Genomic DNA, 51557 nt, shown 5'->3' with positions numbered 1-51557 from the left:
GCGCAGGCGGCGTGGGACCGACGGGCTGCCCGCGCACCGTGCGGGTCGCCCGCCGTGCGCTGATGGAAGGGCCGTCAGTCCTCCTGGCGCCAGGTGACCGGGAAGGACCCCCCGGACAGGCTGCCAGGAACGGCGGTGATGTCACGGCTGTCGTTGTTGCGCATGGTGATGCCGAAGGGCGAAGAGCCCGCGATGCCCTTGTCGTTGACGGTGGCATCGGTGAAGGTCACCGTCCGGAAGTCCGGAAGCGGCTGTATGACGCCGTAGTTGGAGGTGGCTTCGGCGATGATCTCGGCCGAGTTGTCCTGGCGGTTCGACGAGCCGGCCGCTGTCTTGGTACGGGTCCACCCGCGCGTTGCGTCGGCGAGGGTCATCGTGAACGTTCCGTTCCCGTTGTCGACCACGTCCGCGCTGAGACGGTCGCCGGGAGCCACGGTGACGCCGCTGAAGAGACTCTGGTTCGCGGGCAGCACCTCCCACCAAGCGTAGTAGCTGGCCTGGCCGTTGACGCAGTCGGCCTCGGTGCCGGTCTGCTCCAGCGCGTCGTTCGTCCACCCGTCGAGCCCGACCCAGAACGAGGACATGCCCGAGGGGGTGACAGTACAGTCGACGGCCGGTTGGACCCAGGACGAGGACACCTGCGTGTCGCCGCCGTTGCCGTTGGCGGCCGCGTAACCGGACCAGTTGCCGGAGTAGGAGGTACTGCGGCTGCCGCGGTGGACCTGTACGGCGTGGTCACCGCCGACCTGCGAGGCCGCGGCGGCGGTGCGGCTGCCCTGGACGGTGGTCGCAGACGCGGCGGGTGCTGCCAGTGCGAGCACTGCCGGTACGGCCAGGACGCTCAGCAAGAGGGGGACGCGGGAAGTTCGCATGGACGCTCTCCAGTCGTGAGGGGGAGGGGGCTGCGTGCGGTGATCCCGGCGCCGGGAGGGAGAGTCGGCGGCTTCGACGCCGACGTGGATAGGCTGCTGCAGGCGCCATGGCCATGGCAATATCAACAGCCCGTTAAGGGTTAGGCGTTGCCGACACCGGCGGTCTGCCGCACCGTTTCCGCTCGCGGCGCCGCTCCGCCTACGGCGGGTAGCCGTCGCGCGGACGCTCTTGACACGTCTCGTGCCGGTGAGTTCGGTGGGTGCCAAGCCGTCGGAGCGATGCCCTCGGCCGGCCAGTGGGGTTCAGCAGACCGCGAACTGCAAGCGCAGCCCTCGGGGAAAGGTGGTAGGCATGCCGGAGAACGACGCTCTATCGCTGACCGCCCTACTGCGTGACGGGCCGTTCGCCGCTGCCCTGGGAGCGGCGATGGAGTCCAGTGGGCTGACCCTGGACCGTATCCGCCAGCGCCTCGAACTCGCCGGTACGCCGGTGTCCACCGCGACTCTCAGTTGCTGGCGCTCGGGCCGGTACCAGCCTTCTCAGACCGCCGCGCTCGCCGCGCTCGGCTCACTGGAACGGGTCCTGGAGGTGCCGTCGGGCGCGCTGAGCGCCCTGTTGGGTCCGCCGAGGTCCCGGAAGCGGTGGCTGGGCATGGCAGCCGGCGCCCCGGGGCTCATCGAGGTCTGGCCCGAGCCACGGCGCAGAGAACTCGACGAGGCGTTCTGCGTGGTGGATACCCGCTGGATCTCCTCGCTGCGGTGCCTCAGCCGCCACGCGCGTCTGGAACTCGATGCCCACGGACGGGAGCATCGCATCTGGCTCCGGCAGGTCGTGCGGGCCGAGCGCGACGGCCCGGACCGGGCGATCCTCACCCACGTTCCGGATACGCCCGGCTCCGTACCGCGGGTCGAGGTGCGCCCGCCGTGCCGTCGAGGCGCCGCATTCGAGAACACCGCGACCGGCATGATCGTCCAGGAACTGCTGTTCGATCGTGCGCTGCGGCGTGGGGAGACCGCCATCTTCGATGTCACCCTGATCCACGGCGAACCCCGCCCCCTGAGCCGCGAGTTCATTGTCCACCATCAGTCTCCGGCCGGGAACTGCGTGATGGAGGTGCAGTTCGACCCTTCTGCGCTTCCCGTGGAAGTCGTCTCCCATGGCGGCACCGCTGGTCAGGGCCGTCAACAGCACCGTAGGCTGACGCTCTCCGGGGGCAGCGCCCACGTCATCAGCACCCAGGCGGGTCCAGGACGAACAGGCATCTCCTGGCGATGGCAACTTGCCGCCGAAGACCAGCACCAGCATGCCGAGTAACGTTTTCTCAACGCTCCTCAATTCCAGATCCCGTTGACGACGAGGGGGACCCGGGCGAAGTCGTCCATCCGGCTGGGCTGATGGCGGCGTGCTGCAATGTGCGCCAGCGCCTTTCGAGCGGCAGGGACGCTGCCGAGTTCAGGTCAGAGCCCACAGCGGGGTCGCGTCCGGCGCCCGGACAGGTCCTGCTCGATGGCCGCGGGCGGCCTGGCCGAGGCTCTGGGCCGGTATGCCCGAGCAGGTGGAGAACGCCCCCGAGACCGGCATGGAGCACAACACGGCCCTGACCTACGACCCGTCCGGCCTGGTGCAGATCCCGTACATCGAGCGCAACGGCATGGCCGCGGTCAAGACGGTCACCGCCGCCCGGATGGCGATGCGCCGCGATGGCCGCCACCACGTCTCCCTCGATAAGGTCATCAGGACCATGAACGAGACCGGCGCGGACATGAAGATCGAGTACGAGGAGAGCGTTTGCGGCGGCCGGGGTTTCCCGTCGGGTTCGACGCCAAGTGTCGGTTTTCGAGGCGGAGCTGGAACTCTTATCCGGCATCGGACCGATGGAGAACGACGAGTGCCAGATCGCCCCGGCCGTCTTCGAGATCCTCGTCAACGCCCTACTGGTGCAGCACCGAAGAACAAGCCACGCCGTAGTGCTTGCGCCCTCCGAGGGGTTCACCGCCACCGTGCTGGTTCTCGCCGAGCGCGCCGGGATCAGGGCGGACTGGGCACAGTTCCGATCCCTGCCGGAGGGCGTACTCGAAGATGCCCAGATTTCCGTAGCCGCAGGGATATCCGCTCCGGCCGAAGGACGTGCCTGGGGCGCGGGGCTGCGAGAGAAGACACGGGAGCTCGGGCAGCGCATGCCTCGCTGACCGGAACGACCGAGTCCGAAGAGGTAGTCGAGCAGCTCCGCGAAGGTGCGCTCATGTCTGTCGGCTATGTCAGGGCCTGCTTGCCCGTGCCCGATCATATCCACTCCAGTGGACGACTGGAGCGGCTGGCCGCTGGATGGCGCCACCGCACTTGACGAACGTCGGAGAGTTAGGTGTACGGTTCGATGTGTAACCATCCACCGTGGTGTTGCACCGCAGGTGGATGGGCCGACGGTCAACCGCGCCCCGGCGAACTCGACCACGCGCTCGCCGTACTGACCCGTGTCCTGGCCCGCGTCGACGACGCGGCGGACCACCTCGTCAGGAGGCGGACGTGATGGTCCCCGACGTAGGGCGCGGCGCCCGTACCTACGGCCTGCTCGTCTACCTCTACGGACCGGGCAGGCGTGAAGAGCACGTCGACCCCCACCTCGTCGGCTCCTGGGACGGCTTCGCTCCCGACCCCGGCCGCGACACCAGCCCCGTCCCCGACCCGAGGGCCACCCTCGCCCGGCTGGCCAACGCACTGGACCTGCGCGTCAAGCAGGCCGGTGCCCGGGCGCCGGCCGAGCACGTGTGGCACTGCTCGGTCCGTACCGCCCCTGGGGACCGGCCCCTGAGCGACGCCGAGTGGAACAGCGTCGCCCGCCGCCTCGTCCAGGCCGTGGGACTCGTACCCGACGGTGACCCGGACGGCTGCCGCTGGGTCGCCGTACGCCACGCCGAGGACCACATCCACATCCTCGCCACCATGGTCCGAGGCGACCTGCGCCGCCCCCGCATGAACTACGACTTCAAGAAGGCCCAGGCCGAATGCCGCCGCATCGAGCAGGAGCTGGGGCTGCGCCGGCTGAAGGCGGGTGATGGCACCGCCGCGAAGAACCCCACCAGCGCCGAACGGTTCAAGGCCGAGCGCACCGGCCGCGACGAGACTCCGCGCGACACGCTGCGGGAGGCCGTCCGCCACGCAGTGGCCGGCGCCGCGGACGAGGCCGAGTTCTTCACCCGGCTGCGGGACAAGGGCGTACGGATCAAGCTGCGCGAGGCGCCCTCCGGAGACACCATCGGGTACGCGGTCGCGCTGCCGGGCGACCGTAACCGGGCGGGCGAGCCGGTATGGTTCCCCGGCTCCAAGCTCGCCCCCGACCTGTCCCTGCCCAAGATCCGCCTCCGCCTGACCGGCACCGTCTCCGACGGCGCTGCGGGTGAGCGGGCCACGGCCACCGGTCGGACCGACTGGTCGCCGACCGCCCGCGGCCGCCGTATCGCCACCGGCGCAGCCGAACACGCCGCCCTCGCCCTGGACAACGGCAACGACGAAGCCGCCGCCCAACTCGTCGGCACCGGCGAACTCCTCGACGCCGTCGCCCAGACCTCCCCAGCCGCCACCCGCGCCGAACTGGCTGCCGCCGTCCGCACCTTCGAACGCGCCACCCGTAGCCACATCCGCGCCGAACACGCCGACGCGCGCGCTCTTCGATCGGCTGCCCGCGGCATCATCCACGCGGGCAGCGCACTCGGTCGCGGCGAAGACGGAGCCACCACCGCCATGCTCCTGTCCACCCTCGTCCTGCTCACCCTCGCCGCCGCCCACTGGCGCTCCGCCCGCGGCCACGCCCAACAGGCCGAAGCGTCCCGCCAGACCGCCCAGCACCTCCGTGCCGCTTATCGGCAGGCCGCGACCGCACCCCTGCGTACCCTCCACGCCCAAGGCCGCGCGATGCCCGCGGCCGAACGCCAAAAGTACGAGGCCAACATCCGCGCAGCCCTACCCGAAAGCGCTTCGCCGCGGCCGGACGGCGAACGGCGCCACGACGCCCTGGCCGCCACCCTCGCCCAGGCCCGAGCAGCCGGCCACGACCCCGACACCCTGCTCCAACAAGCCATCGACATGCGCGAACTCGACTCCGCCGACAACGTGAACGACGTCCTCGTCTGGCGGCTGAGCCGCCTCACCGCCCTCCCCGCACACCCCACCGCCGCACCCTCCAAGCCGCAGGGTTGGCCCGACGATCCGAAGGCCGCCGTGTCCTCACACTCCCCAAACCGAAAACGCAAGCGGACGGCAGCGCTCATTTCCCGCAGCGCTGAACAATCAGTTGCGAGTTCGCCGGCCTTCCAGCGAAAGCGGGGTGTGTCAATTTAACGGCTGATCTTGGTTGTTGGGGTTCAGTTGTTGGCCGGGGTTAGACGGCCTTCGAAGGCGATCTGGAAGGCGTTCAGGGGTGCCTTCCAGCGCATGGTCCAGCGCTTGCGGCCCTTGCCGGTCGGATCCAGGCTCATCAGCGCCATGTAGACGCACTTCAGGGCGGCGGCCTCGGTGGGGAAGTGCCCGCGGGCACGGACAGCCTTGCGTATCCGCGCGTTGACGGACTCGATGGCGTTCGTCGAGCAGATGACGGTGCGGATCTCGACGTCGAAGGAAAGGAAGGGCACGAACTCCGCCCACGCGCTCTCCCACAGCCTGATGATCGCCGGGTACTTCTTCCCCCAGGCGTCCTGGAACTCTCCGAAGCGCTCGGCTGCCGCGCTCTCGTTCGGCGCCGCGTAGACAGGCTTGAGCGCCTTGGCGATCTTGTCCCAGTCCGCGCGCGAGGCGTATCGGAAGCTGTTGCGCAGGAGATGAACAATGCACGTCTGAACGATTGTTCGGGGCCGGACCGTCTCGACCGCATCGGGCAGGCCCTTGAGGCCGTCGCAGACCAGCATCAGCACGTCGTCCAGGCCGCGGTTCTTCAGCTCGGTGAACACCTGCAGCCAGTATTTCGCGCCCTCGCCCCCGTCTCCGGCCCAGATGCCCAGGATGTCGCGGGTGCCCTCGACGGTGACGGCCATGACGACGTAGACGGGCCGGTTGGCGACCTTCCCGTCCCTGATCTTCACGTTGATGGCGTCCACGAACAAAACGGGATAAACACGGTCGAGCGGCCGGTTCTGCCACTCGGCCATGCCGTCCATCACCTGGTCGGTGATGGTGGAGATGGTCTGCTTGGAGACCTCGGCGCCGTAAATCTCGGCCAGATGAGCGGAGATCTCCCCATGGGTCAGGCCCTTCGCGGACAGCGACAACACCATCTCGTCCACGCCCGTCAACCGACGCTGCCGCTTCTTGACGATCTGCGGCTCGAAGCTGCCCTCCACATCCCGGGGCACCTTGACCTCGACCGGACCGACATCCGTCAGCACGGTCTTCGTCCGGGTGCCGTTGCGGCTGTTGCCGCTGTTCCGGCCAGCTGCATCGTGCTTGTCATAGCCGAGGTGATCGGTGATCTCGCCCTCCAGGGCGGACTCCAGCACCCGCTTGGTCAACTGCTGCAGCAGCCCGCCGGCACCGGTCAGCTGCATGCCCTCACTCCGGGCCCGCTCGACCAGCATCGCGATCAACTGCTCGTCCGACGTGGCCGCACCGGCCAGTTCAGGCACGGACTCCGGCTCGATCGTCATCTCACTCACTTGGCGTCTCCATGATCAACAGATCCGCCGTTTATTAGACACTCCCGGCCAATCTGCTGCGGCAGAGTTCAGTCATGTTCTGAGCTGGGGCGATGCTCCGTGAGCTCGGCCGTGCGGCCTCGTGGGGACTCGTTGAGGACGCGTTGGGGACAGGGCACTGGATGGGTTGGCGATCTGGCTGCCGTAGGTGCCGTCGGCTCCGTACCACCAATCTGCGGCTGCTCCAAGCGGGGGTGTGGGGTGATCGTGGTGACGGTGCTATTCGTGAGCTGATGGGTGAGGTGATTCGTGGTGCGTCGTTGTCGGACGGTGACGAATTTCGGGGGCGAGGACTTGTCTCGGGTTCGCCCGGGGACTGGGGAGGACTTGAGTGCGGGCGAGCGGGAGTGGGTGGAGGAGTTCTTGAGCGGGGCACCGACGGTGGGGGAGTTGGAGGTGGTGTGGCTGTGCAAGGTGTTGGTCCAGTTGGCTGCATGAGGTTGACGGGGGTGGGCTCCGGCTGGCAGGACGCCGGAGTCCACCCTCCGTCAGGTTTAGGCGGCGAGTTCCTCTGCGGTTCGCCAGTGGGGTTGGAGACGTTCGTGGACGATGTGGGTGCGGTTGAAGACGTGCGCCTTGGGGGCTGGCTGGACGGTGATGCCGTGGAGGTAGCGGCGGATGAGAGTGCGGCGCTGGTTGACGGTCCCGTGCAGCCACTGGTCGGCGTCGGGAGGGGGCGCCGTGGTGGGGGTGGAGGCTTCGGCGGCGGCGAGGAGGTCTTGGAGTGTGGCGATCTTCTTGTTGATGGCGTGGATGAGCTGGAAGAAGTCGTCTTCGGTGAGGGCCGTTTGAGCGAGGGTGTTGTCGGCCCACCGGCGCATCAGGTCCTGCTTACGGGCGTGTTCGGCCGCGAGGGCGCTGCGCGTGTTGATCAGTTGTGTGTCCGGGGCCGTGTCGTCGTGCCGGTGCTGGTGCCGCATCGTGGCGAGGAGCTGTTCGAAGTACGTGGTGAGGGCTCGCTCGACGGCCTTCTCGGTGGTGCCGGCGGCGATGTGGATGCCTCCGCAGCCGCCGTGAGCGGAGGGAGGGCAGCGGTAGGTGCGGTATTTCTTTTTGCGGTCCAGGTTGCTGACCAGGCCGCGGCCGCATTTTCCGCAGCGCAGGATTCCGGAGAGCAGGTACTTCGGCGTGACGGGCGGGCGGCTGCTGCCGGCAGGGATGCCGGAGGCTTGGCGGCGGAGTTGGAGTTCGAACTGGACGCGGGACCAGTCCTTGGGGTCGATGATCGGGTCCCAGTTGCCGAGCAGGGGGTGGCCGTCGTCGTCGAAGAGGACGTGTGACCAGCCGTCCCATTCGAGGGCGGGTTCGATGCGGTGTTTGCCGCCGTAGGAGGCCATGCCGGCGTAGCGGGGGTTGCGGAGCATCTTGTTGACGGTCGTGGAGGACCAGCGGTCGGCTTGCGGTGCCGGGATGCCACGTGCGTTGAGGCCGGCGGCGAGGGAGTAGGCGGTCTCGCCGATGAGGCAGCCGGCGAAGAGGGCGCGCACCACGCCGGCTTCCTCGGGGAGGTGGCGGCCCTTGTCGGGCCCCGAGCGGATCCATCCGTAGGCGATCCGGCCTTGGACCTTGCCCTGCTGGGCGGCGGCGAGGTGCATGCGGGCGACGCGGCGGGCCGTGTCCTCGGAGGACTTCAGCGCCATCACGCACATCATGCGGGCCATGTGGCGGTCGTTGTCGTTGATGAGGTTCATGCGTCCGCCGGTGGCGCCGACGACCGGGTGCTGGACGTACTCGACGATGTCGATGAGGTCTTCGAGGTCGCGAGGTTGACGGACGAGGCGGTCGAGGTCGTAGAAGATGACGCCGTCGATCACCCCGTCGGCCAGATCGGCCAGGAGTTGCCGGAACTTCGGGCGCAGGACGACCCAGTCGATGGAGCCGTCCGGGCGGATGACCTTGCGCTTCTTGAAAGCCGAGGTGTCGTTCTCGCGGTAGACCTTCGCGAACGGGGCCCAGCCGAGCCGGGCACGGGTGTCTTCGGCGTCGTCGTTCTGGCGGTCCACGCCTGCTTCCAGGCCGAAGCGGTCGCTGGAGATCCGAAGGTAGGCGCCGGGGCGTTTCGGGACGTAGGCGGAGAGCTGGTCGTACAGGTTGAGGGTGACGCCGCGCTTGCGGGCATGGGGCGGGATGGTGAGATCGTCCCAAGGGGACGGTGGGGTGGTGGTCACGGGCTCGGCTTTCGGTCCAGTAGTCGTCCGATACCGGGCACTGTCCGGAGAACCGAAGGTTTGGTCGCGGCGCGATCCCCTGGTATGGGCGACGTCGAACGCGTGGATACTGGCCCCATGCGCATCGACTTCGACCCTGCCCAGACGGACCGCAACGCCTTCTACAAGCTGCTGACCTCGGTGGTTGTGCCCCGGCCGATCGCCTGGGTGTCGACGACCGACCGAGACGGGGTTTCTGACAACCTCGCACCGCACAGCTTCTTCACGGTGGCGTGCGTCAGCCCGCCGATCGTGCAGTTCACGTCGGTGGGGCGGAAGGACTCGGTGCGCAACGTCGAGCAGACCGGGCAGTTCGTGGTGAACCTCGCGCCGGAGCACCTCTTCGAGGAGATCAACGCCACGGGGACCGCCTTTCCGCACGGGGTGAGCGAGTTCGACGAGGTGGGGATCGCCCGCGAGCCCAGTGCGCGGGTGAAGCCGCCGCGGGTGGCGGCGTCGCCGGTGGCGCTGGAGTGCGAACTGCACAGCACGGTCCGGCTGGGCGACTCGACCGTGGTGTTCGGGCGCGTGGTCTACGCGGCGGTCTCGGAAGCGGTGATGGCCGACGGGCTGCCGGACATCCGCGCGCTGCGGCCGCTCGCCCGGCTCGGCAAGGACGAGTGGGGCGCCCTCGGCGACATCCTGGAGATCAAGCGGATTCCGCTGGAGGAGTGGCAGCGTCCGCAGGGCCGCTGACCTCGGCGGACCCGTCGCCGGGCGCCTCGTCCGGCCACTTGCTGAGCCCGTCGCCGAGCGCATCGCCGAGCCCGTCCGCGGGCGCGGGGGCGCCGCGCGTGCGGCGCCGGGCGAAGGTGGTGGCCGCGACCGCGGTCACCCCGAGGAAGCCCAGCGCGAGCAGGAACGCCGGGGAGGTCGGCGACGCGGCCCGGGCGCCCGCGACGACGTAGGCGGCGGTGTTCGCGGCGCTGCCCGCGGCCGTGGCGGTGAGGAAGGGCGCCAGCCGGATACGGGACAGCGCCGCCGCGTAGTTCGCGGCGGCGAACGGCACCCCGGGGAAGAGTCGCAGCGCGAGGGTGCTGCGGAAGCCGTGCCGGCTGAGCTGCCGGTCCAGCGACAGCACGAACCGGCCGCGCAGCAGCGGCCGTACGGCGTCGCGCCCGAGGAACCGGCCGAGCAGGAAGGCGAGCCCGGCGCCGAGCACGGTGCCGCCGATCGCCGCCGGGAGCCCCGCGTGGATGCCGTAGAGCGCCCCGGCCGCGGCGTTGAGCAGGGGGCGCGGCACGAACACGACGGTCGCGACGCCGTACGCCACCGCGAAGACCAGGACAGCGGTGGCGCCCGAGGTCCGCGGCGGCCAGCCGTGGGTGAGCAGTTGCTGCGGGTGCCAGGCGAGTACCAGGGCGATCCCGGCGGCGAGGACCGCGACGAGCAGCCCGAAGCGCGTCCAGGGCGCCATCATCCCGCGCGAGCAGCGTACGAGGGTGCGCGCCGCGGCCCGGCGCAGGCCCCGCAGGTCCCGCAGGTCGCGGACGTCACGGATGCCACGGGCGCGCGGCCCCGGCGGTTCGGGCGTCAGGTCGGCCCCGGGCTTCGCCATCCGCCGAGCCTAACCGAGCCGGCCGGCAGGCCGCGCAGCGCGGCCGCCGCGCGTCAACTGCCGCGCACGCGCAGGCGGCTGTCAGGTGTCCGTGCGGCGCCCGATCTTCATACCCGGCCGGCGGCGGTGGACGGTCAGGTACGACAGGCCCGCCGCGCCCGCCGCCAGGGAGCGCGCGGCGCCGTGCGGCAGCCACACCAGGCTGCCGGGCGCGAGCGGCTGCGGGTCGGGCGCGCCGCCGAGGGTGCCGCCGCCGGCGACGACCGCCAGCAGGACATCGAGGTCGCCCTCGGTGCGGGCCTCAACCCGCGCGTCCGGCGGGAGACGGACGAGGTTCGCGTCGAGCTGGCGGCCCGGCTCGGTCAGCCGCCACAGCGCCCCGGCCGGTGCGGCCGCGCCCTCGTCGGCCCCGTCGGCCCCGGCGGACTCGGCCGCGGCGGACAGCGCGCCGAGGTCGCACAGCACCCGGGGCACGTCGGTGCCGTGCGGGTCGCCGGAACTGCGGGGGTCCGTGGTCGGGTCCGCCATGGAGTGCTCGTCCGTCCGATGCGTGGGTAGGTGCGCTGCCGCGGCGCCTGAGGGTCCGGGCCGGGCCGGTTCCGACCCCCCTGAATACGAACCTTACATGCGTCTTTGATAGCTTCGGGTCATGCGGCTGACGAAGTTCACGGACCTGGCACTGCGCGCCGTCATGCGGCTGGCCGCCGCCGGACCGGCCGAGAACCTCACCACCCGCGAGGTGGCCGAGGCCGTGGACGTACCCCACGCCCACATGGCGAAGGCCATCACGCGGCTGCGGCACCTGGGCGTGCTGGACACTCGGCGCGGGCGCGGCGGGGGGCTGGAGCTGACCGCCCTCGGCCGCCGCGCCTCGGTGGGATGGCTGGTCAGGGAGCTGGAGGGCGAGGAGGAGGTGGTCTCCTGCGACGGCGGCCCGTCCGGCCCGCCCTGCCCGCTGCGGGCCGCGTGCCTGCTCCGGCAGGCGCTGCGCGCGGCCCAGCAGGCCTTCTACGCCACGCTCGACCCGCTCACGGTGGACGACCTGGTGGAGTCGCCCACCGGACCGGTCCTCATCGGACTGGTCGGCCACCGAACCCCGTGAGGCGCCGCAGGCGGCATCCGTCCACCTGAAACGCGCACAGCAGATACGTATTCTCCTGAGGAGTCGCCGTGCTCTCCGAGCAGTCCACCCCCGTCATACGCGCCACCCTCCCCGTGGTCGGCGCCGCCATCGGTGAGATCACCGAACGCTTCTACGTCCGGCTCTTCGCCGACCACCCGGAGCTGCTGCGCGACCTGTTCAACCGCGGCAACCAGGCCAACGGCGAGCAGCAGAAGGCGCTGGCGGGCTCCATCGCCGCCTTCGCGGGCATGCTGCTGGAGCACCCCGACGCCCGGCCCGACGCGATGCTCGGCCGGATCGCCCACAAGCACGCCTCGCTCGGCATCACCGCCGACCAGTACAAGCTGGTCCACCAGCACCTGTTCGCGGCGATCGTGGAGGTGCTCGGCGACGCGGTCACCGAGGAGGTGGCCGCCGCCTGGGACGAGGTGTACTGGCTGATGGCCAACGCGCTGATCGCCGTCGAGGCCCGCCTCTACCGCGAGGCCGGCGTGCCCGAGGGCGGCACCTGGCGGCCGATGGAGGTCGTCGAGCGCCGCGAGGAGACCGCCGACACCGCCTCCTTCACCCTGCGCCGTACCGACGGCGCGCCCGCCGGCGACTTCCGCCCCGGGCAGTACGTCAGCGTGCGGGTCGAACTGGCCGACGGCGCCCACCAGATACGCCAGTACAGCCTGTCCGGCGCGCCCGGCGGCCAGGAGTGGCGGATCACCGTCAAGCGCGTGCGGGGCGGCGCCGCGCCGGAGGGCGAGGTCTCCTCCTGGCTGCACGCACACGCGGCTGCCGGTGACGAGCTCACCGTCTCCGCGCCGTTCGGCGACCTCGAACTGACCGGCGGCGACGGGCCGTTGCTGCTGGCGTCCGCCGGGATCGGCAGCACCCCGATGCTGTCCCTGCTCGGCCGGCTGGCCGCTCAGGACAGCAAGCGCCAGGTCACCGTCGTGCACGCCGACCGCGGCCCGGCCGACCACGCCCACCGCGAGGAGCACCGGCAGCTGGTCCGCGCGCTGCCGAACGCCGCCTTCCACGTCTGGTACGAGCAGCCGGGCGACCAGGCACCGGAGGCGGCGGCCGGGCGCGCCGACCTGACCGCGCTGGACCTGCCCGCGGGGCTGACCGCCTACCTGTGCGGGCCGCTGCCGTTCATGCGCGCGGTCCGCGGCGACCTGCTGCGCGCGGGAGTTGCGGCCAGGGACGTCCACTACGAGGTCTTCGGCCCGGACCTCTGGCTCGGCCAGGAGTAACCGGCACGCCGGCGGAAGACGACAAGCCGAGGTAAGCCGAGGTAAGCAGAGGAAAGTCCGTACGATGAACGCCACTTCGGCGGCGGTGGCCGCCGCGCTCACCTTCACCTGGTGCGGGATGGTCCTGGGGATCTCGTTCCTGGAAGCGCCGCTGAAGTTCCGCGCCCCGGGTGTGACGGTGCCCGTCGGGCTGGGCATCGGGCGGATCGTCTTCCGGGTGCTCAACCGGATCGAGGCGGTGCTCGCCGCCGGGGTGGTCGCGGCCGTCGCCGTCGCCGCCGGCGGCCCGCCGGTCGCGGTCGCGGTGCCCACCGCGGTCGCGGCGGCGATGATGGCCGCACAGCTCCTCGCGATCCGGCCGGGCCTGAACCGGCGCTCCGACCGCGTCCTGGCGGGCGAGGAGCTGCCCCGCTCCCGCGCCCACCACGTCTACGTGGCCACCGAGTCGGTGAAGGTCCTCGCGCTGCTCGCGCTGGGCGCGGCGGCGCTGCACACCCTCGCGGCCTGACCCGCGGCCCCGGCCGGGCCCTTTCCGTACCTGCGCCCTCGGACGTACCGGCGCGCCCTCGGACGTACCGGCGCACCGCTCAGATCGACGCCCTGATCAGCTCGAAGACCTCCTCGGCCAGGTCCGTGGGGCGGGCGCGGCTGCGGCGCAGGATGCCGACCGGCTCCGCGTTCTGCGGCACCGGGACGTCCAGCGCCGTCAGCCACCCCTGCTCCACGTCGAGTCGTACCGCGTGCCGCGAGGTGATCCACACCGCGTCGGACTGCACCGCCACCGCGCGGGCGACCGTGAGCGACTGCGTCTCGGTGCAGCGCGTCGCGGTGCCGGGGCCGATCGACCGCAGCAGCGCGTCGGCCTGGAGCCGCGGCGCGGTGCCGGATTCGGGTACCAGCAGCGGGTAGCCGCGCAGCGCGGCCGGGTCGGTCGGCCGGTCGGCGCCGGCCGCGGCCAGCGGGTGCCCCGGGCGGGCGACGACGGCCAGCGACTCGGTGTAGAGCAGTTCGAAGGAGATCCCGCGCATGGTGCTCGGCTCGGCCATGCGGCCGATCGCGCAGTCGATCCGCCCGGCGGTCAGGGCGGCCACCAGCTCCGGATTCGCCGCGGACACCACCTGCACCCAGGCGTGCGGACGCTCCCGGTGCAGCCGGGCGAGCGCCCGGGCCAGCACCCCGCCGGCGACGGTCGGCAGCGCGCCGATCCGCAGCGGCGCCACGCCCGGGGCGCTCTCGCGGACCAGTGCCTGGGAGGCCGAGGCCATCGCCCCCGTCACCTCCAGGGCGTGCCGCAGGAAGCGCGTCCCGGCGTCGGTGAGCGCGGCGCCCGAGCGGCCCCGGTCGACCAGGCGGCGCCCGGCGACGAGTTCGAGCTCGGCGAGCGTCTTGGACACGGCCGGCTGGCTGAGCCCCAGCCGTACCGCCGCACCGGCGAGAGTGCGCTCCTCGGCGATGGCGACGAAGCAGGTCAGATGCCGCAGCCGGAGCCGGGAGAGCGCGGGGTCCGGGAGCGCATCGGTACCGGGCAGCTCTTCCATAACGGGAAGTTATTCAACCGGGCCAATTTCGTCAATTCACATGACCTGCGGTCATCCATAGGCTCGGCTCCACCCCAGCTCCAGCGGAGGAGATCGCCTTGGCCCGCATCATCGGCGGCATCGCCACGTCGCACACGCCGACCATCGGCTTCGCCCACGACCGCGGTGTCGAGGACGGGGCACCGCACCAGCTGCTGGACGCCTTCGCCCCGGTCCGGCAGTGGCTCGAGGACAAGCGGCCCGACGCGGTCGTCTACGTCTTCAACGACCACATGACCTCGTTCTTCTTCGACCACTACTCGGCCTTCACGCTCGGGGTCGGCGCCCGGTACGCGGTCGCCGACGAGGGCGGCGGCGCGCGCCGGCTGCCCCCGGTGCCGGGCGAGCCGGCGCTGGCCCGGCACATGGCCTCCAGCCTGGTCACCGACGAGTTCGACATGGCCTTCTTCCAGGACAAGCCGCTCGACCACGGGTTCTTCTCACCGATGTCCGTGCTCTTCGACCGGCCCGGCGGCGCGTGGCCGGTGCCCGTGGTGCCGCTCCAGATCGGCGTGCTGCAGTTCCCGATCCCCACGGCGGCGCGCTGCTACAAGCTCGGGCAGGCGATCCGGCGGGCCGTCGAGAGCTACCCGCAGGACATGTCGGTCGCGGTGATCTCGACCGGGGGGCTGTCCCACCAGGTCCACGGCGAGCGCGCGGGCTTCAACAACCCGGAGTGGGACCGCCGCTTCCTCGACGCCGTCACCTCCGACCCGCAGGCGCTCGCCGGGATGACGCACGCCGAGTACGCCACCCTGGGCGGGCTCGAAGGCGCCGAGGTGATCATGTGGCTGGTCATGCGCGGCGCCCTGTCCGCCGACGTGCGCCGGGTGTACAGCTCCTACGACCTGCCCTCGATGACCGGCGTCGCGACGCTCGTCCTGGAGAACGGGGACATCGGGCTGCAAAGCGCCGCCGCCGAGCGCCACCGGGCGCGGATGGCCGAGCAACTGGCCGGGATCGAGCGGCTGCCGGGCACCTACCCCTACGACATCGCCGCCGGCGTCAAGGCGTACCGGCTCAACAAGTTCCTGCACGGCATGGTGGACCGGGAGTACCGCGAACGGTTCCTCGCCGACGAGGAGGCGGCGTTCGAGGCGGCGGCCCTCACCGAAGAGGAGCGCGACCTCGTCCGCCGCCGGGACTGGAGCGGCCTGATCCACTACGGCGTCATCTTCTTCATGCTGGAAAAGCTCGGCGCGGTCGTCGGCGTCTCCAACCCCGAGATCTACGCGGCGATGCGCGGGGAGTCCCTGGAGGCCTTCCTCGCCTCCCGCAACACCCCGCTGCTGTACTCCGTCCGCCCCGACTAGCGCCGGTCGCCCGCCGCGCACCGCGGCCGTACCGCGTCCGCACCGCGTGCCGACCGCGTGCGGCTCTCGACGTGTGCTCACGGGCCGGGCGGGCCGAGGCGGGCCCGTGCGGGGGAGCCGGGTGCCGGCTCCCCCGTCGAGGACACGCCTTACGCGTGCTCCTGCACGTCCTGCCGCACCCTCGGCCCGCCGCCGGCGACCACCGAGGACGCCGAGGACGTCGAGTACGCTGACGCCCCGGCCCGGCGGTCGAGCAGCCCGGCGGTCACCGCGATCCCGAGTCCCGCCACGGCCAGCACCGCGCCCACCAGGGTCGGCGAGGTCCAGCCCCAGCCCGCCGAGATCGCCACGCCGCCGAGCCAGGCGCCGCCGGCGTTCGCGAGGTTGAACGCGGAGTGGTTGGAGGCGGAGGCGATGGTCGGGGCGTGCCGGGCCTTGTTCATGACGAGCATCTGGAGCGGCGTGGTGGTCATGAAGCCCACCCCGCCCAGCACCACCACCGCGATCGGCGCGGCGATCCTGGAGTGCGCGGCGAAGTGGAACCCGACCAGCACCACGGCGAGCGCGGCGAGCGAACCGTAGAGGGTCGGGCGCAGCGCGCGGTCGGTGAGCGGGCCGGCGGCGAGCGCCCCGAGCGTCATGCCGATGCCGAAGAGCGCCAGCAGCAGCGTCACCGAGGAGTCCGCGAAACCGGTGACCTCGGTCATCATCGAGGCCAGATAGCTGTAGACGGCGAAGACCCCGGCGAACCCGAACACCGCGGTGAGCAGGCCGAGTACGACCTGCGGCTCGCGCAGCGCCCGGATCTCCTGGCCCACACCGACGTGCTCCTCGACGGGAAGCCGCGGCACCAGCAGCGCGAGCGAGGCGAGGCCGACCAGGCCGACCGCGGAGACCACCACGAACGTCGCGCGCCAGCCGAGGTGCTGGCCGAGCGCGGTGGCGGCGGGCACTCCGACGATGTTGGCGACGGTCAGCCCGAGGAACATCGCGGCCACCGCGCGCGCCCGCCGCTCCTCGGCGACCAGCCGCGAGGCGACGACCGCGCCGACGCCGAAGAACGCGCCGTGCGGCAGCCCGGACAGGAACCGGCCGCCCAGCAGCGTCCAGTACCCCGGCGCGAAGGCCGAGGCGAGGTTGCCGACGGTGAACAGCCCCATCAGCAGGAGCAGCATGCGCTTGCGGGGGACACGGGAGCCGAGCGCGGTGAGCAGCGGCGCACCGACGACGACGCCGAGCGCGTAGGCGGAGACGAGGTAACCGGCGGTGGGCACGGAGGTACCGAGGTCGCCCGCGACGTTGGGCAGCAGGCCCATCATCACGAACTCCGTGGTGCCGATGCCGAAGGCGCTCACCGCGAGGGCGAGGATGGCCAGGGGCATGGAGGGGTCCTTTACGGAACGGGGGTGGGGACGGACTTTAAGTTTACCAACGGAACAAAGTCTCCCACGTGCTGAATTCCCGTACGTCACCAGAGGATGAAGAACCGTCGACGGTTGCGTCACCCGACGGAGAGCGGGGAGAGCGGGGGGAGCGGGGGAGCGGGTGAGCAACGGACGGGGGAGCGCGGCGGGGCGGGGCGGGGTGGTCGGTGCGCGGGCGCGGGGTGCGGGAGGATGGCGGGGTGGAAGGCGAAGCTGTGGCGGTGATGCGGACCGTCGACTTCGGGGTGGCGAAGCTGCTGCCGGACGTGGACCGCGCGGACGCGTGGCTGCTGACGGTGGACGGCGCCCCGCAGTCGTACGTGGACCTGGCCGACCCCGAGCACCTGGAGTTCGAGTACGTACGGCGTGTCGCGTACGTCGTCGAGGCGGTGTGCGACACGCGGGCCGCGCCGGTGGACGTGGTCCACCTCGGCGGCGGCGCGCTGACCCTGCCGCGCCGCTTCGCCCGGACCGTGCCGGGCGCGGCGCAGGACGTCATCGAGGCGGACCGGGGCCTTGCCGGGCTGGTCGCGGAGCACCTGCCGCTGGACGCGCCCGGCGTCCGCACCCATGTCGCGGACGCGCGGGAGTGGCTGGCCGCGCGCCCGGACGCGAGCGCCGACGTGCTCGTGGCGGACGTCTTCGGCGGCTCGCGGGTCCCCGCGCACCTGACGACGCTCGAGTACGCCGCGCAGGCGGCCCGGGTGCTGCGCGGCGGCGGGCTGTACGTGGCGAACCTCGCCGACGCCGCGCCGTTCACCTTCCTCGGCTCCCAACTGGCCACCCTGCGGGCGGCGTTCGGCGCGGACGCGGAGGTGTGCGTGCTGCTGGAGCCGGGGGTGCTGCGCGGGCGGCGGTACGGCAACGCGGTACTCGCGGCCACCCGCGGGGAACTGCCGCTGGCCGCTGTGGCGCGGCGGTGCGCCGCCGATGCGTTCCCGGCGCGGGTGCTGGGGACGGCGGAGGCGGTGCGGGCGTTCCCGGGAGCGCCGGTGCGGGACGCGGCGGCGGCCGACTCGCCCGAGCCGCCGGGCGGGGCGTTCACGGTCGGCTGAGCGGAGGCCGACACGGCGAGGTCGCCGACGACGGTGTGCGCGCCGTCGAACTCCTCGGCGAGCTGCCGGGCCCGGCCGGCGTCGCGGGCCGGCGGCGCGCGGACGCCGGCTCAGCTCGCACCGGGCGCCCCTGCGGGGCCGTCCGCGACAGGTGCGGCGGCCTGCCCGGCCGGTACCGGCGCGGCGCCGGCGGGCCCGACCGGCACCGTGACCGTCTTCGGGCGGTGCTCCAGCCGCCGTACGTCCGGCACCAGCAGCACCGCGCCGGTCAGCAGCAGCACCATGGCCGCGCAGCCCCACAGCGCGTTCGTACGGCCGAAGGCGTTCGCGGCCGGACCGGACAGCGCGGTGGCGATCGGGGTCAGCGAGATCGAGCCCAGCCAGTCGTACGCCGACACCCGCGACATCTTGTCCTCGGGGATCTCCTGGTGCAGCGCCAGCATCCAGCCGACCGCGAAGACCTCCACGCCGACCCCGGCGACGAAGGTCGCGGTCGACAGCGGCAGCACCGACACGGCGCCGGCGAGCGCGGCCGCGGGCAGCGCCATCGGGAAGATGCCGAGGGTGCCGGCGAGCAGCATCCGGCGCGGACGCCAGCGGACCATCAGCAGGCCGCCGCAGAAGGTGCCGACCCCGCCCGCGGCGACCGCGAGCCCCCAGGGCGCGGCGCCGCCCAGGTGCTCCCGGGCGACCAGCGGGCCGTAGACGGTCTCCGCTGCGGTGACCACGGCGTTGACGATGCCGAACTGGATCACGATGCCCCACAGCCAGGGGCGGGCGGCGAACTCCCGCCAGCCCTCGCGCAGTTCGCCGACGATGCTGCTGCCCGACCCGGCGGCCCGCGGGGCGGCCGGGACACGCAGCCGGCCGCGCAGCGCCGCGGCGCACAGGAACCCCGCGGAGTCGACCGCGAGCACCCAGCCCGGGCCGATCGCGGCGATCAGCGCGCCGCCCAGGGCCGAGCCGCCGATGATCGCGCCGTTCATGGTCAGCCGGTAGACGGAGAACGCCTTGCCCGCGTGGGCGGAGTCCACCGTGGACAGCACCATGCCCTCGGAGGCGGGCGAGAAGAACGCCTGCCCGGTGCCGCCCACCGCGGCCAGCGCGGCCATCGTCCACAGCGCGGGCGAGCCGGTGAGCACCAGGACCGCGAACGCGGCCTGCGAGGTGGCGTTGAGCAGGTTGGCGCCGACCATCACCCGCTGCCGGGGCAGCCGGTCGGCCATGGCGCCGCCCAGCAGCAGGAAGACCACCAGCGCCAGAGTGCGGGCGGCCACCACCAGGCCCACGTCGGTGGCGCTGCCGCCCTGGTCGATGACCGCGTACGCGGCGGCGATCGTGGCGCCGGCGTTGCCGATGTTGGCGACCAGGGACGCGCTGACCAGCAGGCGGAAGTCCCGCCCGGCCCACGCGGGCGGCTCGGGCAGGGCCGGCAGCCGGCCGAGCAGCTTCCGGGCGGTGCCGGGGCGGGGACGGGAGCCGGGGGCGGTGCGCTTCACCCGGGCACTATCCAGGAAGGACCGGGTGAAGCGCCAACCGTTATCGGCTCCCGCGGCCGCGCCGCGCTACTTCTTGATCGGCCGGATGGTGCTCTTGATCTTGTCCACGGTGGCCTTGGTGAGCGCGTCGGAGACGCCCGTGTCGGCGTACAGGACCCACACCACCGGGGTCGGCTTCGTCTGGGAGGGGTCGGTCCAGGCCACGGTGTAGGCGACACCGCTCGGCGGCTCGCACTTGTTGGCCTTGACGACGTTGGTGGCCGTGGCCTCGGCCTGCCAGCCGGTGATGCCGTAGCTGTTGGAGAACGCCTTGCTGTCCTGGGCCTTGGAGAAGGTGCCCTTGCCCTTGACCTGGTAGGCCCAGTACGCCCACGCCTCGGCCTCGTTGTCGGCGGCGTCCTTCAGGCTCTTCGCGCCGCTGCCGCCCTTGGTGCCGACGGCCGCGCGGTCCGCCTCGCCGTCGGAGGACTTGCACCACGCGTGCTTGTAGTACGCGGGGGCGCTCATGATGACCTCGGGGTCGCCCTTGTCGTTGCTGAAGCCGACGCTCATGCCCTCGCTGTCGACCGTCCAGCCCGGCGGGACGTCGAAGGCGACGTTGCGCTGGTCGCGGCGGACCACCTGCCAGCCGGGGATCACCGCCTTGATCTCGGTGCCGCCGTTGCGCGGGTTGTCGTTGTCGTCCGCGCCGCCGGTCGAGGTGTCGGTGGGGGACGGGGTGGCGGTGGGCTTCGCGGGCGTCGTCGCGGTGGGCGTGGCGGGCCCCTTCGCGTCGTCCTTCTTGCCGTGGTCGCCGGTGAGGTAGACCGCGCCGACCGCCACGGCCGCGATGACCGCGAGCGAGGCGGTGATCGCTATCGCGATGGTCAGCCTGCGGTTGTCCTTCTCCGGCGGCAGGCCGGGGCCGCCGGGTCCACCAGGGCCGCCGGGCACCGCCGGGCCCCAGCTCTGGGGAGTGGGGTAGCCGCCGGCCGGAGCCTGCCCGGGCTGCTGGTAGCCGGACTGCGGATAGGGGCCGCCGGGCGCGGGCTGCCCGTACGGAGCTGTAGGCGGCTGCTGCGGCTGGCCGTAGGGCGGCGCCGGCGGCTGCTGGGGTTGGCCGTACGGAGGTGCGGGTGGCTGCTGGGGCTGCCCGTACGGCGGGGCGGGCGGCTGCTGGTAACCGGGCTGCGCGTACGGGTTGGGCGGATACCCGTACGGGGCCTGCGGGGACTGCGGCGGCTGCTGCCCCTGCTGCGGTTGCTGCTGCGTGTTCGGCTGTTGCGGGTGCTGCGGGGGGCCGCCCTGCGGGTTCTGCTCTCCCCCGTGCTGCTGGTCTCCTGGCCACATGGCTCGAAACACTAGGGGAGAGGCCGGTCGGGTTCCACGCCGGACCAGGATACTGACTGGTAACATGCGGCCATGTCAGACACGTTGTCCCCGATAGGCGAAATCCTCAGCTCCACCGTGCCCATGGTCCGCACCCTCGGCCTGGAGTACCTGGAGACCACCGCCGAGCGCGCGGTCGTCGCGCTGCCCGACCGGCCCGAGTACCGCAACCACGTCGGCGGCCCGCACGCGGGCGCGATGTTCACCGCCGGGGAGTCCGCCTCCGGCGCCGTGGTGATCGGCGCGTTCGGCGACCAGCTCACCCGCGCCGTCCCGCTGCCGGTGCGGGTCGAGGTCACCTACACCAAGATCGCCCGGGGGCAGGTGCGCGCGACCGCTACCCTCGGCCGCCCCGCCGCCGACGTCGTCGCCGAACTCGACACCGGGCGGCGCCCGGAGTTCCCGGTCGAGGTCGTCCTCACCCGCGAGGACGGTGCCGAGACCGGCCGGATGACCGTCGTCTGGACGCTGCGCCCCAACAGCTGACGTCCCCGCCGCGGCGGGGGAGCGGCCGGCCGACCGGAAGCGCACCGCTGAGCGGACAGGACGTGCGCCCGGTCGGTTAGGCTTCCAGGAAGCGCGCTGCGGGCGCGCGTTCGACCGCCACCCCGGGGAGGGACCTGCTGTGCACGTGCAGGACTGGCTGGACGGCATTCCGCCGGTCGCCGTCTATCTGATGGTCGGTCTCGTGGTGGGGGTGGAGAGCCTCGGCATCCCGCTGCCCGGCGAGATCGTGCTGATGACGGCGGCGCTGCTGTCCTCCCAGGGCCACGTCAGCCCCTGGATCGTCGGGGCGTGCGCGATCTTCGGCGCGGTGGTCGGCGACTCGATCGGCTACGCCATCGGGCACAAGGGCGGCCGACCCCTGCTGGACTGGCTCGGCCGCCGCTTCCCCAGCCACTTCTCACCCGGCCACATCGCCACCGCCGAAAGCTCCTTCCAGCGCTGGGGCATGTGGGCGGTCTTCTTCGGCCGTTTCGTGGCCCTGCTGCGGATCTTCGCCGGGCCGCTCGCCGGCGTCCTGAAGATGCCCTACCACAAGTTCCTCATCGCCAACGCGCTCGGCGGCCTGGTCTGGGCCGGCGGCATCACCGCGATCATCTACTACGTGGGCGTCGTCGCCGAGCCCTGGCTGACCCGCTTCGGCTACGTGGGCCTTGCCATCGCGGTCCTGGTCGGCCTCGGCTCCTTCCTCTACGTACGGCGCCGCGCCGCCAAGGTGCAGGCCGAGCACGAGGCGGCCGCCGAACGCGAAGTGGCCGTCGCCCCCTCCGGCGAGTGACCCCCTCCCGCGGGTGACCCCGCCCGGGCCCACCGGTCAGCCCAGCGCCGCCCGGTGGGCCCGGGCCAACTCCACGTAGTGCGCCGCGTTCAGCCGCAGCACCTCCCGCTCCTCCTCGGTCAGCTCCCGCCTGACCTTCGCCGGCACCCCCGCGACCAGGCAGTTCGGCGGCACCACCATGCCCTGCGGCACCAGCGCGGCCGCCGCCACCAGCGAACCGGCGCCGATCCGCGCCCCGTTGAGCACCGTGGCCCCCATCCCGACCAGCACCCCGTCCTCCACCACGCACCCGTGCAGCACCGTGTTGTGCCCGACCGTGACATCCGCGCCGACGACCGCCGGGAACCCCGGATCGGCGTGCACCGTGCAGTTGTCCTGGACGTTGGAGCCCGCGCCGATCCGGATCTGCTCGCAGTCGCCGCGCAGCACCGCGTGGTACCAGACACTCGCCCGCTCACTCAGCACCACGTCACCGAGCACCACGGACGTCGGCGCCGCATACGCCTCCGGGTCCAGCCGCGGCTGCCGGCCCGCCACCCCCGCGACCAGCGCCCCGGGCGCCCCGGCCGCCGAACCCGCGTGCTCCACCGACTCCGACGCCGACTGCGACTCCGCCATGCCCGCTCCCGTCCGATCCCGCGCCGCTCCACCACGGCCCCGCAGCACCGTATACGGTGGCCGTGTGCCCGAGAACAAGAACGTGTTCTTCTCCTTGCTGTCCGGCGCCGCGGCCTGGCGACGGCGCGCCACCACCCGCCTGGTGCACCGCGCCTGGCGACGGGTGCAGAACGCGGGCGCGGTCACCGCGGAGCGCCCCGGGCTGCTGCGCTTCGGCCGGATCGGCTGGGGCACCCGCCTCGCCTTCCCCCAGGGCACCGTCTTCGGCGAACCCTGGATTCACCTCGGCGCCTGCTGCATCATCGGCGAACAGGTCACTCTCACCGTCGGCCTGGCCCCCGCCGACCTCGACTACGGCCCCGACCCGGTCATCCGCATCGGCGACGGCGTCGTCATCGGCCGCGACAGCCACATCGTGGCCCTGGCCCCGATCGTCATCGGCGACAAGGTCTACTGCGGCCCCAACGTCTACGTGACCAGCACCAACCACTCCTATCAGGACCCCGACCAGGCCATCGGCGAGCAGTGGCCCCACGCGGCGCCCGTCGAGATCGGCGCGGGCAGCTGGCTGGGCGTGGACAGCGTGGTGCTGCCCGGCGCCCGGCTCGGCCGCAACGTGGTGGTGGCCGCCGGCTCCGTGGTCCGCGGCGAGGTCCCCGACCACGCGGTGGTCGCCGGCGCCCCCGCCCGGATCGTGCGCCGCTGGGCACCCGACACCGGCTGGCAGCCACCGCTGCGCACCCCCGGCCCCGCAGCGCCCGGCCCCTCAGCGTCCGGGCCCTCGGCGTCCGGCCCGGACAGTGTGCCGCCCGAACAACGCCTCGACCTGCCCGGCCTGGAGACCCCCACCGCCACCTGAGCCGCCCACCGCCCGACCGCATCTTCCGCCGCCCCGCCGCGGACCTTCCGCCGCGCGGGCCCGCGTACCTCCGGCGGACCGCAGGACCCCGCGGACCTCAAGCCGACCGCGGGACCCTGTGGCGCGGGTGCTAGGCGCGCGGCAGCTGCGGTATCTCGATGGCCGGGCAGAGGTTCATGACCATGTCCACCCCGGCCGCGCGCACCCGTTCGTACGCCTTCTCGTCGATCACGCCGAGCTGGAACCACACCGCTTTCGCGCCGGCCGCCACCGCCTCGTCGGCCACCTCGCCGGCCCACGCGGGGTGCACGAAGACGTCCACCACGTCGACGGGGAAGGGGATGTCCGCCAGCTTCGCGTACCCCCGCTCGCCGTGCACCGTCTCGGCCTTCGGATGGACCGGCACCACGCGCTTGCCGAACCGCTGGAGCACCGCCGCCACCTGGTAGGCCGGGCGGGTGGTGTTGCCCGACAGCCCGACCACCGCCCAGGTGTCACCGCTGTCGGTCAGGATCTTGCGCGCCCTGGCCCTGTCCTCATAGTCCGCGTACCCGCTGCCGAACCCGTCCCCGTTCACACCGCTCACCGGCCCTCTCGCCTCGAACTCCCGACCGCCCGCGCGCTTCCCGCGCGTCCTGCCCTGATCAACGCCCCGCCCCGCGCCCCGATTCCCGCCGCACTACGCTGAACGGGTGGTAGATCGGTATCTGACGGTGGCGCGCCCGGGCGTGTACGAAAGTGAGATCAAACGCTCGCGGTTCCGGTGCGCGCTGGCCCCGGCCGCCAGCCAGGAAGCCGCCGAGGAGTTCGTCCGCGCGGTCCGCAAGGAGCACCCGGCCGCGACGCACAACTGCTTCGCCTACGTCATCGGCCCCGACGGCCGCCTGCACCGCGCGAGCGACGACGGCGAGCCCGGCGGCACCGCGGGCACCCCCATGCTCCAGGTGCTGCTCGGCCGCGAGGTGCGCGACACCGTGGCCGTCGTGACCCGCTACTACGGCGGCGTCCAACTCGGCGCGGGCGGCCTGGCCCGGGCCTACGGCGGAGCCGTCTCCGCCGCGCTCGACACCGTCGGCACCCTCCAGCGGCGGCTGCTCACCCTGCTCACCGTCACCGCGGACCACCAGCGCGCCGGACGCCTGGAGAACGAACTGCGCGCCGCCGGGCACACCGTGCGCGAGGTCGAGTACGGCGCCGCCGTCACCTTCCACCTCGGCGTGCCCGAAGCCGATGTCGCCGCCTTCCGGTCCTGGCTCGCTGACGCCACCTCCGGCGCCGCCACCTGCACCGCCGAGGGCAGCGCCTACGTGGACGTCACCTGACGCCGGGCCGACGTCGCCCGGCACCGGCTGACACCGCCGCGCCCCGGCCGATCGCGGGCGGCCCACCGGGGTGTGCGGCCGGACCGCGCGGAGATCGACGGAGATCGGTAGTACGGTGCAGGTCGGCGGGCGGACGCCCGGGAAGGGGAGGGGAACAGGTGCGGTTCGCGGCGGTGGCGGCGTGAGATTCCTGCACACCTCGGACTGGCACCTGGGACGGTCCTTCCACCGGGTGAGCATGCTCGGCGCCCAGCGCGCCTTCCTCGACCACCTGGTGGCCACGGTGCGCGCCGAGCAGGTCGACGCGGTGCTCGTCGCGGGCGACGTCTACGACCGCGCCGTGCCCCCGCTGGCCGCGATCGAGCTGTACGACCAGGCCCTGCACGCCCTCGCCGACCTCGGCGTGCCGACCGTGCTGACCTCCGGCAACCACGACTCGGCCCGGCGGCTCGGCGTCGGCGCCGGGCTGATCGACCGCGCCGGCGTCCACCTGCGCACCGACCCCGCGACCTGCCACCGGCCGGTGCTGCTGCCCGACCCGCCGCACGGCGACATCGCCGTCTACGGCCTGCCCTACCTCGAACCGGCCCTGGTCCGCGCCGAGTTCGACGCCGAACGGGCCGACCACACCGCCGTCCTCGGCGCCGCCATGGACCGGGTGCGCGCTGATCTGGCCACCCGGCCCGCCGGCACCCGCGCCGTCGTCGTCGCGCACGCCTTCGTCACCGGCGCCGCCCCCTGCGACAGCGAGCGCGACATCACCGCCGGCGGCGTGGAAGCGGTGCCCGCCGAGCTGTTCGACGGCGTCCACTACGTCGCGCTCGGCCACCTGCACGGCTGCCAGACGGTCAACGACCGCGTACGGTACTCCGGTTCGCCGCTCGCCTACTCCTTCTCCGAGCAGCACCACCGGAAGAGCATGTGGCTGGTCGACCTCGACCCCGAAGGCGCCGTCGGCGCCCGGCGGCTGGACACACCCGTGCCGCGCCCGCTGGCCCGGCTGCGCGGCCGCCTGGACGACCTGCTCGCCGACCCCGCGCTCGAACCGCACACCGGCTCCTTCGTCGAGGCCACCCTCACCGACGCCCACCGCCCGCACGAACCGATGGCCGCGCTCGCGGGGCGCTTCCCGCACGTCCTCGCGCTCGCCTTCGCACCCGACCGCGCCGACGAGGACGACCTCGCCTCCTACGCCCGCCGGCTGCGCGGCCGCACCGACCAGCAGATCGCCGAGGACTTCGTCGCCCACGTCCGCGGCACCGCCCCCGACCCGGCCGAAACCGGCGTGCTGCGCGCCGCGTTGGACGAGGTGCGGGCCGACGCCGTACGGACGGAAGCCGACTGATGCGCCTGCACCGCCTCGAACTCACCGCGTTCGGCCCCTTCGCGGGCACCCAGCACGTCGACTTCGACGAGCTGTCCGCCGCCGGGCTGTTCCTGCTGCACGGCCCCACCGGCGCGGGCAAGACCTCCGTGCTCGACGCGGTCTGCTACGCCCTGTACGGCCAGGTGCCCGGCGCCCGGCCGGCGAACCGGCTGCGCAGCGACCACGCCGCGGCCGGCACCCCGACCGAGGTCGTCCTCGAACTCACCCTCGCCGGGCGCCGGTTGGAGATCACCCGGCGCCCGGAGCAGACGCGCGCCAAGAAGCGCGGCACCGGCACCACCGTCGACAAGGCGGTCACGCTGCTGCGCGAGCAGGTCGGCGGCACATGGCAGGGCGTGTCCAAGTCGCACCAGGAGATCGGCGAGGAGGTGCGGCAACTCGTCGGGATGAGCTGCGAGCAGTTCTGCCAGGTGGTGCTGCTGCCGCAGGGCGAGTTCGCGACGTTCCTGCGCGCGGGCGCGGTCGAGCGCGCCGCGCTGCTCGGGCGGCTGTTCGACACGCGCCGCTTCAAGGCCGTCGAGCGGCGGCTGCGCGACCTCAGGCACGAGGCGGACCGGCGGCTCGCCGCGGCCGACGACGAACTGCGGCAGATCGCCGCCCGGATGCGGCAGGCCGCGGGGGACGACAGCGCCGGCCCCGCGGCGGCGGACCCCGAAGCCGCCCTCGACACCGCCCTGCTCGCCGATGCCGCGCTCGCCCGCTGCGACGCCCGCGAGCGGTACGACATCGCGCGTACGGCCGTACGCCTCGCCGAGGACGCGCACCGCGCCGCCGCCGAGACGGCCACCGCGGCACGCGAGGTGGCCGCCCTCCAGCGCCGGCACCGCGAAGCCCGCGACCGGGCGCGGGCCCTTGAGGAGCAGCGCCCGGCGCGGGACGCCGCCCGGACCCGCCTCGACCGCGCCCGGCGGGCCCTGGCCGTCGACCCCGCCCTAGCCCGCCACGCCAAGGCGGCCGCCCGCTACGAGGAGGCCGGCGCCGCGGAGGAGGAAGCGGCGGACCGGTTGCGGGCCGCGGGCGAACACGTCGCGGACGCGGGCGAGGTCCCGGCCCAGCGGACCGGTGACGCTGCGGTACAGGCGCTGTCGGCCCCGGTGGAACGGCAGTTGGCGCAGGCGCTCGGCGCCGGGCGGAGCGGTGGCCGTCCGGCCGGGGAGGCGGGCTTCGGAGCGGCGGAGGGCGCCGAGGACGCACGCGTGGCCGTCATGGCGCGCAGGGTGGGGGAGTTGCGGGAGGAGCTGGGCGGGCTGGCCTCCGCCGGGGAGGCGGAGGCGCGGTTGGAGGAGATCGGGCGCCGCCGGGAGGCGCTGGCCCGGGAGGAGCGCGCGGACGAGGGGGCCGTACGGGAGGCGCAGGCGTGGCTGGAGCGCTGGGCGGCCGAGCGCGGCCGGCTCCAGGGCCGGGTGGAGGCCGCCGCGGAGGCTGCCGCGCGGGCGGAGGGCCTGGCCGGGCGGGTGGAGGCGGCCTTGACCCGGCGCGACGCGGCGGCCGAACGCGACCGGCTGGCAGCGCAGTTGGCCCGCGCGCAGGACGCCGGACGGGACGCGCGGGACCGGGCCGCGCAGGCCCGCGAGGCGTGGCAGGACGCACGGGAGGCCCGGATCGCCGGGATCGCCGCTGAGCTGGCCGACGGCCTGGTGGACGGCGAGCCGTGCCGGGTGTGCGGCGCCGCGGAACACCCCGCGCCCGCACGGCCCGAGGCCGGCCGCCGGGTGACCTCCGCCGACGAGGACGCCGCCCACGCCGCCTACGAGCGGAGCCGTGCGGCCCACGCGGCGGCGGGCGAGGCGACGGCCCGCCTGCGCGCCGCCCACGAGGCGGCCGCGGCCGCCGCCGGGACCGCCTCCTACGCCGAACTCGTCGCCGCCCACGCGGAGTCGGCCGCCGAGCACGCCGCCGCCGTGCGCGCCGCCGGGGGCCTGGCCGAGGCGCGCCGCGACCTCGCCCGCGCGCAGGAGGAGCAGGAGCGCCGCTCCGCTCAGCGCGAGCAGGCCCTCAGCCGTACCGCCGCCCGCACCTCCCGGCGGGAGGAACTGGACGAGCAGCACCGGCAGTTGGGTGCCGAGCTGGCCAAGGCGCGGGGCGGCCACGCCACCGTACGGGCCAGGCGCGGAGACCTGGCCGCGCGGATCGGCCTGCTGGACCGCGCCGTCGATGCCGCACGGGAGCGGGCGGAGTGCGGGCGGCAGCTCGATGAGGCGCGCGCCGCGCTCGCGGCGGCCGTGCGCGAGGCCGGGTTCGCGTCCCCCGACGAGGCAGCGGCGGCGCTGCTGCCACCGGCCGAACTGGCCCGCGCCGAACGGGACATGGCCGCATGGGAACGGGAGGAGGCCGCGGTCGAGGAGGCCCTGGCCGCACCCGAACCCGCGGCGGCCGCCGCGCTGCCGCCCGCCGCGCCCGAACGCGCCCAGCACGCCGCCGAACAGGCGCAGCGGCGGCTGCGGACGGCCTCGGCCGCGGAGTCGGCCGCCGCGACCCGCTGCCGGGAACTGGACCGGCTGAGCCGCCTGGCCACCGCGCGGGTGCGGGAACTCGCCCCGGCCCGGGCGGAGTTCGATCGGCTCCGACGGCTGGCGGACCTCGCGGCGGGCACCTCGGCGGAGAACCGCTACCGGATGGAGCTGGAGACGTACGTCCTGGCGGCACGCCTGGAGCAGGTCGCCGCGGCCGCGGGCGTGCGGCTGCACCGGATGTCGGCCGGCCGCTACACGCTCGCGCACAGCGACGCCCGCGCCGGCAACCGCGCCAAGTCCGGCCTCGGCCTGGTGGTCGTGGACGCCTGGACCGGCACCGAACGCGACACCTCGACGCTCTCCGGCGGCGAGACGTTCTTCGCGTCGCTCGCCCTGGCGCTCGGCCTGGCCGACGTCGTCACCGACGAGGCGGGCGGCATGCGGCTGGACACCCTCTTCATCGACGAGGGCTTCGGCAGCCTCGACGAGGGGACCCTGGACGAGGTGCTCGACGTCCTCGACGGGCTGCGCGAACGGGACCGGGCCGTCGGCATCGTCAGCCATGTCGCCGACCTGCGGCACCGCATCCCCGCGCAGCTCGAGGTCGACAAGGGCCGCGACGGCTCCAGCGTCCGCATGCGCTCCGCCGCCGGCTGAGCTCCGTGCCGGACCAACGGCGCCCCGAATCGGACCCCGGGCCCCGTGAGCCTTTGACCCGTGACCCGTGAGCCTCCCGTGGGCCCTACGCGGGCGGCGCCGTCAGTTCGTACGCCCACAGCTCGCCGCGGTCCGCGACCCGGGTGAAGCCCACGCGCGCGAGGACCGCCTGCGAGGCGGCGTTGCCCGGCTCGGTGGTGGCCAGGACGACCATCACGTCGGGCTGGCCGAGCGCCCACTGGCACAGCGCGCGGGCCGCCTCGGTGGCCCAGCCGCGGCCGCGGGCGGACGGCGACAGGTCGTAGCCGATCTCGACGGCGCCGCGGTCCGGCGGCCCGTGGAAGCCGACCCCGCCGAGCGCGGTCAGGTCGTCGGCCCGCTGGATGACGAAGAGCCCCCAGCCGGGCCGGTAGACCCCGGCGCTCGCCGAGACGACCGTCATGGTGGCCGCGCTGGACGTGCCGTCGCCGGGCACGCCGTCGATCCAGGTGAAGTCGCCGGGCTTGCCCTCGGCGAGCACCGCGGCGGCCTCGGGCAGTTGCTCGCGCAGGACGAGCCGGCCCTGCGTGAGCACCAGGCTCCCGCCGTCGTGGGAAGCGTGCAGAGTCATCGGACCGGACCGCCTTGTCGCCAAACGCAGGGAAGCGGGAGCCGGCACGCCTGCACCGGCCCCCCTCTCCCGAACCCTACGCCCTGGTCACCCGCCCCGGCAGGCACACTTCGGACCGCGCCCGCGCCGCCGCGGCACGTGGGGGCGGACGCCGCGGACGGCCCCCGCCCCGCGCGTGGCGGTCAGCGTGCCGATCAGAGCGCCGACAGCTCCGCGAGGAGGTCGTCCAGCCCCAGCGACCCCAGCGACAGCGCCGCCATGTGCCACGCCTTGAGGTCGAACGCGTCGCCGTGCGCGGCGCGCGCGGCCGCGCGCCCGGCGAGCCAGGTGCGCTCGCCCATCTTGTAGCCGATCGCCTGCGCGGGCATGCCCAGGTAGCGGATCAGCTCGCTGTCGATCAGCGTCGCCGGGCTGCCGCTGTGCGCGGCGAAGAAGGCGTGGCCCAGCTCCGGGGTCCACCGCTCGCCGGGGTGGAAGGGCGAGTCGGCCGGGATCTCCAGCTCCAGGTGCATGCCGATGTCGATGATGACCCGCACCGCGCGCATCATCTGCGCGTCGAGGTACCCCAGCCGCCGCTCCGGGTCGGTGAGGAAGCCGAGTTCGTCCATCAGCCGCTCCGCGTACAGCGCCCAGCCCTCGACGTTGGCGCTGATGATGCCGACGGTGGCCTGGTAGCGGGAGAGGGTGTCGGCGATGTGCACCCATTGGGCGAGCTGGAGGTGGTGGCCGGGCACGCCCTCGTGGTACCAGGTGGAGACCAGGTCGTAGATCGGGAACCGGGTCAGGCCCATCGTCGGCAGCCAGGTGCGGCCGGGCCGGCTGAAGTCCTCGGTGGGCCCGGTGTAGTAGGGCGCGGAGGCGCCGCCGGGCGGGGCGATGTGCGCCTCCACCTTCTTGACCCGCTCGGCGAGTTCGAAGTGCGTGCCGTCCAGCGCGCGGATCGCCTCGTCCATCAGCGCCTGGAGCCACTCGCGCACCTCCGGCACGCCCTCCACGACGGTGCCGTGCGTCTCCAGGTGGTGCAGCACGTCCCACGGGTCGGTGTCGGGCAGGATCTTGCCCGCCTCCGCGTGCATCTCCCCGAGCAGCCGGTGGAACTCCGACCAGCCGTACGCGTACGCCTCCTCCAGGTCCAGGTCCGCGCCGTTCCAGTAGCGCGACCAGCGGGCGTACCGCTCGCGGCCCACGGTGTCGGGCGCGCCCGCCACGGCCGGGGCGTACGTCGCGCGCAGCCAGTCGCGGATCTCGGCGAAGGCGGCGGTGGCCTCGGCGGCCGCGGCGTCCAGCTCGGCGCGCTGCTCGGCGGGGCCGTCCGCGGTGAGCTGCGCGAACCAGCTGCTCTCCGCGCCGTCGCCGACCCAGGTGCCGAGCTGCTCGATGACGGTCTCCACCTGCTTCGGGCCGGCCGGCAGGCCGCGGGACAGGCCCTCCTCCAGGCTGGCGCGGTAGCCGGCGACGGACGCGGGCACCGCGCGCAGCCGGGCGGCGAGGTCGGCGTGGTCCTCGGCGGTGGCCAGCGGCATCAGCGTGAAGGTCTCGCGGATGGAGTGCAGCGGGGAGTTGATGTTGCTGACCGCCCGCAGGTGCTCGCCGGCCTCGTGGACCTCGATCTCGGCGGTGAGCCGGTCCCGCAGCAGGCGGGCGCAGCGCCGCTCGGCCGGGCTGTCGCCGCCGGGCCGCGCCTCCGCCTCGGCCAGGTCGGCCAGGGTGCTGCGCGCCAGGTCGGCCAGGGCCTGCGCGCCGGCGGGCGAGTGGTCGGGCAGCCGGCGGGCGCTGCCCGGGGCGCCGAGGTACGTGCCGAGGGCCGGGTCGAGGGCGACCAGGGCGTCGACGTAGGTGTCGGCGACCTGGCGGGGCAGTGGGCTGCTGGTGAGTGACGACATGCGGTCATCTTCGTATGCCGGGCGGCACGGCGTCACCCCGGATGCCCTTACCGGCCACGGCAGCCGGTATCACCGCAGGTCAGCGGCGTAAGAAGGCCACCAACGGCCCCCCGCGCCCCTGCGCCCCCGCGTCACGGGCGGTGGTCGGTCACCGTCCACGGCAGCGGCGCGGGACTGCCGTCGGCCGCGGCGGGCAGCGTCGCGGTGACGACCACGGTGCCGTCCTCGACCTGGTAGTCCAGCGGCAGGTCCAGGGCGCGCATCGCGGCGGTCATCCCGGTGTTGGCGGCCTGCGCCACCGCGTAGACGCTCGACCGGCCGGCGTCCGCGGCGAGTTCGACCAGCCCGCGCAGCAGCGCGGTGCCGATGCCGCGGCGCTGCCAGGCGTCCTCCACCAGCAGCGCCACCTCGCTCTCCTCGCCGTCCCACAGCAGGTGGCCGAGCGCGACCAGGCGCCCGTCGGCGGTCTCGGCCGCCAGGGACCGGCCGAAGCGCGGGCCGAGCAGGTGGGTGAGGTAGCGGTCCGCGTCGCCGACCGGGCCGTGGTAGCGGCGGGCGAGGGTGGCCGGGGCGCAGCGCGCGTGCATCGCGCGGGCCGCGGACAGGTCCTCCGGGCCGACGCGGCGCAGCGTGACCTCGCCGCCCAGCGGACCTCGGTGGCCGTGGGGGAGCGCGGCGGCGGCCCGGTGCGGCGGCACCCGCGTCCCGAGTCGCGCGTCCAGCTCCACCAGCGCCCGGGCCCGGGCGAACTCGGTGGGCGTGAACGGCGGTTGCTCGCGCCGTACGGTGATCACACCGCCGGCCGGGTCGCGCAGCCGCATGACCGTGGGCAGTTCCTCCGCGGCCGACCGGACGCCGCCGTGCCCCTGCTCCCCGGCAGGTCCCTGGCCGTACGTCTCCGCGCCCGGCTCGTCCCGGCTCCCCGCGGGGGTGGAGGTGATGGTGCAGCGGCCGAGCAGGCGGCGCAGCGCCAGCGGCAGTTCGGCGGTGTCCAGCGCGGTGCGGGTGGCCAGGGTCAGGATGCGGGTGGGCAGGTCCACCAGGTCGTGGGCGTCGGCGCGCTCCAGCCAGGTGTCGGCGCCGCCGGCCCGCGCCACCGCCGCGGCCAGTGCCGTGGCTGGCAGCGCGGACGGCGCCCGCAGCAGGAACTCGTCCACGGTGCCGTCGGCCAGCGGGTGCGTCTGGAGCGAGACGATGTCGATCCCGCGGTCGGCGAGCGCCGTGCACACCGCGCCGAGCGTGCCGGGCGTGTCGCGTACGGTCGTGCGCAGCCGCCACAGCGCGGCCGCGGTCTCCGGCCCCGCCTCGGCCGGAAGAGGAGCTGGACGCCCCGGCCACGACACGGCGGCGGCGCGGCACCACCGCCGTACGCGGCGGCCGGCGGCGACCAGTGCGGCGATCACGGCGAGTTCACGGCCCCTGTGACGGCGCCGTGCGGGGGCGGAGGCAGCGGAGGTCGAATGCGGCATACGGCAACCCTGCCGAACGCGTGTTGCGCGATCACGAACACACCGTGACCGGACGGTAAAGGGGCGCTCTTTTCGGTTACCTCGGACTTTGCGGTGATCTGGGCGTTCCAGGGTTCTCCAGGTGCCTACTGCGGCTTTGGCCGGAGAAGGTCCTGGTCTGGTCGTCCGAATGTGGTCGGGGCATGATTTCCGCTGTGCAGGGGGACGAGAAGGGAAGCGGGAGCGTGTCGTACGCGCTGACCGAGACCGAACACGGCCATGTCTGGGGCGTCTGTGCCGAGGTGGAGGGGCTGTTCGCGGAATGCCGGCGCGGGACGTATGAGTTGTTCGGATGGGTTCCGGAGCGATCCGGCGTGTTCGGGTGGGTCGGCAGCAGGGTGTGGCTGGTGCCGGAGGACGAGGCATGCGATGCCTGGCTGCTGGAGGACGCGGAGAGTCCGGGGCAGCGCGTCGGGGCGGACAGTTTGGTGCTTACCGGCCTGGACGACTACGAAGGCCCGCCCGAGGGGTACAGGGGGCGCGTTCGCGTGCACGACGGGCATCGCTGGCTGGGCTCCTGCCGGGAGTTCACCCGCATCATGTCCCCCGAGCAGATACCTGCGCCAATGGTCCTACGGGGGCTCGCGCCGAGTGATCGGCTCAGGGCGGCACTGGCGAAGGGCACCCGGCGGGCGCTGGATCTGGAGGAGGCCGCGCTGGAGATCCGGGACGGCCGAGGCGAGCTGCTCACCGATCGGCTGCTGTGGGCCACGGTCAGCGCCTGGCGCCCATCCTCTTGTGCAGCGGACCTGATCGACCTTGAGCTTGACGGAGGCAGCTTCGCACCGGTCCCCGAATATGCTCGGCCGATCTGGGAGAGGTGGCTCGCTGGACCACCGGCCGTCGTGAACACCTGGGCCGGCCTCGACACCCGCCGCCGCGGGGCCTGGCATGACCTTGTCCGCGAGCGGGCCTGCCGACGATCCCACCGTGGCCGGTCGGCCGGCCACGCCTACGAACTCGACGGCCGGTACATCACCGACGAACCGGCTCTCTATCTGGCGCTCGGGGAAGCGGTCAACGGACCCGGCGGTTACTTCGGCGGCTGCCTCGCCGCCCTCGACGATTGTCTGCGCGGCACTTTCGGCTACACCGCCCCCGCCACCTTGCTCTGGCGAGACGCCGCGACCGCGCGCGAGCACCTGTCCCACGCCCTGACGCCGGAGGGCCAGCCCTACGACTTGTTCACCGCAGTCCTTGAAACCCTGGCCGAGGGCGGCATGGACGTCACCCTGGCATGATCCGCTGTCCGATCCCTGTAACGCTCTTTCTGCACAAGCAGTCCAGTTGGCGAACCGTGCAAACCGGAGCGCTCCGCTCCACCTGAAATGGCTTGTCCCAAGGCTGCTTGTCGACCAGGATCACCTCATGACGACCAGAAAGGCCCGTGCCCTCTAGGCGCCCCGCTCCGCTCTCCACCGCTCGCGCACCGCCGTCGCCGCATCGCAGTGCCCGTTGGCAGTGACCGATCGCCCCCAGGAGAGTCCATCGTGCAGAAGACCGCCCTCGTTCCCTACGCCCAGCTGCCCCATGCGCACCACGACCGCCACGTCTTGACCAGTACCGTCGACGTTTTCGGCGCCGCCCACTGGCTGCTTGCCGAACGCTTTCCGCAGCCTGGCGGCGATGGCCTGCCCTTTGACGCGCTGGTCGTTTCCGTCGATCCGGACGGCAGCGCCGAACTCACCGAGCTGAGCGCCGTGCGGGCCCGCTGGCCGCATCTGGACCGCCTGCCCGACGGCGGGTTCGTCGTCGCCGCGTCTCGTGCCCGCCGATACGAGGACGCGAACCAGGTCCAGGTCTTCGACGCACTCGGCCGTGAGACCTCGTCCTTCTCCGTCGGGGACGCCATCGAGCACCTGCTCGTGGACGAGGCCGGCCGTATCTGGGTCGGGCACTTCGACGAGAACCCGGTGGGAATCCGCCGCTGGAGCGCCACCGGCCGACTCGGTTGGACATCGGACGACGCCCGCATCCCCGGCCTCTTCGACTGCTACGCCCTGAATGTGTCGGGCACCACCGCCTGGGCGTGCCCGTACACGGACTTCCCGCTTGTCGAGATACGACCCGACCGCACCCATGGGCCTGTGAGGGTGTGGGCGAACCGCGTACGGGGCGCCAAAGCGGTGGCAGTCCACGGTGAGCGGGTCGCCTTCTACGGCGGCTACGGCGACGGGCGGGACCAACTCGCGCACGGAGAGATCATGGAATCATCCGTCGAGACAACGGACATCTGCCTGCTCACCCTGCCCGATGGCTCTGCCCCCGGCCGTCGCCGGGTTGTCGGCCGAGGAAGCAGGATCTACGTCCAGGCCGAGCCGTTCACCACCTGGGGGGTGTTCGACCTCAGCAGCTGATCTTGGCATGGCAGGGAGCGACGTGCCGCCGTCCTTTGACGTCAGTGGCGTGTGGTGAGATGGCCGGACTATGTGGTCTGTCGTGAACGACTCCGATCGAGTGCAATGGCACTACACCCCCTTCGAGAACGTGGGCCCGCTCCGCTTCGGCATGAGCCACGAGGAATCCGGCGGGCTGGCCTGCGTAGTCATCGACGCACTGTGCGGACCACTCGTCTCGATGGACGGGATGCAGTTGGTCGGGCGGGTACCTTCCGAGCTGACGGACCAGTTCCACGATTATCAGGAGGGTCGTGGCATGAGTCCCATGATCTCTGTCGAGGGTGATGCCGCGTCGGACGAACTCGGGATCATGGTGCGTGTGCAACGAGTCGGCGACATCCTGCTGTCACGACCGGTCTTCGCACGATTCGACGGCTGGGCTCACACTGTGCATGACTGCGTCCCAAGGGACGAGTGGGCTGTCCGCTGACGGTGCCGCGACTTCAAGCGCGCGCCGGCACGGCGCTGGGTCAGTGACGCCCCTGTATGCCCTGACTGCATGCTTCATGAGTAGAGCAGGACACGTTTGCGGAGGAGGGCGAAGCCGGCTCGGCCGAACATCTGACGCTTGAGCACCTTAAAAGTTACGTGGAATCTGTCCGGGGTGATCATTTCTCCTCGGCGCAACCACGGACTTGGGAGATGGCTTGAGTGGCACGATGGTGCTGACGGAGAGGTGGCCGGTGCTGGGCCGGCCTGAGCAGGCGGCGGTGTGGCGGCAGATATGGACTGTTCTCGGGCGGGTGCCGAGGACGATCGACGCATACGCCCACAGGCTGGCCGAGTACCCGGTGATGTGCGAGCGGGAGGACGTCGACCGCCCGACACCACGCGAACTGGACATCCCGGCGACAGCCCGCCTTCTGCCGCTCGTCGACGTCCGACAGGGCGGGACAGGCCCCGCACCGCGCTGATACCGGAGTGCGCACAGACCCGGGAGAGTGTCACAGTCACTGCCGTGACCTTGATGAACGTGCTCGTCGACTTCGCCCGGACCGGCCGGATCGGACCCCTGAACTGCGGAATGCTCCTGGCCGAGGCTGAGGACCTTCTCGGCCCGGGGCGCCCGCACCCTGCCCACATCATGAAGGGACCCGATATCGACGGCTACCCCTACTCCTGGAACGGGCTGCAGCTGGTGGTGACGCAGCGCGCCGTCAGCGGAATCTGGATCAACCTCTGGCCTGGTGCGACCGCCAAACTCCCGCCGCTCGTCCTGCCTGATTCCAAGTCATTCGAGGCCACCGTGCTCCAGGAGGAACTGATTGCGGCCCTCGACACAGCAGGCTGCCACCACGAGGTCAACCCCGTCCTCACCTTCGACGAGCAGTCGAGCATCCTCACCCAGCCCGCTGAGGTCTGCGCTGTCTTCAGCCTGCCTGGTCGGGACAACCACGTTCCGCACCGCGATCGGCACTACCTCGACGTGATGCACAAGCACACGGCTTGACATCGCTGATTCCACAGAATGATTCTGTTGACGTGGCCTTCGACGACGCCGGAGCTCCGGCGCAGGGTGAGGCCGGCGATGACGGCATTGCGGTCGCGGTCGATGCCTGCGGCGAGGGCGTGGGGGCCGGGAAGGTCGTCTCGCCGGACGGTGTCGAGCCACTGCGGCAGCCGTTCGCCCCGGTGCTCGGTGAGCACCTGGCCGAAGGAGCGGACGTGGCCGGTGAGAGCGTCGAGTTCGGGGCAGTGGACCAGAACGGCCTTGATCCGAAGGCGCTCGCTTTCGGTGAGGGTCTCCGGCCGTAGACGCGAACCCGCTGGTAGTTGCCCTGGTAGCCGAGCGGCATGATCGCCTCCCATTCCTTCCAGGCGTTCGTGCGGCTCTGGTTCCAGCGGTCATCCAGAGGTAGGGCTTGAACGCGTCGAGCTTGGACGGCCGGCCCTGCCACTGCCCATGGAAGAGGTCTTCCGGGGTGGCGGCGTCGGCGAGGCGCTTGACGGTGCCCCCTCGGCCAGGGCGATCCAGAGGGGGCTTTGAACTTCTGCGGCTCTGGGTCAGCCTGGGCCGGACCCGGCGCAAGGGCCCTCAGGCATTCGCGGTGGTCTGCGACGCACCGTTCCGCAGCCTCGCTCAGGTTGCGCCAAAGAGGCGCCGGTCCGCGACCTGCACCGCTTGTGGTGCCCCGGCCGGGAAAAATCCCGCGCATTTATGCGCGCGGGTCGGGAACTCCGCCGGGATGGCCGGAGTTGTCTTGGTACGGGCCGGTCGCGCACCGGCCCGGCCAGCGGCTCCGACCGGGCGCCCCCGTCCCGGTCGGAGCTTCGAAGGTCGTCCGCGGTCCGCCGGCCCCCTCCTCCGGGGGACCGCGGACGGCGCACGCCGCAGCGGCGGTCGCCCGCCGCACCGCTCACTTCACGCCGAACGCCTGCTGGAGCGGGTCGATCGCGAAGTAGGCGAGGAAGAAGACCGACACGCCCCACACCAGCGGGTGCACCTCGCGCACTTTGCCCAGCGCCGTCTTGAGCACCACGTAGGACAGGAAGCCCGCGCCGATGCCGTTGGTGATGCTGTAGGTGAAGGGCATCACCGCGATGGTGAGGAACGCCGGGATCGCGGTGTCGTACGAGGTCCAGTCGATCGACCGGACCTGCGCCATCAGCAGGAAGCCCACCGCGACCAACGCGGGTGCGGCCGCCTGCGAGGGCACCACCCCGGCCAGCGGCGACAGGAAGAGCGCCAGCGCGAACAGCGCGCCGGTCACCACGCTCGCCAGCCCCGTACGGGCGCCCTCGCCGACGCCCGCCGCGGACTCCACGTAGGCGGTGTTGGAGGAGGACGAGGCGACCCCGCCCGCGACGGCGGCCGCTCCGTCGATGAACAGCACCCGGCCGATGTTCGGCACCCGGCCCCGTTCGTCGAGCAGCCCCGCCTCGCTGGAGATGCCCATGATGGTGCCCATGGCGTCGAAGAAGTCCGACAGCACCAGCGTGAACACCGACAGCAGGCAGGTCACCACGCCCGCGTCGCGGAACCCGCCGAACAGGCTGAAGTGGCCCACCAGTCCGAAGTCCGGGGTGGCGACGGCCTTGTGCGGCATCTTCGGCGGGTTCAGGCCCCAGGCCGCGTCCGGGATGTCCGCGACCTTGTTGACCACGAGCGCCACCACGGTCATCACCACGATGCTGATCAGGATCGCGCCGCGCATCCGCCGGGCCACCAGCGAGATGGTGAGCAGCACCCCGACGCAGAAGACCAGCACCGGCCAGCCGGTCAGGGTGCCGGAACCGCCGAGCTGCACCGGGGTGGTGTTGTCCGCGGCGTCCGGGATGCGGGTGACGAACCCGGCGTCGACCAGGCCGATGAAGCAGATGAACATGCCGATGCCGACCGCGATCGCCTTCTTGATCGCGTCGGGGATGGCGTCCATGATCGCCTGCCGCAGCCCGGTGAGCACCAGCACGCAGATCAGCAGGCCCTCCAGGACCACCAGGCCCATCGCGTCCGGCCAGCTCATCTTCGGCGCCAACTGGTAGGCGACCACGGCGTTCAGGCCGAGCCCGGTGGCGATGGCCAGCGGCAGGTTGCCGCCGACGCCCATGATCACCGTCATCACCGCGGCCACCAGCGCGGTCACGGTCAGCACCTGGGCCGAGGAGAGGTGGTGGCCGTACTTGTCCAGCACCGGGTGCTGGGTGCCGCCGGCCAGGATGATCGGGTTGAGCACCAGGATGTAGGCCATCGCGAAGAAGGTCGCGAACCCGCCCCGTATCTCCCGGCCGGGCGTGGAGCCCCGCTGCGCTATCCGGAACCACCGCTCCAGCAGCGCGCCGCCTCCCGGGGGCGGCGCGGGGGCGGGCTTCACGGCGTCGTCGGCGACGGAACCGGGCATGGTGCTCCTTGGGAGTTGTCCGAAGTCGGTTGCGGGGCACACGGATTGTGCCCCCGCGCGGCGCCGCGCGGGTTTCCCCGGCGTTACCCCGTATCACCGTCGGGTTTCGGACATGCTCAGGTCAACACTTGTGCCGCGGGCCCGCACCTGTGCCGCGCGGACGACCGCCCCCCGGGGACCCCTACAGCCCGCCGGCCACCCGCAGCACCGCGCCCGTGGTGTACGACGCGTCCGGCGACATCAGCCACGCCACCGCCCCGGCCACCTCCTCCGGCTGCCCGGGGCGCCGCATCGGGATGCGGTCGCCGCTGCGCCAGGGCCGCTCCGGGTCGCCCATCGCCGCGTGGATACCGGTCACGATCATGCCGGGCTGCACGGAGTTGACCCGTACGCCCTCCTCGGCCAACTCCTTCGACAGCCCGAGCGTCATGGTGTCGACCGCCGCCTTGCTCGCCGCGTAGTGGACGTACTCGCCCGGGCTGCCCAGGCTCGCCCCGCCCGAGGAGATGTTCACGATCGAGCCGCCGCTGCCGCCGTACCGGGTGGACATCTCCTGCGCCGCCCGGCGGGCGCAGATCAGCGCGCCCATCACGTTGACGTCCACCACCCGCCGCATCACCTCCACCGGGGTCTGCGCGAAGCGGCCGAGCGGGCCGGTGATCCCGGCGTTGTTCACCAGGCCGGTGACCGGGCCGAGCGTGTCGCGCGCCGCGGTGAACAGCGCGTCGACCTGCTGCTCGTCGCTGGTGTCGACCTGGTGCGCCAGGCAGGTCCCGCCGGCCTCGCGGACCTGCCGGGCCACGTCCTCAGCCGCGTCCCGCGCCCGCTCGTAGCCGATCACGACCCGGTGGCCGGCCGCCGCCAGCCGCAGCACCACCGCCGCCCCGATGCCCCGGCTGCCGCCGGTGACCACGCTGACCTGCTCCATCGCGCCGCTCCTCGTCCCCTCGCACTGCCTGCCGACGCCATTGCAGCACACCGCCAACAGTGCGTGAACGCCGCATGTATCCGCCCCCGCCGGGCCTGCGCCCGTTCGAGGATTGGTCTTGACCAAGTTCGCGACGCGCCTCTATCGTCCTAGTAGTGCAAGGACCTTTAATAAAGACTGGTTCGGAAACAAGGCTTCACAAGAAGTGACGTCGGCCGGTCCGGCAGCGGACGGGCGCACGGCGGTATCAGAGCGACACGGCGACATGACGGCGATTGCGAGGACAGGGTGGGGACCACGCAGCTCGAAGCGGTGCAGGAGCCGAAGTACTGGCACCTCAAGACGGTGCTGAACGACGCCCTGGACTCGGAGTTCGAGGTCGGCGAGATCCTGCCGAACGAGCGGGACCTCGCCGCGCGCTTCGGCGTCGCGCGCGCCACGCTCCGCCAGGCGCTCGAACAACTGGAGCTGGAGGGGCGGTTGCAGCGCCGCCGCGGTGTCGGCACCACCGTCGCCCCGCCCCGGATCGGCGTGTCCGTCGGCCCGTCGGCCAACGTGTGGCCCGGCGCCGTGCGCGACGCCTGGCACACCGTGGGCTGCGTCGAGGCCGCCGCCCCCGCCGCGGTCGCCGCGCTGCTCGGCACCGGCCGCGAGGAGGCCGTGCACACCGTGCGCCGCGAGCGCGTCATCCAGGGCCAGGCGGTCGCCACCGAACTGCTCTACGTGCCGAACGCGTCGGTGCCGGGCCTGTCCGCGATGCTCACCCCCGCCGAGCATGGCCCCGCGGTGCTGCGCGAACTGCACGCCATGGAGCTGGAGGGCGAGGACCGCTCCGTCGAGCTGGGCTCGGCCCGCGCGGAGGACGCCCGGCAGCTCGACCGGCTGCCCGGCGCGCCCGTCCTGGTGCTCACCACCCGCTACTACGCGCAGGGCCGCGTCGCGGCCGCCTCCGTGGCGACCTACCGCGCCGACACCTGCCGGCTCACCTTCGGCGACTCCGGTGCGCTGGAGGTGCTGCACCAGGAGCCCGGCAGCAGCCGCGAGGCGTCCTGACCCACCGCGCGGGCGCACGGCGCCCGCTGCCGTACGGACCGACACCGCCGGCCCGCTCCCGTATCCCTACAGGCGCGGGCCGTCGGCGTCTGTGAGCGCCTGTCAGCGTTTGTCGGCGGGTCCCTTCGAGCAGCCGCCCGCCGAAGGGCTCAGTGCCGCGGCAGCGACGTCTGCTCGACCGCGAACAACTGCTCCTCCACGTGGTCCAGCGCCAGCCGCAGCGCCCCCGTGGCGATCGCCTCCTGGCCCAGCGCCGACAGCACCACGTTCGGCGGCCGCAGGCAGTAGCGGGCCAACTCCGCCCGCAGCGGCTCCAGTACGCCGTCCAGGCCGGCCGCCCAGCCGCCGACCACCACCAGCTCCGGGTCGATCGCCAGCACCAGCGCGGCCACGTCGTGCACCAGCCGCCGCAGGAACCGGTCCACCGCGTCCTTCGCCTGCACGTCGCCCTCGCGGGCCAGCGCGAACACCCGCTCCACAGCGGGCTCGTCCAGCGGGTGCAGCGGGGTCCCCGTGGTCGACAGCAGGTGCTCCGGGGTCACCTCGCGCCCCAGCAGGTGCAGCGCGCCGATCTCCCCGGCGGCGCCGCCGAAACCGCGGTGCAGCCGCCCCCCGATCAGCGAACCGGCACCCGGGCTCAGCCCGGCGAGCACGAACACCACGTCGTCCGTGCCGACCGCCGCACCCTTCCAGTGCTCGGCGACCGCCGCCACGTTCGCGTCGTTCTCCACCAGCACCGGGCAGCGGAAGGAGCGTTGCAGCCGCTCGCCGAGCGGCAGCCCGGTCCAGCCCGGCAGCGCGGTGCCGAGCCGCACCTCGCCGCCCGCCTCCACGATGCCCGGGCTGCCCACGCCCACCGCCCACAGGGTGCTGCGCGCCACGCCCGCCCGGCGCAGCAGGTCGGCGACGGTGGCGCGGACCCGGTCGATCCGGTCGTCGGCGCCGGCCGCCTCCGCCACGTCGTGGCCGAGCGTGTCGAGCACCTGGCCGCTGAGGTCGGAGAGCACCGCCCGCACCTGGTGCGCGCCGATCTCGATGCCCAGCAGGTGGCCCGCCTCGGCGTGGAAGCGGAACCGGCGGGCCGGGCGGCCCTGCTTGCGGGTGTCACCCGGCTCGGGGGAGACCTCGACCACCAGGCCGGTCTCGGTCAGCCCCTCGATGACGCCCTCGACCGTCGGCCGGGACAGCCCGGTGCTGTGCACCAGCTCGGTGAGGGTGGGGGTCTGCGCGCCGCGCAGGGCGTGGAGGACGACCGCGGAGTTGATCCGCCTGAGCAGCGACGGGTCCCCACCGGTGAGGCGCTCCAAGGTGTGTCCTCCCAGCCTGTACCTGTGTGGCGGATCGTACCCGCCGCGGCGCCGCGCGGCGAGTGCCGCCGCCGCCCCGCCGCCCGCCGTGCCCCCCGCGGCGCCGACCCGCCGTCCGGCGAAGTTACCAGGCGCAAGGCGCCCGGGTGACCGCCGCCGTCACAACTGGGAGCCGCCGCCGTCCACCGGGAACTCCGCGCCGGTGGTGAAGGTGGCGTCGAAGGCGAGGAAGGCGACCGCCCGGGCCACCTCGTCCGGGGTGCCCACCCGCAGCATCGGCAGCTGCGCGGCCATCTGCGCCCTGGTCTGCTCGGCGGCCTCTACGGGCATCGACTTCTCCAGGATGCCCGAGTCGATCGGACCGGGGCTGACCGCATTGACGCGGACCTTGCGCGGCAGCAGTTCGCGGGCCAGGCTGCGGGTCATGGAGCGCAGCGCCGCCTTGCTCGCCGCGTAGGCGCTCAGCGTCGGCATCCCGAGCACGTTGACCACCGAGGTGGTGAGCACCACGCCGCTGCCCTCGGCCAGCAGCGGGGCGAGCTTCTGCACGGTGAAGTACGGCCCCTTGGCGTTGACGGTCATCAGCTGGTCGTACAGCTCCTCGCCGGTCGCCTCGAAGGGCGCGAAGCCGTTGATGCCGGCGTTGGCGAACAGGGCGTCCACGCTGCCCAGTTCGGCCTTCACCCGGTCGGCCAGCGCCTCCAGGTCCGGCAGGCAGGAGGCGTCGCCGCGCACCGCGACCGCCCGGTCGCCGAGCTGCGCGCGGGCCGCGTCCAGCGCGTCCCGGCCGCGCCCGGTGATCAGGACGCGGGCGCCCCCGTCCACGAAGAGCCGGGCGGTGGCCAGGCCCAGGCCCGTGCTGCCTCCGGTGATCACGACGTTCTTGCCTGTGTACTTGCCCATGGCGGACACCCTCGGTTCAGGAGTGGGTTGCTGGTCGACGTCCCCCGGGCAGCGGCCTCGGCGGGACTGACACGAGTCAACCTCCGCCCGGACGGGGGCGTCCAAGACCTGTTTCGCACCACGTCATACGCGATCCGCATCACGAGTACGCTGGCGGAATGACCGATGCCACCGAGCCCGCAGCGGCGCCCGGCCCGCAGGCGGCCGGCCCCGACCCGGACCTCGACCTGCGGCTGGTCCGGTACTTCACCGTCGTCGCCGAGCACCTGCACTACGCCCGCGCCGCGCAGGAACTGCACATCGCCCAGCCCTCGCTCAGCCGCCAGATCCAGCGGCTGGAAGAAACCCTCGGAGTGCGGCTGCTGGACCGCACCACCCAGGGCAGCGCCCTCACCGCGGCCGGGGCGGCCTTCCTGCCGCAGGCGCAGGCCCTCCTGCAAGCCGCAGGGCAGGCCACCCGCGCCGCCCGCGCGGCAGGGCCGCAGCACACCGTCACCGTCGGATACGTCGAGGACCTCGTCGTCACCGCCGCGGTACGGGAGGTGCGCCGCCGCCACCCGCGGGCCCACGTCCGCACCCGGCACCTGGACTGGGACGAGACCCGCGCCCTGCCCGAGCGCAAGGTCGACGTGCTCGTCGCCCGCACCCCGCTGCCCATCCCGGACGACGGCTTGCGCGTCAGCGTGCTCTACGACGAGCCGCGGGCGCTGCTGGTGCCCGCGGACCACCGCCTGGCCGGGAAGGAGTCGGTCGGCCCGGACGACTTCGCCGGCGAACCCCTCGTCGCCTGCGCGGGCATGGCCGCGGCCTGGACCGGCTTCTGGCGGCTCGACCCCCACCCCGACGGCACCCGGGCCCCGCTCGGCCCGCTGCTCGCCGAGACCTTCGAGGACAAGCTCGAAGGCGTCGCGGACGGCCGCTCGGTGGCCCTGGTGCCCGCCTACGACCGGCGCTGCGCCGAACGCGACGACCTCGCGGTGGTGCCCGTGGACGGCATCGAGCCGTGCCAGGTCGTTGTGGCCGCCCGCGCGGACGACCGCAGCCCGCTCGTCGCGGACTTCGTGGACGCCGCGCGCCGCCTGCTCACACCGCCGGTGGGCGCGCGCCCTTGACGCCGCCCGGGTGCACGCCGCCCGGCGGCGAGCCCGGGGCGCCGGGGAAGGCGGCCGCGTGCAGCCGGGCGAACTCCGCGGCCAGCGCCGCCGGCGGCCAGTGCGCGTTGAGCCCGCTGGGGCTCGGCAGCACCCACACGCGGGTCGCGCCCAGCGTGCGCTGCTGCGGGCCGACGGCGGCGTGCCGGTCGGCGAACGCCACCCGGTAGGCGCTCACCCCCAGCACCGCCAGCCACCGCGGCTCGTACCGGGCGACCTTCGCCGCCAGCCGCGCACCGCCGGCCACCAGCTCCGCCGCGGCCAGCTCGTCGGCGCGCGCGGTCGCCCGCCCGGCCAGGTTCGTCAGCCCGAAGCCGAGCGCGAGCGCGCCGTGCTGCTCGGCGGGCGCGTACCGGCGCGGGGTGAAGCCCGAGGCGTGCAGCGCCGGCCAGAACCGGTTGCCCGGCCGGGCGAAGTGCTCGCCCCGGTACGCCGACAGCAGCCCGGGGTTGATCCCGCAGAACAGCACCCGCAGCCCCGGCCCGACGATGTCGGGCAGCTCGCGGGTGCGGGCCTGCGCCTCCTCCTCCGGGGTCAGAGGATCGCCCCGGGCCGGTAGGCGGCCGCCTGCGGGTGGGCCTTGACGACCTCCTCGACGCGGCGCGCGACCTGCGCGACCTGGTCGGCCGCGGCGCCGGTGAACGACAGCCGGTCGGCCATCAGCGCGTCCAGCGCCGCCCGGTCCAGCGGGATGCGGGGGTCGGCGGCGAGCCGGTCCAGCAGTTCGTTGCGCTCGGTGCCCTGCTCGCGCATCGCCAGCGCCGACGCCACCGCGTTCTCCTTGATCGTCTCGTGGGCGGCCTCGCGGCCCACCCCGGCCCGCACCGCGCCCATCAGGACCTTCGTGGTGGCCAGGAACGGCAGGTAGCGGTCGAGTTCGCGCGCCACCACGGCCGGGAACACCCCGAACTCGTCCAGCACCGTCAAGAACGTCTCCAGCAGCCCGTCGAACGCGAAGAACGCGTCCGGCAGCGCGACCCGGCGCACCACCGAGCAGGACACGTCGCCCTCGTTCCACTGGTCGCCGGCCAGCTCCCCGGTCATCGAGGCGTAGCCGCGCAGCACCACCATCAGGCCGTTGACCCGCTCGCAGGAACGGGTGTTCATCTTGTGCGGCATCGCCGAGGAGCCGACCTGGCCGGGCTTGAACCCCTCGGTGACCAGTTCGTGCCCGGCCATCAGCCGGATCGTCTTCGCCAGCGACGAGGGCGCCGCCGCCAGCTGCACCAGCGCGGTCACCGCCTCGTAGTCCAGCGAGCGCGGGTAGACCTGGCCGACGGAGCCGAACACCTGCGAGAAGCCCAGGTGCCCGGCGACCCGGCGCTCCAGCTCGGCGAGCTTGCCGCTGTCCCCGCCGAGCAGGTCCAGCATGTCCTGGGCGGTGCCGACCGGGCCCTTGACGCCGCGCAGCGGGTAGCGGGACAGCAGCTCCTCCACCCGCCCGAACGCCACCAGCAGCTCGTCGGCGGCGGTCGCGAACCGCTTGCCCAGCGTGGTCGCCTGCGCCGCGACGTTGTGCGAGCGGCCGGCCATCACCAGCTCGCCGTACTGCGCGGCGAGCTGCCCGAGCCGGGCCAGCACCGCGACCGTGCGGTCCCGGGCGTGCTCCAGGGACAGCCGGATCTGCAACTGCTCGACGTTCTCGGTCAAGTCGCGCGAGGTCATGCCCTTGTGCACCTGCTCGTGCCCGGCGAGCGCGTTGAACTCCTCGATCCGGGCCTTCACATCGTGCCGGGTGACCTGCTCGCGGCGCGCGATCGACTCCAGGTCGACCTGCTCCAGCACCCGTTCGTAGTCCTCGATGGCGCCGGCCGGCACCTCGACGCCCAGATCGGCCTGGGCGCGCAGCACCGCCAGCCACAGCCGGCGCTCCAGCACCACCTTCTGCTCGGGCGACCACAAGGCGGCCAGCTCCGTCGAGGCATAGCGACCGGCGAGGACATTCGGGATACGCGGCTTGGCTGTCACGTGGGCTGATTCTACTGGTCGCGAGCGGTGCCCCGGACGCTCAGACGTCGGCGCCCGGCACCGCGTCCGGCGCAGCGCCGGGCAGCGCCCCCGGCCCCGTACGCGGCTCCTTACCCAGCGCCGCCCCCGGCAGCGGCACCTCGTACGGCAGCAGCTGCGCCCGCTTGGGGTCGCGGCCGTCGCCGCTGGAGCGGCCGGTCAGGCGGCGGCCGATCCAGGGCAGCAGATGCGTGCGGGTGAAGCGCGCGTCCGACAGCCGGCGGGCGGCCCACCCGGCGCGCACCGCCGGCGGCAGCGGGCGGGTCCAGTCGCTCTGCGCGGGCAGGCCGAGCGCCTGCCAGACCGCCTCCGCGACCCGCTCGTGGCCCTGCGCGGTCAGGTGCAGCCGGTCCTCCGCCCACATCCGGTCGTCGCCCAGCACGTGCGCCCCGTACAGGTCGACCACGGCCGCGCCGTGCTCGGCCGCCAGCGCCTCCACGAAGTCGAACAGCTCCAGCATCCGCGGCAGGAACCTCGTGGCGACCGGGCCGCGCCGGATCGGGCTGCGCATCAGCACCAGGCGGTCGCAGGCCGGCGCGAGGCGCCGCACACAGCTCTCCAGCACCGCGCACACCGCCGGCACGTCGCAGCCCGGCCGCAGGACGTCGTTGAGCCCGCCGACCAGCGTGATCACGTCCGGGCGCATCGCGGCCGCCGCGTCCACCTGCTCGTCGGAGATCTGCCGGATCAGCTTGCCGCGCACCGCGAGGTTCGCGTAGCGCACCCCCGGGCCGCCCGCCTCCCGGGAGGCCGCGGCGAGCCGTGCCGCGAGCAGGTCCGCCCACCCGCGGTAGGAACCGTCGGGCAGCAGGTCCGACATGCCCTCGGTGAAGGAGTCCCCGACGGCGACGAGGCTGGAGAAGGTGGCTGGCGTCTGCATGGCGACAAGATCCTACCGGCGCGTACGGCGGTGCGGGACCGCGGTCGCGGGCCGGCGCCGCCGGTGCCCCTCGGCAAGCGCCGCCGCTCTCACCTGGCCAGGTACGCGGCCGCGCCCGCCGCCCCCGCCGCCGCGCTGCCGCCGACCACGGCGGCCGCCACGCACCGCCGCTTCAGCAGCAGATAGCGCCCGGTGTACTCCGCGCGCAGTTCCGCGGCGCGGTCGGCGATGCGGTGCAGCGTCTCCTGGGAGAGCAGCAACCGGTCGGCGACGTAGGCCCGTTCGACCTCCTCGCGCTCCGCCGTGGTCAGCCACGGCAGATGGCCGGCGAAGCGGCCCGCCGCGCGGTGGGCCTGGGCCACCTCCGCGTTCCACAGCAGATAGCCCTCGAGCCGTTCGAGCCCGGAGTACCCGCTCGCTTCCGTCTGGTCGTTCCTGTCCGTGCGCACGAGCGCTCCCGTCCGGTGGTCGGGCCGTTGGGCGGCTACTGCTGCTTGTCGCCCGGCGCCACGGTCAGTGACTCGTCGGGCCGGTTGGTGAGCTCGTCCAGGTGCGCGATGTCCGGGTGGTGCAGGTCGAACGCCGGGGACTCGGAGCGGATACGCGGCAGCGTCACGAAGTTGTGCCGCGGCGGCGGGCAGGAGGTCGCCCACTCCAGCGAACGGCCGTACCCCCAGGGGTCGTCCACGTCGACCTTCTTGCCGTACTTCGCCGTCTTCCAGACGTTGTAGAGGAACGGCAGCATCGACAGGCCGAGCAGGAAGGAGCTGATCGTGGAGACCGTGTTGAGGGTGGTGAAGCCGTCGGCGGCCAGGTAGTCCGCGTAGCGGCGCGGCATGCCGATCACCCCCAGCCAGTGCTGGACGAGGAAGGTGCCGTGGAAGCCGAAGAACAGCGTCCAGAAGGTGATCTTTCCCAGCCGCTCGTCAAGCATCTTGCCGGTCATCTTCGGCCACCAGAAGTGGAAGCCGGCGAACATCGAGAAGACCACCGTGCCGAAGACGACGTAGTGGAAGTGCGCGACCACGAAGTACGAGTCCGAGACGTGGAAGTCCAGCGGCGGCGCCGCCAGGATCACCCCGGTCAGCCCGCCGAACAGGAAGGTGATCAGGAAGCCGATGGACCACAGCATCGGCGTCTCGAAGCTCAGCGAGCCCTTCCACATGGTGCCGATCCAGTTGAAGAACTTCACCCCGGTCGGCACCGCGATCAGGAACGTCATGAAGGAGAAGAACGGCAGCAGCACCGCCCCGGTGACGTACATGTGGTGCGCCCACACCGTCACGGAAAGGCCCGCGATGGAGATGGTCGCCGCGATCAGCCCGAGGTAGCCGAAGATCGGTTTGCGGGAGAACACCGGGATCACCTCGCTGACGATCCCGAAGAACGGCAGCGCGATGATGTACACCTCGGGATGGCCGAAGAACCAGAACAGGTGCTGCCACAGGATCGCGCCGCCGTTGGCCGCATCGAAGACGTGCGCGCCGAATTTCCGGTCCGCCTCCAGGCACAGCAGCGCCGCCGCGAGCACCGGGAAGGCGAACAGGACCAGCAGCGAGGTGAGCAGCACGTTCCAGGTGAAGATCGGCATCCGGAAGATCGTCATTCCCGGCGCCCGCATGCCGATGATCGTGGTGATGAAGTTGACCGCGCCGACGATCGTGCCGAACCCCGACAGCGCCAGCCCCATGGCCCACATGTCGCCGCCGACGCCGGGGGAGTTGATCGCGTTGGACAGCGGCGAGTACGCGAACCAGCCGAAGTCCGCCGCGCCCTGCGGGGTGAGGAAACCGCCCACCGCGATCAGCGAACCGAACAGGTAGAGCCAGTACGCGAGCATGTTCAGCCGCGGGAACGCCACGTCGGGCGCGCCGATCTGCAACGGCATGATCCAGTTGGTGAAGCCGGAGAACAGCGGCGTGGCGAACATCAGCAGCATCACGGTGCCGTGCATCGTGAACGCCTGGTTGTACTGCTCCTCCGACAGGATCTGGATCCCCGGGCGGGCCAGCTCGGCCCGCATCAGCAGCGCCATCACCCCGCCGATCAGGAAGAACGCGAACGACGTCACCAGGTACAGCGTGCCGATCGTCTTGTGGTCGGTGGTCGTCATCCAGCTCACGACAACGCTGCCCGGGCGTCTGCGCCGGGCCGGGACCTCGTCGGCGTACTCCTCGTCGGCCCCGACCGGCTCCATGGTGCTGCCCGCCGCCACGTCATCACTCCCTGAGATGGACCTGAAAGAACACGGAACGGGCCCGCACGAAGCCCCGCGGACCCGGCGGCGCCAAAGAGCGGCGCCCGCCCGCGACCCGGCCGTAGGCGAAGCATGGCAACGGCCGCGGCGGGCGCAGAAGCGGCCGCGCCGACAGGTCAGCCGGGTTGATCAATAGTCGGCTAGGGCGAAAAGCCCGTTAGTCGGGTAGAAGCAGGAGCGGGTGGAGCGGGTGGGCGGGAAACGGGGGAGGCGGTGCGGTCAGGGCCGGCCCCGGCCGACCAGCTCCTTGAGGACGTCCGCCATCGTCACCAGGCCGACCCCGCGCCCGCCGGCGTCCACGACCGCCGCCAGGTGCGCACGCGCGGCCCGCATCGCGGTGAGCGCGTCGTCGAGCGGCGTGGCGGCCGCGAGCCGGGGGATTCGGCGCAGCGCCGACCGCGGCAGCGGCTCGTCGCGCTCCTCGGCGTCCAGGGCGTCCTTGACGTGGAGGTAGCCCAGCACCCGCCCGTCGTCGTCGGCGACCGGGAAACGGGACAGGCCCGTTCGGGCGCCCAGCGCCTCCAACTCCTCCGCGGTGACCCCCAGCCGGACCCGTACCACCTGCTCCGCCGGCAGGACGACCTCGCCGACCGGCCGCCGGCCCAGCTCCAGCGCGTCCCGCAGCCGCTCGGCGGCCCGCTCGTCCAGCAGCCCGGCCGCCCCCGCGTCCACCACCATCCGCGACAGCTCCTCGTCGGAGAAGACCGCGGCGATCTCGTTGCGCGGCTCCACCCGCACCAGGTGCAGTCCGGCGTTGGCCAGCGCGTTGATCGCGAAGATCAGCGGGCGCAGCGCCCGGGTCAGGGCGACCAGCGGCGGCCCCAGCAGCAGCGCGGAGCGCACCGGGTCGGCCAGCGCGACGTTCTTCGGCACCATCTCGCCGAAGAGCATGTGCAGATAGGTCGCCACCGCCAGCGCGATCACGAACGACACCGGGTGCACCGCGCCGTCCGGCACGTGCGCCGCGTGGAACAGCGGCTCCAACAGGTGCGTGATCGCCGGCTCGGCCACGATGCCCAGCACCAGGGTGCAGGCGGTGACGCCCAGCTGGGCGGCGGCCAGCAGCGGCGAGACGTGCTCCAGGCCCCACAGCACCCGCCGCGCCCGGCGGTCGCCCTCCTCGGCGCGCGGCTCGACCTGGTCGCGGCGCACCGAGATCAGGGAGAACTCGGCGCCGACGAAGTAGGCGTTCGCCACGATGGTGAGCAGGCCCACCACCAGCTGGACGGCGGTCACCGGGCCGGCCCGCCCGGGTCGTCCTCCGGTGCGCTCGGCGGGGAGACCAGCCGGGTGCGGGCCGCCCGCCGCCCGCTCGCGTCGGTCACCTCGATC

General features: G+C 73.0%; 48 protein-coding genes and 1 pseudogene (1 of these 49 cut by a window edge). 24 read left to right on the top strand and 25 right to left on the bottom strand.

Annotation, left to right across the window (positions count from 1 at the left end; all coding sequences use genetic code 11):
- Positions 1–74 precede the first annotated feature (74 nt).
- Positions 75–872, bottom strand: a complete 798-nt coding sequence (locus AC3EVP_RS16785) for a G1 family glutamic endopeptidase (RefSeq protein WP_435130746.1) — start codon at positions 870–872, stop codon at positions 75–77.
- Positions 873–1224: 352 nt separating this feature from the next.
- Between AC3EVP_RS16785 and AC3EVP_RS16780 the strand changes: the two genes are divergently transcribed.
- The 4 genes and pseudogenes from AC3EVP_RS16780 (at position 1225) to AC3EVP_RS16765 (ending at position 5208) form a co-directional block, all read left to right on the top strand.
- On the top strand, positions 1225–2187 hold the full coding sequence (locus AC3EVP_RS16780) for a transcriptional regulator (protein ID WP_435130745.1): 963 nt from the start codon (positions 1225–1227) through the stop codon (positions 2185–2187).
- Positions 2188–2370: 183 nt separating this feature from the next.
- Positions 2371–2671 (top strand): annotated as a pseudogene (locus AC3EVP_RS16775) (L-serine ammonia-lyase, iron-sulfur-dependent, subunit alpha); the annotation flags it as partial.
- 28 nt (positions 2672–2699) lie between these two features.
- On the top strand, positions 2700–3062 hold the full coding sequence (locus AC3EVP_RS16770; protein ID WP_435130744.1) for a DUF6086 family protein: 363 nt from the start codon (positions 2700–2702) through the stop codon (positions 3060–3062).
- Positions 3063–3399: 337 nt separating this feature from the next.
- Positions 3400–5208, top strand: coding sequence for a relaxase/mobilization nuclease domain-containing protein (locus AC3EVP_RS16765; RefSeq protein WP_435130743.1), 1809 nt, complete (start codon positions 3400–3402; stop codon positions 5206–5208).
- A gap of 23 nt (positions 5209–5231) precedes the next feature.
- Here AC3EVP_RS16765 and AC3EVP_RS16760 read toward each other — a convergent pair whose 3' ends face one another.
- The gene (locus AC3EVP_RS16760; protein WP_435130762.1) at positions 5232–6437 is read right to left on the bottom strand and encodes an IS256 family transposase; all 1206 of its coding nucleotides are present in this window, start codon (positions 6435–6437) and stop codon (positions 5232–5234) included.
- A 611-nt stretch (positions 6438–7048) separates the two neighbouring features.
- Positions 7049–8722, bottom strand: coding sequence for a recombinase family protein (locus AC3EVP_RS16755; RefSeq protein ID WP_435130742.1), 1674 nt, complete (start codon positions 8720–8722; stop codon positions 7049–7051).
- 117 nt (positions 8723–8839) lie between these two features.
- Between AC3EVP_RS16755 and AC3EVP_RS16750 the strand changes: the two genes are divergently transcribed.
- Entirely contained in the window at positions 8840–9457 is a 618-nt protein-coding gene (locus AC3EVP_RS16750; protein WP_435130741.1) for a flavin reductase family protein, read from the top strand.
- On the opposite strand, the gene AC3EVP_RS16745 is transcribed toward AC3EVP_RS16750, so the two are convergent.
- Both AC3EVP_RS16745 and AC3EVP_RS16740 read right to left on the bottom strand, forming a co-directional pair.
- A complete protein-coding gene (locus AC3EVP_RS16745; protein WP_435130740.1) occupies positions 9411–10319 on the bottom strand; it encodes a TVP38/TMEM64 family protein in 909 nt (302 codons plus the stop codon). The genes AC3EVP_RS16750 and AC3EVP_RS16745 overlap by 47 nt on opposite strands.
- 81 nt (positions 10320–10400) lie before the next feature.
- A complete protein-coding gene (locus tag AC3EVP_RS16740; RefSeq protein ID WP_435130739.1) occupies positions 10401–10847 on the bottom strand; it encodes a hypothetical protein in 447 nt (148 codons plus the stop codon).
- A 121-nt stretch (positions 10848–10968) separates the two neighbouring features.
- Between AC3EVP_RS16740 and AC3EVP_RS16735 the strand changes: the two genes are divergently transcribed.
- The 3 genes from AC3EVP_RS16735 (at position 10969) to AC3EVP_RS16725 (ending at position 13194) form a co-directional block, all read left to right on the top strand.
- A complete protein-coding gene (locus AC3EVP_RS16735; protein ID WP_435130738.1) occupies positions 10969–11421 on the top strand; it encodes an RrF2 family transcriptional regulator in 453 nt (150 codons plus the stop codon).
- Between the two features lie 68 nt (positions 11422–11489).
- Entirely contained in the window at positions 11490–12686 is a 1197-nt protein-coding gene (locus AC3EVP_RS16730) for a globin domain-containing protein (protein WP_435130737.1), read from the top strand.
- 64 nt (positions 12687–12750) lie between these two features.
- Positions 12751–13194, top strand: a complete 444-nt coding sequence (locus AC3EVP_RS16725) for a hypothetical protein (RefSeq protein ID WP_435130736.1) — start codon at positions 12751–12753, stop codon at positions 13192–13194.
- 79 nt (positions 13195–13273) lie between these two features.
- Here the strand turns inward: AC3EVP_RS16725 and AC3EVP_RS16720 are convergent, their stop codons facing one another.
- Positions 13274–14224, bottom strand: a complete 951-nt coding sequence (locus AC3EVP_RS16720; protein ID WP_435130735.1) for a LysR substrate-binding domain-containing protein — start codon at positions 14222–14224, stop codon at positions 13274–13276.
- Between the two features lie 98 nt (positions 14225–14322).
- Between AC3EVP_RS16720 and AC3EVP_RS16715 the strand changes: the two genes are divergently transcribed.
- The gene (locus AC3EVP_RS16715; protein ID WP_435130734.1) at positions 14323–15576 is read left to right on the top strand and encodes a gallate dioxygenase; all 1254 of its coding nucleotides are present in this window, start codon (positions 14323–14325) and stop codon (positions 15574–15576) included.
- Positions 15577–15725: 149 nt separating this feature from the next.
- Here AC3EVP_RS16715 and AC3EVP_RS16710 read toward each other — a convergent pair whose 3' ends face one another.
- Positions 15726–16958 carry an MFS transporter gene (locus AC3EVP_RS16710; protein WP_435130733.1) on the bottom strand — a complete coding sequence of 411 codons (1233 nt, stop codon included), beginning with the start codon at positions 16956–16958 and terminating at the stop codon, positions 15726–15728.
- A gap of 266 nt (positions 16959–17224) precedes the next feature.
- Here AC3EVP_RS16710 and AC3EVP_RS16705 point away from each other — a divergent pair, with 266 nt between their 5' ends.
- Positions 17225–18055, top strand: coding sequence for a spermidine synthase (locus tag AC3EVP_RS16705; protein ID WP_435130761.1), 831 nt, complete (start codon positions 17225–17227; stop codon positions 18053–18055).
- Between the two features lie 110 nt (positions 18056–18165).
- Here AC3EVP_RS16705 and AC3EVP_RS16700 read toward each other — a convergent pair whose 3' ends face one another.
- Positions 18166–19554 (bottom strand): MFS transporter, encoded by a 1389-nt coding sequence (locus AC3EVP_RS16700; protein WP_435130732.1) that lies wholly within the window; start codon positions 19552–19554, stop codon positions 18166–18168.
- A 66-nt stretch (positions 19555–19620) separates the two neighbouring features.
- A complete protein-coding gene (locus tag AC3EVP_RS16695; protein WP_435130731.1) occupies positions 19621–20883 on the bottom strand; it encodes a DUF8017 domain-containing protein in 1263 nt (420 codons plus the stop codon).
- A 72-nt stretch (positions 20884–20955) separates the two neighbouring features.
- Between AC3EVP_RS16695 and AC3EVP_RS16690 the strand changes: the two genes are divergently transcribed.
- Positions 20956–21408: a DUF4442 domain-containing protein gene (locus tag AC3EVP_RS16690; RefSeq protein ID WP_435130730.1), complete on the top strand. Its 453-nt coding sequence runs from the start codon at positions 20956–20958 to the stop codon at positions 21406–21408.
- 139 nt (positions 21409–21547) lie between these two features.
- Positions 21548–22204 carry a DedA family protein gene (locus AC3EVP_RS16685; protein ID WP_335972384.1) on the top strand — a complete coding sequence of 219 codons (657 nt, stop codon included), beginning with the start codon at positions 21548–21550 and terminating at the stop codon, positions 22202–22204.
- 36 nt (positions 22205–22240) lie between these two features.
- Here the strand turns inward: AC3EVP_RS16685 and AC3EVP_RS16680 are convergent, their stop codons facing one another.
- A complete protein-coding gene (locus AC3EVP_RS16680; protein WP_435130729.1) occupies positions 22241–22822 on the bottom strand; it encodes a gamma carbonic anhydrase family protein in 582 nt (193 codons plus the stop codon).
- A 64-nt stretch (positions 22823–22886) separates the two neighbouring features.
- Here AC3EVP_RS16680 and AC3EVP_RS16675 point away from each other — a divergent pair, with 64 nt between their 5' ends.
- Positions 22887–23681 carry an acyltransferase gene (locus tag AC3EVP_RS16675; RefSeq protein ID WP_435130728.1) on the top strand — a complete coding sequence of 265 codons (795 nt, stop codon included), beginning with the start codon at positions 22887–22889 and terminating at the stop codon, positions 23679–23681.
- Between the two features lie 130 nt (positions 23682–23811).
- On the opposite strand, the gene AC3EVP_RS16670 is transcribed toward AC3EVP_RS16675, so the two are convergent.
- Positions 23812–24258, bottom strand: a complete 447-nt coding sequence (locus AC3EVP_RS16670; protein ID WP_435130760.1) for a CoA-binding protein — start codon at positions 24256–24258, stop codon at positions 23812–23814.
- A 115-nt stretch (positions 24259–24373) separates the two neighbouring features.
- Between AC3EVP_RS16670 and AC3EVP_RS16665 the strand changes: the two genes are divergently transcribed.
- The 3 genes from AC3EVP_RS16665 to AC3EVP_RS16655 all read left to right on the top strand — a co-directional run bounded on the left by AC3EVP_RS16665 (position 24374) and on the right by AC3EVP_RS16655 (position 29500).
- Positions 24374–25003 carry a YigZ family protein gene (locus tag AC3EVP_RS16665; protein WP_435130727.1) on the top strand — a complete coding sequence of 210 codons (630 nt, stop codon included), beginning with the start codon at positions 24374–24376 and terminating at the stop codon, positions 25001–25003.
- 181 nt (positions 25004–25184) lie between these two features.
- Positions 25185–26348 (top strand): exonuclease SbcCD subunit D, encoded by a 1164-nt coding sequence (locus AC3EVP_RS16660; RefSeq protein ID WP_435130726.1) that lies wholly within the window; start codon positions 25185–25187, stop codon positions 26346–26348.
- Positions 26348–29500, top strand: coding sequence for an AAA family ATPase (locus tag AC3EVP_RS16655; protein WP_435130725.1), 3153 nt, complete (start codon positions 26348–26350; stop codon positions 29498–29500). The genes AC3EVP_RS16660 and AC3EVP_RS16655 overlap by 1 nt, the downstream gene beginning before the upstream one ends.
- A gap of 85 nt (positions 29501–29585) precedes the next feature.
- Here AC3EVP_RS16655 and AC3EVP_RS16650 read toward each other — a convergent pair whose 3' ends face one another.
- From AC3EVP_RS16650 to AC3EVP_RS16640, 3 genes are all read right to left on the bottom strand, one after another.
- Positions 29586–30110: a GNAT family N-acetyltransferase gene (locus AC3EVP_RS16650; RefSeq protein ID WP_435130724.1), complete on the bottom strand. Its 525-nt coding sequence runs from the start codon at positions 30108–30110 to the stop codon at positions 29586–29588.
- A gap of 194 nt (positions 30111–30304) precedes the next feature.
- A complete protein-coding gene (locus tag AC3EVP_RS16645; protein WP_335972377.1) occupies positions 30305–31993 on the bottom strand; it encodes a DUF885 domain-containing protein in 1689 nt (562 codons plus the stop codon).
- A gap of 131 nt (positions 31994–32124) precedes the next feature.
- Positions 32125–33462, bottom strand: coding sequence for a GNAT family N-acetyltransferase (locus AC3EVP_RS16640; protein ID WP_435130723.1), 1338 nt, complete (start codon positions 33460–33462; stop codon positions 32125–32127).
- 182 nt (positions 33463–33644) lie between these two features.
- On the opposite strand from AC3EVP_RS16640, the gene AC3EVP_RS16635 reads away from it, so the two are divergent.
- The 6 genes from AC3EVP_RS16635 to AC3EVP_RS16610 all read left to right on the top strand — a co-directional run bounded on the left by AC3EVP_RS16635 (position 33645) and on the right by AC3EVP_RS16610 (position 37655).
- Entirely contained in the window at positions 33645–34742 is a 1098-nt protein-coding gene (locus AC3EVP_RS16635; protein ID WP_435130722.1) for a barstar family protein, read from the top strand.
- Positions 34743–34991: 249 nt separating this feature from the next.
- Positions 34992–35858 (top strand): hypothetical protein, encoded by an 867-nt coding sequence (locus AC3EVP_RS16630; protein WP_435130721.1) that lies wholly within the window; start codon positions 34992–34994, stop codon positions 35856–35858.
- 82 nt (positions 35859–35940) lie between these two features.
- Entirely contained in the window at positions 35941–36330 is a 390-nt protein-coding gene (locus AC3EVP_RS16625) for a hypothetical protein (protein WP_435130720.1), read from the top strand.
- A 217-nt stretch (positions 36331–36547) separates the two neighbouring features.
- A complete protein-coding gene (locus AC3EVP_RS16620; protein WP_435130719.1) occupies positions 36548–36814 on the top strand; it encodes a hypothetical protein in 267 nt (88 codons plus the stop codon).
- A 44-nt stretch (positions 36815–36858) separates the two neighbouring features.
- Positions 36859–37350: a hypothetical protein gene (locus AC3EVP_RS16615; protein ID WP_435130718.1), complete on the top strand. Its 492-nt coding sequence runs from the start codon at positions 36859–36861 to the stop codon at positions 37348–37350.
- A 32-nt stretch (positions 37351–37382) separates the two neighbouring features.
- Positions 37383–37655, top strand: coding sequence for a hypothetical protein (locus AC3EVP_RS16610; protein WP_435130717.1), 273 nt, complete (start codon positions 37383–37385; stop codon positions 37653–37655).
- Positions 37656–38257: 602 nt separating this feature from the next.
- Here AC3EVP_RS16610 and AC3EVP_RS16605 read toward each other — a convergent pair.
- Entirely contained in the window at positions 38258–39739 is a 1482-nt protein-coding gene (locus AC3EVP_RS16605) for an NCS2 family permease (protein ID WP_335972375.1), read from the bottom strand.
- Positions 39740–39920: 181 nt separating this feature from the next.
- Positions 39921–40667 (bottom strand): SDR family oxidoreductase, encoded by a 747-nt coding sequence (locus AC3EVP_RS16600; RefSeq protein WP_435130716.1) that lies wholly within the window; start codon positions 40665–40667, stop codon positions 39921–39923.
- A gap of 288 nt (positions 40668–40955) precedes the next feature.
- Here AC3EVP_RS16600 and AC3EVP_RS16595 point away from each other — a divergent pair, with 288 nt between their 5' ends.
- Positions 40956–41720 (top strand): GntR family transcriptional regulator, encoded by a 765-nt coding sequence (locus AC3EVP_RS16595; protein ID WP_335972373.1) that lies wholly within the window; start codon positions 40956–40958, stop codon positions 41718–41720.
- 149 nt (positions 41721–41869) lie between these two features.
- On the opposite strand, the gene AC3EVP_RS16590 is transcribed toward AC3EVP_RS16595, so the two are convergent.
- Positions 41870–43027, bottom strand: coding sequence for an ROK family protein (locus AC3EVP_RS16590; protein WP_335972372.1), 1158 nt, complete (start codon positions 43025–43027; stop codon positions 41870–41872).
- A 159-nt stretch (positions 43028–43186) separates the two neighbouring features.
- Complete coding sequence (locus AC3EVP_RS16585) at positions 43187–43930, bottom strand: SDR family oxidoreductase (protein WP_435130715.1); 744 nt, start codon at positions 43928–43930, stop codon at positions 43187–43189.
- Between the two features lie 158 nt (positions 43931–44088).
- Between AC3EVP_RS16585 and AC3EVP_RS16580 the strand changes: the two genes are divergently transcribed.
- On the top strand, positions 44089–45042 hold the full coding sequence (locus AC3EVP_RS16580) for a LysR family transcriptional regulator (RefSeq protein WP_435130714.1): 954 nt from the start codon (positions 44089–44091) through the stop codon (positions 45040–45042).
- Here AC3EVP_RS16580 and mug read toward each other — a convergent pair.
- From mug to AC3EVP_RS16545, 7 genes are all read right to left on the bottom strand, one after another.
- The gene (gene mug / locus AC3EVP_RS16575) at positions 45014–45619 is read right to left on the bottom strand and encodes a G/U mismatch-specific DNA glycosylase (RefSeq protein ID WP_435130759.1); all 606 of its coding nucleotides are present in this window, start codon (positions 45617–45619) and stop codon (positions 45014–45016) included. The genes AC3EVP_RS16580 and mug overlap by 29 nt on opposite strands.
- The gene (gene purB / locus AC3EVP_RS16570) at positions 45616–47049 is read right to left on the bottom strand and encodes an adenylosuccinate lyase (RefSeq protein ID WP_435130713.1); all 1434 of its coding nucleotides are present in this window, start codon (positions 47047–47049) and stop codon (positions 45616–45618) included. Before purB ends, mug begins: the two co-directional genes overlap by 4 nt.
- 40 nt (positions 47050–47089) lie before the next feature.
- The gene (locus tag AC3EVP_RS16565) at positions 47090–47968 is read right to left on the bottom strand and encodes an SGNH/GDSL hydrolase family protein (protein WP_435130712.1); all 879 of its coding nucleotides are present in this window, start codon (positions 47966–47968) and stop codon (positions 47090–47092) included.
- Between the two features lie 89 nt (positions 47969–48057).
- Complete coding sequence (locus AC3EVP_RS16560; protein WP_435130711.1) at positions 48058–48417, bottom strand: hypothetical protein; 360 nt, start codon at positions 48415–48417, stop codon at positions 48058–48060.
- A 35-nt stretch (positions 48418–48452) separates the two neighbouring features.
- Complete coding sequence (gene ctaD, locus AC3EVP_RS16555) at positions 48453–50165, bottom strand: aa3-type cytochrome oxidase subunit I (protein ID WP_335973015.1); 1713 nt, start codon at positions 50163–50165, stop codon at positions 48453–48455.
- Between the two features lie 279 nt (positions 50166–50444).
- Complete coding sequence (locus tag AC3EVP_RS16550) at positions 50445–51461, bottom strand: hemolysin family protein (protein ID WP_435130710.1); 1017 nt, start codon at positions 51459–51461, stop codon at positions 50445–50447.
- On the bottom strand, positions 51458–51557 hold the end of the coding sequence (locus AC3EVP_RS16545; RefSeq protein WP_435130709.1) for a hemolysin family protein. It continues 1244 nt past the right edge of the window; 100 of the gene's 1344 nt are visible here — the last part of the coding sequence; the start codon falls outside the window, past its right edge; the stop codon is at positions 51458–51460. The genes AC3EVP_RS16550 and AC3EVP_RS16545 overlap by 4 nt, the downstream gene beginning before the upstream one ends.

It is taken from the genome of Actinacidiphila sp. bgisy144, from assembly GCF_057708105.1.
The sequence above is the reverse complement of the archived record's forward strand: the minus strand, read 5'-3'. Positions and strand labels throughout refer to the sequence as shown.

What these genes read in the sequence shown, in the direction of transcription:
- AC3EVP_RS16695 (WP_435130731.1), bottom strand. Translation starts at nt 20,883, where the DNA reads ATGTGGCCAGGAGACCAGCAGCACGGGGGAGAGCAGAACCCGCAGGGC.
- AC3EVP_RS16690 (WP_435130730.1), top strand. Translation starts at nt 20,956, where the DNA reads ATGTCAGACACGTTGTCCCCGATAGGCGAAATCCTCAGCTCCACCGTG.
- AC3EVP_RS16605 (WP_335972375.1), bottom strand. Translation starts at nt 39,739, where the DNA reads ATGCCCGGTTCCGTCGCCGACGACGCCGTGAAGCCCGCCCCCGCGCCG.
- AC3EVP_RS16600 (WP_435130716.1), bottom strand. Translation starts at nt 40,667, where the DNA reads ATGGAGCAGGTCAGCGTGGTCACCGGCGGCAGCCGGGGCATCGGGGCG.
- AC3EVP_RS16735 (WP_435130738.1), top strand. Translation starts at nt 10,969, where the DNA reads ATGCGGCTGACGAAGTTCACGGACCTGGCACTGCGCGCCGTCATGCGG.
- AC3EVP_RS16785 (WP_435130746.1), bottom strand. Translation starts at nt 872, where the DNA reads ATGCGAACTTCCCGCGTCCCCCTCTTGCTGAGCGTCCTGGCCGTACCG.
- AC3EVP_RS16635 (WP_435130722.1), top strand. Translation starts at nt 33,645, where the DNA reads ATGATTTCCGCTGTGCAGGGGGACGAGAAGGGAAGCGGGAGCGTGTCG.
- AC3EVP_RS16565 (WP_435130712.1), bottom strand. Translation starts at nt 47,968, where the DNA reads ATGCAGACGCCAGCCACCTTCTCCAGCCTCGTCGCCGTCGGGGACTCC.
- AC3EVP_RS16765 (WP_435130743.1), top strand. Translation starts at nt 3,400, where the DNA reads ATGGTCCCCGACGTAGGGCGCGGCGCCCGTACCTACGGCCTGCTCGTC.
- AC3EVP_RS16745 (WP_435130740.1), bottom strand. Translation starts at nt 10,319, where the DNA reads ATGGCGAAGCCCGGGGCCGACCTGACGCCCGAACCGCCGGGGCCGCGC.
- ctaD (WP_335973015.1), bottom strand. Translation starts at nt 50,165, where the DNA reads ATGGAGCCGGTCGGGGCCGACGAGGAGTACGCCGACGAGGTCCCGGCC.
- AC3EVP_RS16585 (WP_435130715.1), bottom strand. Translation starts at nt 43,930, where the DNA reads ATGGGCAAGTACACAGGCAAGAACGTCGTGATCACCGGAGGCAGCACG.
- AC3EVP_RS16750 (WP_435130741.1), top strand. Translation starts at nt 8,840, where the DNA reads ATGCGCATCGACTTCGACCCTGCCCAGACGGACCGCAACGCCTTCTAC.
- AC3EVP_RS16760 (WP_435130762.1), bottom strand. Translation starts at nt 6,437, where the DNA reads ATGCTGGTCGAGCGGGCCCGGAGTGAGGGCATGCAGCTGACCGGTGCC.
- AC3EVP_RS16655 (WP_435130725.1), top strand. Translation starts at nt 26,348, where the DNA reads ATGCGCCTGCACCGCCTCGAACTCACCGCGTTCGGCCCCTTCGCGGGC.
- AC3EVP_RS16720 (WP_435130735.1), bottom strand. Translation starts at nt 14,224, where the DNA reads ATGGAAGAGCTGCCCGGTACCGATGCGCTCCCGGACCCCGCGCTCTCC.
- AC3EVP_RS16650 (WP_435130724.1), bottom strand. Translation starts at nt 30,110, where the DNA reads ATGACTCTGCACGCTTCCCACGACGGCGGGAGCCTGGTGCTCACGCAG.
- AC3EVP_RS16780 (WP_435130745.1), top strand. Translation starts at nt 1,225, where the DNA reads ATGCCGGAGAACGACGCTCTATCGCTGACCGCCCTACTGCGTGACGGG.
- AC3EVP_RS16710 (WP_435130733.1), bottom strand. Translation starts at nt 16,958, where the DNA reads ATGCCCCTGGCCATCCTCGCCCTCGCGGTGAGCGCCTTCGGCATCGGC.
- AC3EVP_RS16680 (WP_435130729.1), bottom strand. Translation starts at nt 22,822, where the DNA reads ATGGCGGAGTCGCAGTCGGCGTCGGAGTCGGTGGAGCACGCGGGTTCG.
- AC3EVP_RS16640 (WP_435130723.1), bottom strand. Translation starts at nt 33,462, where the DNA reads ATGCCGCATTCGACCTCCGCTGCCTCCGCCCCCGCACGGCGCCGTCAC.
- AC3EVP_RS16580 (WP_435130714.1), top strand. Translation starts at nt 44,089, where the DNA reads ATGACCGATGCCACCGAGCCCGCAGCGGCGCCCGGCCCGCAGGCGGCC.
- AC3EVP_RS16740 (WP_435130739.1), bottom strand. Translation starts at nt 10,847, where the DNA reads ATGGCGGACCCGACCACGGACCCCCGCAGTTCCGGCGACCCGCACGGC.
- AC3EVP_RS16725 (WP_435130736.1), top strand. Translation starts at nt 12,751, where the DNA reads ATGAACGCCACTTCGGCGGCGGTGGCCGCCGCGCTCACCTTCACCTGG.
- AC3EVP_RS16645 (WP_335972377.1), bottom strand. Translation starts at nt 31,993, where the DNA reads ATGTCGTCACTCACCAGCAGCCCACTGCCCCGCCAGGTCGCCGACACC.
- AC3EVP_RS16705 (WP_435130761.1), top strand. Translation starts at nt 17,225, where the DNA reads ATGCGGACCGTCGACTTCGGGGTGGCGAAGCTGCTGCCGGACGTGGAC.